This window comes from Glycomyces sp. YM15 (genome assembly GCF_016918015.1).
Lineage (GTDB): Bacteria > Actinomycetota > Actinomycetes > Mycobacteriales > Micromonosporaceae > Glycomyces.
The window spans coordinates 442148-498644 of the sequence record NZ_JAERMK010000001.1 but is presented as its reverse complement, the minus strand read 5'-3'; the positions used below and the strand labels follow the sequence as shown (position 1 = coordinate 498644).

The window sequence follows — 56497 nt, the reverse complement described above, 5'->3', positions numbered from 1 at the left end:
ATCCGATCCCGGCGGCGCGCTTGGCCGCGTTCCCGTCGGCTACTCTCTGCGTCAGTTGCAAACAGCTGGAGGAGCGACGCTGAGCGAGGACACGCAGCCCGAGACCGCCGCAGGTTCGGGTCCCGACGAGACCACCACCCCTGAAAACAGGAGCAAGCCCCCCAGAAGGGTGGGCTTGACGATCGCGGCACTGCTGATAGCGGCGTTCGCGATCGGTCTGGACCAGTGGACCAAGAACCTGGCCGAGGCGAACCTGGACCCGGCCGATCCGGTGCGGATCCTGGGCGGACTCGTGTACCTGGACTTGACCTGGAACTCGGGGGCGGCGTTCAGCCTCGGCACGAACTACACCTGGATCTTCACGATCATCGCCTCTGCGGTGGTGGTCTTCCTGATCGTGCTCTCGACCCGGATCGTGTATCCGGCGTGGGCGATCGCGATCGGCCTGGTCCTGGGCGGCGCGGCGGGCAACCTCGTCGACCGGTACTTCCGGGAGCCGGATTTCGCGCGCGGCCACGTCGTCGACTTCATCAGCGTGTTCAAGCCCGACGCCCAGGCGTTCCCGATCTTCAACATCGCCGACTCGGCGCTGTGCTGCGGCGTGGTGCTGATCGTGCTGCTCGAGCTGACCGGGCACGGTTTCTCGCCGGCGTCGCGGAAGGCGGCGCCGAGCAACGGCGACCAGAAGCAGGACGAGGAGGCCGCGGCGTGAGCGATGTGGCCGCGCGCCAGACGCGCGCGCTGCCGGTCCCCGAGGGCTTCGAGGGACAGCGGGTCGACCAGGTCGTCTCGCGCCTGCTGGGCCTGTCCCGGACCGTGGCGGCCGAACTCGTCGCCGCCGGTGACGTCACCGTCGACGGGGCGCCGTGCCAGACCAAGTCCGAGCGGGTGACCGCCGGGGCCTGGCTCGAAGTGGTGCTCCCGCCGCCGCCGGACGACCTGCTGGTGCGGACCGTCGAGCCCGTCGAGGGCCTCGAGGTGGTGTTCGACGACGACGACATCGTGGTGGTCATGAAGCCCGTCGGGGTCGCGGCGCACCCGAGCCCGGGCTGGACCGGCCCCACGGTCACGGGCGGCCTCGCCGCCGCCGGGTACCGCATCTCTAGCCACGGGCCCGACGAGCGGCAGGGGATCGTGCACCGCCTCGACGTGGGCACCTCGGGTCTGATGGTGGTCGCCAAGAGCGAGGCCGCGTACTCGGAGCTCAAGCGCGCCTTCAAGGAGCGCCGGGTCTCGAAGCGGTACCGCGCGGTGGCCCAAGGGCATCCGGACCCGCTCTCGGGGACGATCGACGCCCCGATCGGGCGGCACCCGCGCCACGACTACAAGTGGGCGGTCGTGGCCGACGGCAAGCCGAGCGTCACGCACTACGACACGATCGAGGTCTTCCCCGGGGCGTCCCTCATGGAGATCGGTCTGGAGACCGGCCGGACCCACCAGATCCGGGTGCACTTCTCGGCCCTCGGGCATCCGCTCGTGGGCGACTTGACCTACGGCGCCGACCCGACGATGGCCGAGCGGCTGGGCCTGACCCGCCAGTGGCTGCACGCGTTCCGCCTGGAGTTCGTGCATCCGACGCAGGGCCGGACGGTCACCTTCACGAGTGATTACCCGGCCGACCTCGAATTGGCACTGGCGCGGTTGCGAGACGACTCCTAGGGAGCCACTAGACTCTGATCATACGCTCGCGGCATCGTCGCTCCGGGCGTAACGCACGCCTCACCCCCGGGCCCCGCAGGCCCGCGATTCGCAACGGGCCTTGAGGGATCGTCGTGATCTAATAGTCGCGGGTGGTAATGGTTTCCGGTCGGGGTGGCGACGCTCGAGAGTCGGCTTGAGAGCAGCTGCGAGCCGCAGCTTGGTCCGCCCGAGAGGAGGTTGTGAGTGAACACGCCCGAAGCTTGGAACAACGACCGGTCAGACGGTTCCCGTTGGCAGAAGCTCCTGGGACGTCGCGGGCGCGCCGGTGCCGCCCAGCAGACCCCGACGCCCCCGCCGCGCGAGTCCCATCCGCCGTCACCGCCGGTCGGTCCGCCGCCCGGCCAGCCCCACTACTCGGTGCCCACCGCGGGGCGCCGTCCTCCCGTGGCCACGCAGACGCCGCCGAGCGCCGCGCAGCTCGCGGGCCAGGCGCGCCCGCCCCAGCAGGGCCTGCCGCCGCAGCCGCGCCGCCAGCAGCACACCGAGCCGAGCCCCGTCGCGCTGCAGCGCCTGCGCCGCGACCTGGGCCGCAGTCGCGTCATCGCCTTCATCAACCCCAAAGGCGGCGTGCACAAGACCACCGCCACCGTGCTCTCGGCCGCCGCCATGGGCACGGCCCGCAACGGCGGCGTGATCGCCTGGGACGACAACGAACTGCGCGGCACGCTCGGCCTGCGGGCCGGGTCGGCGCGGCACGGTCGCACCATCCGCCACCTCGTGGAGCACCTCGACCAGGTCGAGGCCGCCGGGGTGCACCTGCCCGAGCACCTCGACGAGTTCCTGCGCCACTCCTCCGACGGCTCCTTCGACGTCCTCGCGGGCGATGAGGACCCGAAGCTGCAGCGCCGCCTCGACCCGACCACGGTCCTGCGGGTGCTCGACATCCTCACCCGCACGCACGGCATCGTCTGCATCGACACCGGCAACAACGTGGAGTCCCCGAACTGGCGCACCGTGGTCTCCTCGGTCGACCGGCTCGTGGTCACCACCGTGCCGCGCGAGGACGCCGCGTTCTCCGCGGACTGGATGCTCGACCACCTGGAGGAGGGCGGTTACGGCGACCTCGTCAAGAACGCGGTCACGCTGCTCTCCATGCCGACCCCGAACCCGGGGCCGCTCCTGAACGACCTCCAGCGGCACTTCTCGCAGCGCACCCGCGCCTGCGCGGTGGTGCCGTACGACCCGTCGCTCGAGCCGGGCGCGAAGATCGAGTTCTCGGCGCTGCGGCCGGAGACGCGCGCGGCGTGGTTCGAGGCCGCCGCGACCATTGTCGACGGTTTGTAGCCGACACGTTCCGCACGGTTCGCTCCCGTACATCCCTGCCGGGCGCGAGCATCGCTGTGGCAGGATTCCAGGCGTGACTGACGACGCCGAACGCACTGTGAACCTCCGGCCGGGCGACAGCGCGGGCACGGGAGGCGCCGCCGTCGGCCCCGACCCCCGCGGCAGCGCCTCGGAGGCGGGCGGCGACGCCAACGTCTACGGCGGGCGCACGCGCTCGGAGCGGACGATCGGGCGCGACCTGCTCGCCGCCGGGCTCCTCGCCGTCGTCCTGACCGCGATCGGCCTCCCGGCCGCGATGCTGTGGCAGATCCTCACCCCGCGGGTCGAGTTCGTCGTGGTCGAAGGCGGCTGGGCCTCGACCGAGGCCTATCCGAGCGGCTACGTCGAGGGCGACCTCGCGTTCGCCGCGATCGGCCTGGTCCTCGGCATCCTCGCGGCGATCGTCGTTTGGACCGCGATGCGCGAACGCCGCGGCCCGATCCTCCTCCTCGGCCTCGTCATCGGCTCGATCGGCTGCCAGGTGGTGGCCTGGAAGATCGGCGCGAACGAATGGCAGCGGTTCTGGGACTCGGTCGAGCGCGCGCCCGTGGGCGCCCACATGTGGCGTCCGCCGTCGGTGCTGTTCGTCGAGCTCGACCCCGCCGCGGCGTGGGCGGCGCTGAAGGTCGGCAACTTCACAACGGCACTCGACTCGCTCCAGCTCGGGGCCCTGGCGGTCATGGCCCTCGCCGCGACCTTCACTTACACCGTCTGCGCTGGTTGGTCACGTCGGTCCAGCCTTCGAACGGACGCTCCCGAATAGCGGTATGCCTTTTGACCTGGAAAGCCGGGCAACTACGCTTGGGGCGTGCTCAGACGCATCGATCTTTCAGGAGAAGTACCCGGTTACGAGTCCCGCGCTCTCAGGGAGCTGATGCCGCGCGCCGCCTTCGACGTCAACGAGGCCCTGCGCTCGGTCCAGCCGCTGATCGACGACATCAGGCATCGCGGCACCGCCGCGGTGGTGGAGATCGTCGAGCGCTTCGACCATGTACGCCTGGAGCACCTGCGCGTTCCCGACGCGGCGATCAAGACCGCCGTCGAGGAGCTCGACCCCGACCTGCGCCGCGCCTACCAGACCTCCATCGACCGGGTGCGCGCCGCGCACGAGGCCCAGCGCCTTCCCGAGGTCGTCACCGAGGTCGCGCCCGGCGGCACCGTCACCGAGCGGTACCTGCCGGTCGGCCGCGTGGGGCTGTACGCGCCCGGCGGCCTCGCCGTGCTCGCCTCCTCCGTGATCATGAACGCCGTCCCGGCCCAGATTGCCGGAGTCGGCTCGATCGCGCTCGCCTCACCGTCGCAGAAGAACAACGGCGGCCTGCCCGACCAGGGCATCCTCGCCGTAGCCGGGATGCTCGGCATCGACGAGGTCTACAGCGTGGGCGGACCGGCCGCCATCGGCATGTTCGCGTACGGCACCGAGGAGTGCGCGCCGGTCGACATGATCACCGGCCCGGGGAACATCTACGTCACCGCCGCGAAGCGGGCCGTGCGCGGCCTCGTGGGCATCGACGCCGAAGCGGGGACCACCGAGATCGCCGTGATCGCCGACGCGACCGCCGATCCGGCGCACGTGGCCGTGGACCTCATCAGCCAGGCCGAGCACGACCCGGCCGCCGCCTCGGTGCTCATCACCGACTCGGCGGACCTGGCCGACGCCGTGGACGCCGAACTCGTGCGCCGCGTGCCCGGCACCCGCCACGCCGGGCGCATCCGTACCGCGCTCGCGGGGGAGCAGTCAGGGACGATCCTCGTCGCCGACATCGACGAAGCCGTGGCCGTCGCCGACGCCTACGCCGCCGAGCACCTCGAGATCCAGACCGCGGACGCCCGCGAGGTGGCGCTGCGGATCCGCAACGCCGGGGCGATCTTCGTCGGCGCCTACTCGCCGGTCTCCCTCGGCGACTACTGCGCCGGGTCGAACCACGTGCTGCCCACCGGCGGCTGCGCGCGCCACTCGGCCGGGCTGAGCGTGCACACGTTCCTGCGCGGCGTCCACATCATCGACTACAGCCGCGAGGCCCTCGCCGTCGTCGCCGACGACGTGGTGGCCTTCGCGAACTCCGAAGACCTGCCTTCGCACGGCGAGGCCGTGTCCGCGAGATTCGAGCAGTCATGAGCGAGATCGAGAACCTGCTCCGCGAGGACCTGCGCGGGCAGTCGCCGTACGGTGCGCCGCAACTCGACGTGCCGGTGCAGCTGAACACCAACGAGAACGCGTTCGCCATCCCCGACGAGGTGGCGGCCGTGGTCGCCGAGTTCATCGGGCGCGAACTGCGCGGCCTCAACCGCTACCCCGACCGCGACGCCGTCGCGCTCAGGACCGACCTCGCCGCGTACCTCGGGCACGACCTGACGGTCGACCACGTGTGGGCCGCCAACGGCTCCAACGAGATCCTGCAGCAGCTGCTGCAGGCCTTCGGCGGCCCGGGCCGCACCGTGCTGGGCTTCATGCCCTCGTACTCGATGCACCCGCTGCTCGCCCGCGGCACCGGCACGACCTTCGTCGACGCCGGCCGCGAATCCGACTACACGCTCAGCCCGCAGTACGTGCGCGAAGCGATCGAGCGGCACGACCCGGACCTGGTCTTCCTCGTGTCGCCGAACAACCCGACCGGGACCGCGCTCGAACCCGACGTCATCGACGCCGCGTACGAGGCCGCCCGGGGCATCGTCGTCATCGACGAGGCCTACACCGAGTTCGCCCGCGACCCGCGCTCGACCGCGTTGAACCGCTTGGCGGGACGCAAGCGCCTCGTCGTCACCCGCACGATGAGCAAGGCGTTCGCGTTCGCCGGGGCCCGCGTCGGCTACCTCGCCGCCGACCCCGAACTGGTCGAGAAGCTGCTGCTGGTGCGCCTGCCGTACCACCTCTCGAGCATCACTCAGGCCGCCGCGCGCGGCGCGCTCGCGTGCGCCGCCCAGCTCCAAGCCGAAGTGGACGAACTCAAGCACCAGCGCGACCGCATCGTGAAGAACCTGCGAGCCAAGGGACTCCCCGTCGCCGACTCCGACGCGAACTTCGTGCTCGTCGGCGGCCTCCGCGACGCCGCGGCGGTCTGGCGCGCCATCCTCGACCGGGGCGTGCTCATCCGCGACGTCGGCCTCCCCGGCCGCCTCCGGATCACCGCCGGGACCGAGGACGAGACCACCGCGCTGCTCGACGCCTTCGACCAGGCGATCGCGCAACGACCCGATCTGTTCGACAGTGCCTCCGAACAGCAAGCCTCCGAATCGCGACAGGAGCAACAACCGTGAGCCGCACCGCGCACATCGTCCGCACCACCGGCGAGACCAGCGTCGACGTCTACGTCGACCTCGACGGCACCGAGAAGACCGTCGACATCTCGACCGGCGTCGGCTTCTACGACCACATGCTCCACCAGCTCGGCAAGCACGGCGGCTTCGACCTGAAGATCGCCGTCAAGGGCGACCTGCACATCGACGCCCACCACACGATGGAGGACACCGCGATCGCGCTCGGCCAGGCGTTCGCCGAGGCCCTGGGCGACAAGGCCGGCGTGGTCCGCTTCGCCGACGCCTCCGTGCCCCTCGACGAGGTGCTCGCGCGCGCCGTCGTGGACCTCTCGGGCCGCCCGTACATGGTCCATGAGGAGCCGATGGACATCGCGCCGATGATCAGCACCGACTACCCGACCTCGATGACCCGCCACATCCTCGAGTCCTTCGCGTACCACGCCCGGATCTGCCTGCACGTGACCGTGCTCCGCTCCTCCAACCCCGGCCAGAAGCCCGACGCGCACCACGTGATCGAGGCCCAGTTCAAGGCCCTCGCGCGGGCCCTGAAGTACGCCACCCGCATCGACGGCACCGACATCCCGTCCACCAAGGGCGTGCTGTGAGCTACGCCGGACCGATCCTGCTCATGGCGCTCGCCGGGATCCTCCTCGGCGGCTCCCTCTCCTTGCGCAAGAACGAGAAGTTCGCCGCCGCGATCATCGTCGCGGTCGTCGCCGTCGCCGCGTTCCTCGGCGGCGCGTACCTGATCTACGGCTAGGGGGACCTGATGGCGAAACCTACTGTGGCCCTGTTCGACTACGGCTCGGGCAACCTCCGGTCGGCCTTCCGCGCCCTGGAACGCGCGGGCGCCGACGTCGAACTGACCAGCGACCTCGACACCGCCCGCCGCTCCGCCGGGCTCTTCGTGCCCGGCGTGGGCGCCTACGCCGCCTGCATGGAGGGCATCCTCAAACACGGCGTCGACACCGTGATCCGCGAACGGGCCGCCGCCGGGGCGCCGGTCCTCGGCGTCTGCGTCGGCGAGCAGGTCCTCTTCGAGGAAGGCGTCGAGCACGGCGTCCGGACCCGCGGCGTGGGCGTCTTCGAAGGCCGCGTGGAACTCCTCGCCGCCCAGCGCATCCCGCACATGGGTTGGAACACCGTCGAAGCCGACCCGGGCATGCGCCTGTTCGCCGGGATCGACCCCGCGGAGCGGTTCTACTTCGTGCACTCCTACGCCGCCAAGACCGTGCCGCCGGGCGCGCTGGCCGCGATCTGCACCCACGACGAGCCGTTCATCGCCGCCGTGGAGCGCGGCTCCGTGGCCGCCACCCAGTTCCACCCCGAGAAGTCCGGCGACGCCGGGTACGCACTGCTGTCCAACTGGATCAAGGGATTGTCATGACCGAACTTCAGCTCCTTCCGGCCGTCGACGTGACCGGAGGCAAGGCCGTCCAGCTCGTGCAGGGCGTGGCCGGTTCCGGCAAAGCGTACGGCGACCCGATCGAGGCCGCCCTCGAATGGCAGCGCCAGGGCGCCGAGTGGCTGCACCTGGTGGACCTCGACGCGGCCTTCGGGCGCGGCACGAACCACGGGCTGCTCGCCGAGGTCGTGTCGAAGGTGGACATGCAGGTGGAGATCTCCGGCGGCATCCGCGACGACGAGACCCTCAAGCGCGCCTTGGACTCCGGGGCCCGCCGCGTCAACATCGGCACCGCCGCGCTCGAGAACCCGGAGTGGTGCGACCGCATCTGCGGCGAGTACGGCGACCGCGTCGCCATCGGCCTCGACGTCAAGGGCGGGCGCCTCGCCGCGCGCGGTTGGACCCGCGAGGGCGGCGAGCTCTTCGAGACCCTGGAGCGCCTCGAGCGCGCCGGGTGCGAGCGGTACGTCGTCACAGATGTGAACAGCGACGGGATGCTCTCGGGCCCGAACCTGGACCTGCTGCGCTCGGTCTGCGATGCCACCGACAAGCCCGTGATCGCCTCCGGCGGGGTCTCCTCGCTCGACGATCTGCGCGCCCTCGCCGGCCTCACGGGCATCGGCGTGGAAGGTGCCATTGTGGGAACGGCGCTGTACGAGCGTAACTTCACGGTCGCTGAGGCGTTGAACCTGTTGAAGGGACTGTAACCACCGGGGAGGCGCGCATGGCATTGGTCGAACGGGTACCGGAGACCGGTCCGTGGGCGCAGCTCTACGGCTACTCGCGCGCCGTCGCGGTGGGGCCGTTGGTGGTCACGAGTGCCTGCACCGCCGATGTCGAGGCGCGGCCGCATCTGAAGGGCGACGCCGCCGGGCAGGCCCGCGAGGCCTTCCGCACGGCCCTGGACGCGATGGTCCACGCCGGGGCCGGCGTCTCGGACGTGGTGCGCTCCCGCCTCTATGTGACCGACCCGGCCCACGCTGACCCGGTGGGCCGGGTCCACGGCGAGTTCTTCGGCGTCGTCAAGCCGACCGCGACCGTGGTGATCGTGTCCGGACTCTTCCACCCCGGCCAGATCGTGGCCGTCGAACTCGAGGCCTTCCGCGCCTGGCGCGACATCGACTGACGCGACCGCGATTCGCGTTGCGCGCCATGTCGGACCCTTCCGTCAGACTGGTGCGGTGCCCAGCGACGGTTCGCCACCTTCGCCGAGACTGAGCGGGCCCCGAGCGCCCGATTCGCGCAGACGCCCCCGTATCGCATGCGATGATCCGAGGAATCGCGCCGCTGTGCACCTGAACGATCGTTCAGTAGTATGGGCCTTGAGCCTGACCGAGGCTCGCCGGAGCGGTCGCATCGGAGTTCGCGGGCCACGAGCCCGCGGGAACGGCGAGGCCGGCGCGGCAGGAACGACCGAAAATGGGGTGTCACCGTGGACGCTGAGTCGATCGCCGAAGGCCGTGAGCGCTGGGCGAAGCGCTATGCCTCGGCCGCCAAGCGCGAGGCCGACTTCACCACCCTCTCGGGGCTGGAGACCGAACCGGCGTACGGCCCGCCCGAAGGCGTCGCCGACCCCCGCATGGCCCGCATCGGCTGGCCCGGCGAGTTCCCCTTCACCCGCGGGCTCTACCCCACCGGCTACCGCGGCCGCCCCTGGACGATCCGCCAGTTCGCCGGCTTCGGCAACGCCGAGCAGACCAACGCCCGCTACAAGATGCTCCTGAAAGCCGGCGGCGGCGGCCTCTCCGTCGCCTTCGACATGCCCACCCTCATGGGCCGCGACTCCGACGAGCCCGCCTCCCTCGGCGAGGTCGGCCACTGCGGCGTCGCCATCGACTCCACCGCCGACATGGACCGCCTCTTCGACGGCATCGACCTCGGCGGCGTCACCACTTCCATGACCATCTCCGGGCCCGCGATCCCCATCTTCTGCATGTACCTCGCCGCCGCCGAACGCCAGGGCGTGGACATCTCCACACTGGACGGCACGCTCCAGACGGACATCCACAAGGAGTACATCGCCCAGAAGGAGTGGCTGTTCCCGCCCGAACCGCACCTGCGCCTCATCGGCGACCTCATGGAGTACTGCTCGCACAACATCCCCCGCTACAAGCCGCTCTCGGTCTCCGGCTACCACATCCGCGAAGCCGGATCCACCGCCGCGCAGGAACTCGCGTTCACCCTCGCCGACGGCTTCTCCTATGTGGAACTCGGCCTCTCGCGCGGCCTCGACGTCGACCGCTTCGCCCCCGGACTCTCGTTCTTCTTCGACGCGCACATCGACTTCTTCGAGGAGATCGCCAAGTTCCGCGCCGCCCGCCGCATCTGGGCCCGCTGGCTCCGCGACGTCTACGGCGCCAAGACCGACCGCGCCCAGTGGCTCCGCTTCCACACCCAGACCGCCGGCGTCTCCCTCACCGCGCAGCAGCCCTACAACAACGTCGTGCGCACGGCGGTCGAAGCCCTCGCGGCCATCATGGGCGGCACGAACTCCCTGCACACCAACGCGCTCGACGAGACCCTCGCGCTCCCCACCGACCAGTCCGCCGAGATCGCCCTGCGCACCCAGTCGGTGCTGCGCGACGAGACCGGCGTCCTCAACGTCGCCGACCCGCTCGGCGGCTCCTGGTACGTCGAGGCCCTCACCGACAAGATCGAGGCCGAGGCCGAGAAGCTCTTCCTCCAGATCCTCGCCCTCGGCGGCGAGGCCGGCACGGACCCCGCCGCGGTCGCCACGGACGCCATGCGCACCGACGCCGCCGCACGCTCCGCCGACGGGGCCGCCCGCCACGAGATCGGGCCCGTCACCTCCGGCATCCTGCAGGGCATCGAAGACGGCTGGTTCAACGCCGAGATCGCCGAGGCCGCGTTCACCTACCAGCAGCAGCTCGAAGACGGCACCAAGCACATCGTCGGCGTCACCGAGCTCCACGACACCGTCACGCCCGACCTCGAGATCCTGCGGATCTCCGGCGACATCGAACGCGAGCAGAACGCCGTGCTCGGCCGCCGCCGCGCCGGTCGCGACAACGCCGCCGTCGACCGCGCGCTGGCGGCGATCGTCACGGCGGCAAAGGGTTCGACGAACCTGATCGAGCCGATTCTGGAGGCGGCCCGCGCCGAGGCGACGCTGGGGGAGATCTGCGGGGCCCTGCGCGAGGAGTGGGGCGAGTACCGCGAGACCACCGGCCTCTGAGGGTTTCGGCCATGCGCCAACGGTTTTTCTGGTTGCGGTGACGCTGGGCACATCGGGAGGTTTCGGCACGACCGCTCCGGGGTACCTGAACCGGCAAGAACAGTGAAATTTGGGATGAGTGCCCCTTGGAATCCCGTATGCAGCTTGAAATCCGAAATTCACTATTTCTATCATTGCCTTTGGCTCTCAGCCAGCCTTACAATGAGAAGCGTCAGGGCCCCGGATGGGGCGACATGCTTCAACCGATGTCCACACGGACTGGAGGGCGATCGCATGGCAGACAATCGATCAGGCAGAAGGCAAGGTTCGGACGAGTACGGCCACCTCACGCCGCTGTTCCGGGAGCTGGCCTCCCTCGACGAGGGCGACCCGCGCCGAGCGGAAGTCCGGGAGCAGCTGGTCACCGGCCACCTTCCTCTGGCGGAGCACATCGCACAGCGGTTCGCGGGCAAGGGCATCGCGAAGGACGACCTCGTACAGGTCGCCTCGGTCGGCCTCATTCACGCAGTGGACCGCTTCGACCCCGACCAGGGGGCGGATTTCCTCTCCTACGCGGTGCCCACGGTGATGGGCGAGGTGCGCCGGCACTTCCGCGACACGAGCTGGCCGATGCGCGTCCCGCGCCGGCTGCAGGAACTGCGGATCGCGTTGAACCAGGCGGGCGGCGAGCTGTCGCAGCGCCTCGGGCGTCCGCCGTCGGACGAGGAGATGGCCGAGCACCTCGGCACCACGGTCGCCGAAGTGCAGGAGGGCTACGAGGCGCGGCAGGCCTACCGGGCGGTCTCGCTCGACGAGCCGCCGTTCGCCGACGGGGAGCGCGCGACGCTCGCCGAGTCGGTGGGGGAGGACGACGCCGCGCTCGAACTCGTCGAGAACCACGAATCGCTCGTGCCGCTCATCCAGGAGCTCCCGCAGCGGGAGCGCAAGATCCTGGCGCTGCGGTACTACGGCGACATGACGCAGACGCAGATCGCCGAGGAGGTGGGCATCTCGCAGATGCACGTCTCGCGGCTGCTCCACCGGACGCTGGAGGATCTGCGCGACGGCATGGACAAGACGTCCCGTTAGGGGGTTCGTCCGAAGATCAGACTATGGCGCCGGAGCGGCGGGCTGGGGCCGGCCGCTCCGGCGGCTCGTCCGGTCGCTCGCCGCCGTGTCGGCCGCTCCCGGGCTCAGACCTCGCGGTGGCTCAGTGTGTCCCGTATCTTGTCGATGAAGCCGATTCCGGGCCCCAGGATGAGGTTGCCGGGCGGTTGGTGGGGGGCGTTCGGGTGCGGGCGGGTGGGCGCGAACTCCTTGGCGGCCAGCACCTTGTGGCCGAGGTCCTGCAGCTCCTCCTCGTCGCAGGCCTCGCGCAGGCGCGGCAGGAGCGTTCGCTCCTCCTCGTCCATGTGGTGGCGGACGTCCTCGATCATCTGCTTGACGAGCCGCTCGAAGTGCGGGCTCTCCGGGCCCAGCCCCTCGAGGTCCTTCATGACCTCCTCGGCCTCGGCGTGCTCTTCGAGTTCGTGGTCGACGATCTTGTCGCCGTCAGGGAGTTGGGACCTGGCGGCCGGGTACATGAACTGCTCTTCGGCGACCTCGTGGCGGATGATCTCGGCGATGACGTGGTCGACGAGATCCTTCCGGCCGATGGCGTGCCCGGTGTGGCTTTCGAGCTCGACGAAGGCGGCCTCGAACTCGCGGTGGTCCTTGACGATGACGTCGATCAAGTCGGTGTTCGGCCCGGCGTTCTGCTCGGTGTGCGGCATCGGTCCTCCTTGTACGGTCCGCCGGTTGCGTACCCCTGCCTTCGGGGGCGAAACCCGCGGCGTCACGCGTCCGGTCCGGTCCCGCCGGGCCTGGCCGGACGTTCGCGGATCACAGTGCGCCGGGGCGGATCGAATCGCGGATCCGGTTGATGAACCCGGGGCCCGGTTCGAGCACGCGGTCGACCGGAAACGTTTCGGCGGTTCCCGGATGCGGCCGGGTCGGGGCGGTCTCCCTGACCCGCACCAGCTTGTCGCCCATCGCCTCGAGCTGCTCCTCGGTGCAGGACTCCTGGAGCCGGGGCACGAGGTTGTGCTCCTCGTCCTCGGCGTGGTGACGGTAGCCGTCGATGAATTCGCGCAATCGGTCTTCGAAGTGCGGGTGCCCGGGACCGAACACTTCGAGGTCCTTCATGAGGCTGTCGTTGCGGTGGTGCTCGTCGATCTCGTGGCGCACCAGTGCCTTGCCATCGGGTATCTGTCTGCGGACCTCGGGGAACACGTACCGCTCCTCGGCGGTCCACTGGCGGACCACTTCGGCGAGGGCGTGGTCGGCCAGGCCCTTGCGGTCGCCGGGGCGGCCCTGGCGCGACTCGAGTTCGCCGAAGACCCCCTCCATCCTCCGGTGGTCCTCCGTGAGCACCTTGATCACGTTGTTCTCGCGCGTCATGGCTGCCTCCTCGGCTAGATCTCGGGCATACCCGGGGCGGTGCCGGTGAAACCCGCCGAAGCGCCGTTCGCGCGCCGCCTCCCGGCCCCGCGGCACGCCTTCGACGACAACGCAGCGACGCCGCGGCGTCGCTGCGTCGTCGTCGCCTCCTGTGACGGTGCGACCCAGTGGCTCCCGGGCCGACCGAGGTCAGGCCTTGATGGCGCCCACGAGGTCGCCGGTGACCGATTCGGGCATGCGGTGGGCGATGTCCCCGATGGAGATGATGCCCACGAGCCGGCCCTGGTCGATCACGGGCAGCCGGTTGATCTGGTGCTCCTTCATCTTGGCGATGGTGATGTCGACGTCCTCGTTGGCGTCGGCCAGGAACAGGTGGCCCTGCGGCAGCCGGTCGACCGTGTAGGTCTCGGGGTCGTGGCCCTTCGCCATGACCTGCAGGACCAGGTCCCGGTCGGTGACCATGCCGTGGAGCTTGTCGTCCTCTGCGCCGCAGATCGGCATCGAGCCGACGTCCAGCTCGGCCATCATCCGGGCCGTGTTGGCGGCCGTGTCATTGCTCTTGATGCAGGTGCATCCGGTGTGCATGAGGTCGCGTGCGGTTGCCATGCTGTTCGTCTCCATTCGTTGGTCCGTTGTCACGAGTATCGATCGCGTCGTTGTTCCCTGCGGCGTTTTCCGGGTTCCCGATCCACGCTCAGGCCACGAGCCGCTGCGTGGCCCGCACGATCGCGGCCGCGTCGATCCCGGCCGCGGCCAGCTGCTCCCTCGGCCCGGCCGAGCCGGGCATGCCGCGCACGGCCAGCTTGCGGAAGCGCACGTCGGGGATCTGCCCGGCCACGGCGTCGAGGACGGCGTCGCCGAGGCCCCCGACCGGCCAGTGGTCCTCGACGGTGAGGACGCGCCCGGTGTCCGCGGCGGCCTGGCGGATCGCGGGCGCGTCGAGCGGCTTGACCGAGTAGGCGTCGATGACGCGGACCGGGATGCCCTCGTCGGCGAGGCGCTCGGCCGCACTGAGGCTCTCGGAGACGGTGATCCCGGCCGCGACGATCACGGCCCGGTCGTACGCAGAACCGACCAGGGTCCGGCTGCCGCCCACGGGGAACAGCTCGTCGCCCCGGTAGATCACGGGCGTCTCGGCGCGGGTGGTGCGCAGGTAGCTGATGCCCGGCAGGTCGGCCATCGTGGCGGTCAGGTGCGCGCACTGGTTCGCGTCGCACGGGTAGAGCACGACGCTGCGCCACAGGGCGCGGAACATCGCGAGGTCTTCGAGTCCCATCTGGCTCGGCCCGTCGGAGCCGATCGACACGCCCGCGTGGGAGCCGACGACGCGCACGTCGGCGCCGCCGATCGCGGCCATGCGCAGGAAGTCGTGGGCGCGGGTGAGGAACGCGGCGAACGTCGAGGCGTACGGGATCCAGCCCTGCGTCTGGAGGCCGACGGCCGCGCCGATCATCTGCTGCTCGGCGATGTAGCACTCGAAGAAGCGGTTCGGGAAGGCCTGCTTGAACGCGGCCGTGCGGGTCGAATCGGCGACCTCGCCGTCGACGACCACCACGTCGGGGTTCGCGTCGCCGAGCGCTTCGAGGGCCGCGCCGAAGCCGTCCCTGGTCGCGGCGGTACTGCCGACCGAGAACGAGGGCCGCGCGATCGGCCGGGTCGGCTGGGAGCGCCGCGGCTCGCTCGATCGGGGCGGGTTGACGCGGACGCGCGCCTCGCGCACGCCGCCGAGCTCCACGACGGCCTTCTCCGGCTCGTCGAGCGGTTTGCCGTGCAGGCCCTCCTTGTCCTCGGCCGCCGCGACGCCCCGGCCCTTGCGGGTCTTCGCGAGGATCACGGTCGGGCTGTCCTGGTTCTCGACCTCGGCGTACGCCAGGTCGATCTGCCCCGGGTCGTGCCCGTCGATCTCGATGGTGTGCCAGCCGAACCCGCCGATCTGGGCCGCGTACGCCGCCGTGTCCCACTCGTAGCGGGTGGGCCCGGTCTGACCGAGCCGGTTCACGTCGACGATCGCGCACAGGTTCCCCAGGCCGAAGTCCGCGGCGGCCGCGAACGCCTCCCACATGGAGCCCTCCGCGATCTCGCCGTCCCCGCACAGCACCCAGATGCGCGCGGGCGAACCCGAGAGGCGCGCGCCGAGCGCCATCCCGACGCCGATCGGCAGGCCCTGCCCGAGGGATCCGGTGGCCACGTCCACCCACGGCAGGCGCGGCGTCGGGTGGCCCTCCAGGTCGGAGCCCAGTCTGCGGTAGGTCAGCAGGTGCTCCTCGTCGATCGCGCCCGCGGCGTGCAGCATCGCGTACAGCAGCGGCGAGGCGTGTCCCTTGGAGAACACCAGCCGGTCGTTCCCCGGCAGGTGGGGGTGCTCGAAGTCGTAGTGGAGGTGCCCGGCCAGGAGGCCCGCCATGAGGTCGGCCGCCGACATCGACGACGTGGGATGCCCGGAGCCGGCGCGGGCCGACGCGCGCACCGCGTCGACGCGCAGCTGCTGGCCGAGCTCGGCGATGTCGCTGGTTCGGGCCTCGATCACGCTCACGGCTCCTCCAGAATGTCGGGTGCCTGAACGCGAGGACTACCCGTGCTCAGCGCCCCGAAACCGGGTGTCGGAGCGGCCCTCCCGGGTACTCGATCCCTGCGGGTCCCCGGGATTCCGCAGCGGGCCGCCACCCCTGACGACGCCCATAGGCGGGCGCGGCGGCCGCTCAACGCAGGTGAAGGAGGGAGAGCGATGAACTCGCACTCGATGTCCACCACCGGGCACCACTGGTGGGAGGCCGAGCGCCGCCGCACCACCGCCATACAGGACGGTGCGTCGGCGATCGGGCTCGTGTTCGTGGTGGTCGGCGTGCTCGGGTTCCTGCCGGGCATCACCCAGAATTTCTCCGGTATGACCTTCGCGGGGCCCGACTCGGAGGCGGAGCTCCTCGGGATCTTCCAAGTCTCGGTGCTGCACAACCTGATCCACATCGCGATCGGCCTCCTCGGGCTCTTCATGGCCTGGTTCGTGCGCGCGGCCCGCTGGTACCTCCTCGGCGGCGGCGTCCTGTACCTGCTGCTCGGCCTGTACGGCTTCCCCGTCCGCGACGAGCACACGGTGAACTTCCTGCCCGCCAACACCGCCGACGACTGGCTGCACCTCGTGCTCGGCCTGGTCATGATCGCGCTCGGACTGTTCCTGCACTCGAAGCTCCCCAGGGAGAGCGAGGCCCGCGGGGAGGGCGACTTCGGCGAGACCAACCGCGGCGCGGCGCGCTGACCCGCGCAGACCGAACGGCGCCCCGGGACGGATTCCCGGAGCGCCGTTCTCTGTGCTCCGCCGCCCCGGCACGGCAGCCCTCTAACGACCGCGCCGGGTGGCGGGAGTCCCCGCAAGCCGGGCCTGCCCGGACTGGGCTACCCGGAGGCCGTGGAAATATGCCGGGCCCCGCCCAGCGGTGGCCGCCGGGGCCGGGGCGGGCCGGCAGCCAGCCCGAAGTGGTCGGCGTCGCCGGAACGGGACGGTCGGTGACGATCGGGTGGTGCGACGACAGGCGCCATTCGCGTTCGCGCAGCCGCAGCGGCCCCGGCCCGTGCCCGTCCCGCAGCCGCGAGCCGGCAGCCGGACCGCCGCCCGCTCCGCCCGGAGCCGCTCCGCCGGCGCGATAGGCGCTTCACCACCCCCGGCGCGACGGTCGGCGCGATCACCGTCAGTCCTATTTCGATGGACTCGCGGGTGCTCGCCACCGGCGTCCCGTGCATGGCGTTCCCCGTTCGACCTGCGGCCGAGTACCCTCCGCGACCTTCCGGAAAACCGCGGGCAGGTTTCCCCCGAAGGCGGGCGGGGAACCCGAAGCGCATCGGACCCGGACGAAACCGGACACCTCGGAGGTGAGGTCGATGCCGCAGCGGCAGTGGACCGAGAAGGAAGAGCGCCAGTACCGGCACATCCGTGACCAGGCGGAGGACCGGGGCGTGGGACACGATCGCGCCGAGGAGATCGCCGCGCGCACCGTCAACAAGGAACGCGCCCGCAAGGGCAAGACCAAGACGGCCAGCCGCACCTCGACGCAGGACAAGTCGTCCTCCGAACGCGGCGGACAGCGATCGCACTCCGGTCCGAAGGGCCGCACCAAGGAGCAGCTCTACCAGGAGGCCCGCCGCAAGAACGTCAAGGGCCGATCGAAGATGAACAAGGCCGAGCTCCAACGCGCCGTCGACAGGCGCTCCTGAGCCCGGCGGAGAGAGGTGAGGACATGGAGGTCCGACACGACCCCGAGGCTCGGGCACGCGCCGCCGAGCACGAGCACGGCGGCTGGGGCAAGCACGACACCCACCCCCGCCAAGGGCCGGAACACGGCCGGCGCGGTTGGGGCCGCCGCGACCGGAACGAGCCGGAGCGCTCGGTCGGCGAGATCGTGGGCGACCTGTCGTCCCAGGTGGCGCACCTGGCCCGCGTCGAAGCCCAACTGGCCGCGCGCGAGATGGGCGACAAGGCCAGGCGGGGCGCGTTCGGCGGCGGCATGTTCGCACTCGCCGGCGTCATCGCGATCTACGGCGGGGCGGCGCTGGCGCTCGCGGCGGGCATCGCGCTCGCGCTGGTGTGGCCGGCGTGGCTGGCCGCGCTCGTGACGGGTGTGGCGCTCTTCGCATTGGCGGGGATCTTCGCGCTGGTGGGGCGCGCCAAGCTGCGCTCGGCCATGCCGCCGGTCCCTGACGAGACGATGGAGCACGCCCGGGAGGACGCCCGGGCGCTGAGAGGGAGGATGAACCGATGACCGGTATGCCGGTTCCTCCGGGGGGCATCCCGCCCGGTGTCGGCCTCGCGCCGCCGCCTTCGGTGTCGATGCCGTATTCGCCGCACTTGGAGGCGCCTAGCGAGGCGGAGGAGGAGAACCTGGTACGCCAGCGCGACTGGGCCTTCCAGGACGCCGAGGCGGATCAGTACAAGTCCACGTCGGACTTGAAGAGGGACGCCGAGCGGACCCGCGAGCGGGTCAACGACTCGGTGCAGGAGTTGCGCGCGCGGCTCGGGCTCGACCCGGATGCGGCGCATGCGCACGGGCCGTTCGCACCGGTGCGGCGCCACCCGTTCACGGTGGCGATCGCGGCGACGGGCGCGGCGGCGGCGGTCGTGGGGGTGCGCGTGTTCCGTGACCACCGCAAGGCCTCGAAGGCCGCGCGCGACGCCGCACGGGAGGCGGTCAAGGCCACCGAGCGCCGCCGCAGGGCGGCTCGCAAGGCCTCGCGCAAGCGCTGGGCCGCGGCGAAGGACGTGTTCGGTTCTGCCGCGACGGCCGTGCGGCGCCAGCGCAAGAAGACGATGAAGCGCCTCACCCACCGGTGAGGCGACGCACCGACAGCGGACCGGCGGGGCCAGGGCCCCCCGGCCGCCACACGCGGCCGTCGGTCCCCCGCCCGGGGGGGGCCCCCCCCCGCCGGGGCCCGGGGGGCCCCGGCCCCGCCGGCCCGCCTCTCTCGGCGTGCGTTCCGCCGCCGGGAACTGCCGCGGCGCCGCCCGTCCGATCGCTCAGCCGGGGACGGTCTCGCCGCCGAGGACCGAGATCACTTCGCCCGTGATGAAGGACGACATGCGGTTTGAGGCCAGGAACACGAACGAGGGCGCGAGTTCGTCCGGCTCGGCCGGGCGGCCCAGCGGCACGTTCTCGCCGAAGCCCTCCACATGGTCCTCCGCCAGCGTCGACGGGATCAGCGGCGTCCACACGGGACCGGGTGCGACGCAGTTGACGCGGATGCCCCGCGGGGCGAGCGCCTGCGCCATCGAGTACGTCCAGGCGATGATCGCGCCCTTCGTCGCCGAGTAGTCGATGAGGGTCTTGTGGCCCCGGAGTCCGTTCACCGAGGAGCAGTTGACGATCGCGTCGCCTTCGACCATGTGCGGCAGCGCCGCCCTGGTCACGCGGTGGAAGCTGTGCATGTTGACGTTGAACGTGTGCTCCCACTGCTCGTCGGTGATGTCCTCGGGCTGCTTCACCGGCGTCTGCGTCGCGATGTTGTTGACCAGCAGGTCGAGCCCGCCGAGCGCCTTGACGGTCTGCTCGACCACGTCACGGCAGTGGTCGCGGTCCCCGAGGTCGCCCGGGAGCAGCGTGCATCGGCGGTGCTCGGCCTCGACCAGTTCCGCGGTGCGCTCGGCGTCCTCGTGCTCCTCCAGATACGCGATGGCGACGTCGGCGCCCTCCTTCGCGAAGGCGACCGCGACGGCCCGTCCGATCCCGGAGTCGCCGCCGGTGACGAGCGCCCGCCGGTCCTTGAGAAGTCCGCGGCCCTCGTAGCCCTCCATGGCGTCCTTGGGCTTCGGGGTCATCTCCTCGGTCCGCCCCGGAGGTTCCTGCTGCTGTGCCGGCTTGCTCATCGCTCTCCCCTTCCGGTCCGCCCGGCCGCCGTTCGGCCGCATGCACGCGCCGGATACCCCGCCTGTCACCGCGTGTAACCGCCGCCCGCGCCGGGTACCCGTCGCCCGCACCCAGGGAGGCAGCCATGCAGCACGACCAGTTCATCGGACAGCTCCAGGCCCGGGCACACCTGTCGAGCCGCGGCGAGGCCGAGCGCGCCGCGCGGGCCACGCTGGAGACGCTCGGCGAGCGCATCACCGACCAGCTCGCACACAAGCTCGCCTCGCAACTGCCTCCGGAGATCGGCGAGCACCTTCACCGGTACTCGGCGCCGGACGGCCACGGCACCGGCGAGCACTTCGGCTTCAACGAGTTCGCCCACCGCGTCGCCGAACGCGAGCATGCCAAGGAGCCCGAAGCGGTCTTCCACGCCCGCGCGGTCTTCGAGCTGCTCGGCGAGGGCACGACCGGCGGGATCATGGACCACGTCCGCGAGTCCCTGCCGCCGGACCTGCGGCCGCTCGTGGACGCCGGCAGCCGCGGCGGCCTCAACCACGGCTAGCATCCGCGGTCGGGCGTCAGCGCGCCGCCGGCCACGGCCGACGCGCCCCCTCGGACGACCCCTTCGAGTCGCGTCCGTCACACTCGAAGACGCACTTGCGGTTCGGGCGCGTCGGAATCGATCCGGTTTTTCCGGTTCGGGTCCCCGCCTTGCCGGACCACTGCTGGTACCGAACGTGTGAATGCGTTAGGTTGTTGGGGATCCAACTCTGTGCATACGCCGCCTTCACGCGGTGGAACAGCATCATGTGAGCGATCACTTCTTACTTGAGGACCTCGACGAACGCGTCGAAAACGAGCACCCCAAAGGAGGCGCAATGTCAGGCAGCGACAACGATGCCGTTGCTATCGGGATCGACTTCGGCACCCTGTCAGGCCGGGTCGTCGTCGCGTCGGTCGCCGATGGCCGCGAACTGGCCAGTGCCGAGCACGTCTACGAGCACGGCGCGATCGAGGAGGCCCTCCCGGGCTCCGGCGTCCGCCTGGGCCGCAGCTGGGCGCTCCAGTCGCCCAAGGACTGGGTCGACGTGCTCCGCAACGCCGTCCCCGCCGCGCTGGCCGCCGCCGGCGTCAGCCCTGACCAGGTCATCGGCGTCGCCACCGACTTCACCGCGTGCACGATCCTCCCGACCACCGCCGACGGCACCCCGCTGTGCGAGCTGGACGACCTCAAGGACCGTCCGCACGCCTGGCCCAAGCTCTGGAAGCACCACGCCGCGCAGGGACAGGCCGACCGCATCAACGCCGTCGCCGCCGAACGCGGCGAGTCCTGGCTGCCGCGCTACGGCGGCAAGATCTCCTCGGAGTGGGCCTACGCCAAGGGCCTCCAGCTCCTCGAGGAGGACCGCGAGGTCTACGACCGCGCCGAGCGCTGGATCGAAGCCGCCGACTGGATCGTGTGGCAGCTGTGCGGCGAGGAGACCCGCAACTCCTGCACCGCCGGTTACAAGGGCATCGTGCAGGACGGCGAACGCCCCTCCCGCGAGTACCTGGCCGCGCTGAACCCCGACTTCGCCGACTTCAACGCCAAGATGGAGCACCCGCTCCTGCCGCTGGGCGACAAGGCCGGCGAGCTCACCGCGCAGGCCGCCGAGTGGACCGGCCTGAACCCGGGCACCGTCATCGCCGCCGGCAACGTGGACGCGCACGTCACCGCCGCCTCCGCGAAGGCCGTCGGCCCCGGCCAGATGGTGGCCATCATGGGCACCAGCACCTGCCACGTCGTCAACGGCGAGAACCTGACCGAGGCCCCCGGCATGTGCGGCGTCGTCCGCGACGGCATCACCAAGGGCCTGTGGGGCTACGAAGCCGGGCAGTCCGGTGTCGGCGACATCTTCGCGTGGTTCACCAAGAACGGCGTCCCCGGCGAGTACACCGCCGAGGCCGAGAAGCGCGGCATCTCGATCCACCAGTACCTGACCGAGCTCGCCGAGCAGCAGGCCGTCGGCCAGCACGGCCTCGTCGCGCTCGACTGGCACTCCGGCAACCGCTCCGTCCTGGTCGACCACGACCTCCACGGCGTCATCCTCGGCCTGGGCCTGCAGTCCAAGCCCGAGGACATCTACCGGGCGCTGGTAGAGGCCACCGCGTTCGGCACCCGCATGATCGTGGAGACCCTCGTCAAGGCGGGCGTCCCGATCGAGGAGTTCGTCGCGGCCGGCGGCCTGCTGAAGAACAAGTGGCTCATGCAGACCTACTCGGACGTGCTGCGCATGCCGATCACGGTCCTCACCTCCCAGCAGGGCCCGGCCCTGGGCTCGGCGATCCACGCCGCCGTCGCGGCGGGCGCCTACCCGGACATCTACGCCGCCTCGGAGGCCATGGGCAAGGTCGAGCGCAACGCCTACGTCCCCGACCAGGCCCGCGCCGACGCCTACGACGAGCTGTACGCCGTCTACGAGGAGCTGCACGACCACTTCGGCCGCGGCGGCTCGCGCGCACTGCACACGCTGCACAAGATCGCCACGGAGGCAACGAAATGAGCTTCAAGACGACTGCGGCCGTCGAGGAGATGAAGGTCAAGGTGTGCGATCTGCACGCCGAGCTCCTGCGCTGGGGCCTGGTGACCTGGACGAGCGGGAACGTCTCGGGCCGCGTCCCGGGCACCGACCTCATCGTCATCAAACCGAGCGGCGTCTCCTACGACGACCTCAAGCCCGAGCTGATGGTCGTCACCGACCTCGAGGGCGAGATCCTCGACGGCGAGCTCGCGCCGTCCTCGGACGCGGAGAGCCACAACGTGGTCTACCAGCGGATGCCCGAGGTCGGCGGCGTCGTCCACACGCACAGCCCGTACGCGACCGCGTGGGCCGCGCGCGCCGAGCCGATCCCGTGCGTGATCACGGCGATGGCCGACGAGTTCGGCGGCGAGATCCCGCTGGGCCCGTTCGCCCGCATCGGCTCCGACGCCATCGGCAAGGGCATCGTGGAGACCCTGCAGGGCCACCGCTCCCCGGCGGTCATCATGCAGAACCACGGCGTGTTCACCATCGGCAAGGACCCCAAGGCCGCCGTGAAGGCCGCCGTCATGGCCGAGGACGTGGCCCGCACCGTCCACATCTCGCGCCAGCTCGGCGAGCCGGTCCCGATCCCGCAGGCGGACATCGACAAGCTCTACGACCGCTACCAGAACGTCTACGGCCAGCAGCCGTCCCCCAAGGAGCAGTAAGCAATGGAAACCAAGGAACTCTGGTTCGTCACCGGCAGCCAGCACCTGTACGGGCCCGAGGCCATCGAGCAGGTCGCCCAGAACTCGGCCGACATCGTCGCCGGTCTCGACGGCGCCGCCGCGATCCCGGTCAAGGTCGTCGCCAAGCCGGTCCTGACCACGCCCGACGAGATCCGGAAGGTGCTGCTGGAGGCCAACGCCTCGGACTCGTGCATCGGCGTGATCGCCTGGATGCACACGTTCTCGCCCTCGAAGATGTGGATCTCCGGGCTCGGCGTGCTCCAGAAGCCGCTGCTGCACCTGCACACGCAGCACAACCGCGACCTGCCGTGGGCCGACATCGACATGGACTTCATGAACCTGAACCAGGCCGCCCACGGCGACCGCGAGTTCGGGTACATGCTCACCCGCATGCGCCACCGCCGCAAGACCGTCGTGGGCCACTGGGCCGACGAGCAGGTCCAGCAGCGCGTGGGCAACTGGGCGCGTGCCGCGCTGGGCTGGAACGAGGCCCAGAACCTCAAGCTGATCCGCTTCGGCGACAACATGCGGTACGTCGGCGTGACCGAGGGCGACAAGACCGAGGCGCAGATCCGCCTCGGCGTCGAGGTGAACACCTACGGCGTGAACGAGCTCGCCGAGCGCGTCGCGACCATCGAGGACAAGGCCGTCGACGACCTCGTGCAGGTCTACGAGACCGACTACGACGTGGTGCCCGAGCTGCGCGCCGGCGGCGACCGCCACGAGTCGCTGCGCGACGCGGCCCGCATCGAGCTGGCGCTGCGCTCGGTCCTGGAGGAGCACGGCGCGAAGGCGTTCACCGACACCTTCGAGGACCTGGGCACGCTCAAGCAGCTCCCGGGCATCGCGGTGCAGCGCCTCATGGCCGACGGCTACGGCTTCGGCGGCGAAGGCGACTGGAAGACCTCGATCCTGGTGCGCCTCATGAAGGTCATGGCCACGGGCCTCGAGGGCGGCACGTCCTTCATGGAGGACTACACCTACAACCTGGGCGCCGAGTCCCCGCAGATCCTCGGCGCGCACATGCTCGAGGTGTGCCCGACGATCGCGTCCGAGCAGCCGAAGGCGGAGATCCACCCGCTCGGCATCGGCGGCAAGGAGGACCCGGTGCGCCTGGTCTTCACCGCTCCGCCCGGCCCGGCGATCTGCGTGGGCATGATGGACCTCGGTACCCGGCTGCGCTTGGTGGCCAACGAGGTCAACACCGTCGAACCCGACGAGGACCTGCCGAACCTGCCGGTGGCGCGGGCCGTGTGGGAGCCGCTGCCGGATCTCCAGACCTCCGCCGAGTCCTGGCTGACCGCGGGCGGGCCGCACCACACCTCGTTCACGCAGGCGTACGGCCGCGAGGTCCTGGAGGACTTCGCCGAGATCGCCGGCATCGAGCTGGTCGTGATCGGCGAGGGCACCAACGCCCGCGAGTTCAAGCAGGAACTCCGCTGGAACCAGGTCTACCACCACCTCGAGGGCGGCATCTAGCAAGCGACGCAAGACAAAACGACGAGGGGCGGGCCCGTTTTCGGCCCGCCCTTTTCCCTATCGGGGCCCGCGCCACCCCAGGCGCCCGCGTGTCGCGGCGACCAGGACGACGGCGAGGATCGTGAACGCCGCAAGCTGCACGCCCTCGTAGCGGAGGTCGTTCTCCACGCCGGGGAACAGCACCGGCAGCAGCGACACGTTGCAGAACGTGTGCGCGATGATCGCGATCGGCCCGCTGCCGTCGCTGCGGTTGTACAACCAGGTGAACAGGTACGCGATCGCGACCGTGAAGCCGAGGAACACCAGGTACGGGACGACCGTGGAGGCGAGGTCGCTCCCGGCGTGGTTGTAGCCCTCGATCAGGAACAGCGGCAGGTGCCACAGGCCCCACAGCAGCCCGAGCACGAGCGTGCCGAGGACCGGCCCGAACCGCTCCTGGAGCCGCGGTGTGGCGAAGTTCCGCCACCCGGGCTCCTCCCCGAGCGGCCCGCCGACGACGAGCACGAGGACGAAGGCGAACGCCCATCCGCCCAGGGCTCCGGGATCGGGCTGGAACGCCGCCGCGGCCCCGGGCAGCGGGAGGACGCACAGCATCAGCAGCGCGGGCAGGCCGAGCGCGGCCGCGGCATACCAGCGCGGGGCCACCCGCCAGCGGACGAGGTCGCGTAGAAGGCCGCGCACGCCGGCGCGTCCTTCGGTGGCCGCCGTGACGGCGAAGGCCGCTGCGAACGGCCCGATGAACGGCGCCGCGAACATCCAGGGCACCAACGGCAGCCGCAGCACGAAGATGCAGACCAGCTCATACGCGAACGACGGTATGAACGACAGGACGAAGAAGCTCAGCAGCGGCCGCGCGGCGATCAGGCTGACAAGCGGGCGGCGACGCGGCGGGGACAGCGTCTGGACCATGTTCGGACTCCTCAGGGACGTAGGCGTGCGGTCCAGCCTGCGTCCCCGACCCCTTGCCGCACATCGGTCCTCGTACCGATAATCGCCCGGGCGGCATCCGCCTTTCGGCAGCGGACGAGCGCCGCCACGACCGCCCGAACCGCCTCGCTCACCCGCGGTCGACGTTGCACTCTTCCGAGTGGATTCCGCGCTCGCGCCGTCCTCTGCGGCCGGTTGCTGTCGCACCCGCCCGCCATGGTGGCCACCGGGTCCCCTTCTGGGAGGGTGGGGGTTCCGGACGGTTCGCCGGCCTGGACCTCCCTAGTGCTGACGCTCGTAGGGCTCAACCGGAAGCACGAGTGTCAGGCGGCAACACCTGACCTGCGGAAGTGCAGCCCCGCTCAGTCCGGTCAGCGCCTGCTCGCGAGGCGGGCCTTCACCCAGTCGGCGTTGAGGATGGCGTCCCAGGCGACCTCCGCCGCACCACGCAGCGGGCCGGCCTCTCCCAGCCTGCCGGCCGTGATCGTCGGCGGTTCATTCCGACGGAACTCCATCAGGGCTCGGGCGCAATGCGTTTCGATCACCTCGCGTCGCATGCGGATCAGGTCCACGCCGAGTCCTGAGAGGCTGATCGCCTCCGGGTCGAGCGCGTTCGCCAGCGCACCCAGGCCCTTCCCGAGCGCGGCCGCGTTGTCGTCCAGCGCCGAACCGGCCTCGGACTCTCCGGCTTCGGCCCGGCGCACGACCTCCTGCGCGAGCTCCCTGCCCGCCCCGTAGCCCGGCGTCTCCCCGAACCTTCGGATGAGCGCGTTCGCCCCCACGTCGAGGCTCCAGCACCCTTGCACGCCGCACATGCACTGCAGCGGCGATCCGCTCAGCGGCATGTGGCCGAACTCGCCGGCGGTGTTGTGGCCGCCGCGTTGGGCGTCGCCGGCGAGCAGCAGGGTACCGCCGATGTCGAAGTCGATGTGGAAGTGCAACGCGGTTCCCATGCCGCGCAACGCTCCCCGCCTCGCCTCCGCGAGGCCCGCCAGCCGGGCGTCGTTGTCGATCACGGTTCGCGGCCAGTCGGGGCCGATGAGCTCGTCGAGTTCGACTTCGTCCCAGCCGAGATGAGAGATGTGGAGCCTGTGGCCGTCGCGGATCGGCCCCGAGGTGGCGAAGCCGAGCACTGCCAGCCGCGGGGTCTCGTGCCGGGCCACGGCCGTGCGGATCTCCGCGAAGGCGTTCGGGGTGCGGTCGTGCTCGCCGGTCTCGAGTTCCGTGATCGCGCCACCGAGTTCGACGGCGGCGAGGGTCCAGGTGTCCTCGCGGAAGTCGACCGCGAACGCCAGGGGTCCTTCGGGATGCGGGACGAGCAGGGTCGTGGGCCGGCCGCGACCGCTCGTCTCGGCCGGGATCTCGTGGAGCAGGCGGGCCTGCTCGAGTTCGCCGACGAGGGCGGCGGCGGTGTTGCGGCCGATGCCGAGGAGGCGGGCGGCTTCGGCCCGGGTGAAGGGCTCGGCGGCGTCGTGGACGGCGCGCAGCAGTCGGACCTGGTTGCGGATGCGGAGGTCGGCGCTGGTCATCGTCTGGGGCATGCAGGGATTATGCCAGCTCCAAAATTTTTGTGTTCGGCTTGAACATAAACCTTGACGGCGCTCGTGCGACCTTGTTATGTTCGTACCAAGAACATAACTGGGCGGGTCGTCACCGGGCTCGCTTCCCCGAGACCGCAAGGACCCCAACGGCTGTGCCCACCGCAACGAACACCCAGGACCCGCTCGCCCTGCGCCGTGCCCGCATCGGCCTTCACGGCGCCTTCGCCACCTCCGGATTCGTCATGGGCGCCTGGGCCGCCTCGCTGCCCGGCATCGACGCCCGCCTCGGCCTCGGGGAGGCGAAACTCGGCACCGCGCTCCTGCTCATCCAGCTCGTCGGTCTCGGCTCGATGGTCCTCGCCGGCCGCATCGCCGACCGCGTGACCAGCCGCAGGCTGCTGCTGTGGACCGCCCCCGCCACGCAGCTCGTGCTCATCGCGCCCGCCCTCGCCCCGAACTACACCACCCTGCTCGCCTCCGCCGCCCTCTACGGCGTGGGCGTCGGCTTCATCGAAGTCGGCATCAACGCCCACTCGGTCGAACTCGAACAGCGCTACGGGCGCCCGATCATCTCCGCCTTCCACGGCCTCTGGAGCCTCGGCAGCGCCCTCGCGGGCGCCGCCACCGCGGTCGCCCTCGGCATCGGCGCCGGCGGCCAGACCGTGCTCATCGCCGTCGCCCTCATCAGCGCGGTCGCCATGGCCGCCTTCACACGTCCGCTGCTGCCGCCCCCGGGTCGAGACCACTCCGGCGGCGGCAGCGGAGCCCCCGTCCGCCGCATCGGCGCGCTGCTGCTCGCGGCCCTGTTCGTGCTCGGTCTCGGCGGGCACCTCATCGAGTCCGGCGCGATCGACTGGGCGAACCTCCACGCCGCCAACGTCCTCGAAGCCGAAGACGCCCTCGCGCCCCTCTCGTACACCGTCTTCGCCGTCGCCATGACCGTCTTCCGGCTCTTCGGCGACCCCATCCGCGCGAAGCTCGGCCCCGGCCCCACCCTCCTGTGGGCCGGCACCCTGGCCACCGCCGGGTACGTCCTCGTCCTGCTATCGGCCACGACCGGCGGTCTCCCCCTCGCCTGGGCGGGCTGGCTCCTCGCGGGCAGCGGCATCGCGATCATCGTCCCGGTCCTGTTCAGCGCCATCGGCCAAGCCGGAGGCACGCCCTCCAACGTCGCCCTCATCTCGATGTCCGGCTCCACCGGGCTGCTCATCGGCCCGGCCGCCATCGGCTACATCGCCGAGGCCACCAGCATCACGACCGGGCTCCTCGTCCCCACCGTGCTCGCCGCCTTCGCCGCGTTCGCCGGACCGCTCACCCTGCGCCGCCTCTTCAACGACCGCGCCCCGGAACCGAACGCCGCCAAGGAGGCCGCCTCGACCTCCGCGTGACCGCGGCGCACGTCACGCCCGGACCCGTCGCCCACGCGGCGGGCCCGCGCGTACACTTGCCAGCGCAGAAGGGGAGTAGCTCCCAACGCTGCGGTCGACATACTGGCTTCCTCCGGGTGGCCCGGCCGCACGGCCTCGGTCTCCGGGGCGAGCGAGACCTTCGACCAAGGCCGTACGGCCGGGTCGAGGTCCGCGACTGCCCTCCTCCCGGCGTGAACTCCGGGAGATCACCCCAATGGACGCACTCTTCATCGCCGCCGGCATCGCCTTCGGCGCCGTCTTCCTCGGCGAGATGGGCGACAAGAGCCAGCTCATGGCGCTGACGTTCGCCACGAAATACCGGATGCGCACCGTCATCCTCGGCCTCGTGATCGCCATCGGCGCCCTCATCGGCCTCTCCGTCGGTGTCGGCGCCGCGGTCGGGAACCTCCTCCCCGCCGACTGGATCCGCCTCGCCGCCGCGGTCATGTTCATCGGCTTCGGCCTCTGGGGCCTCAAACCCGAACGCGACGACGACGAGGACGTCGGCCCCGTCAAGGAGCGCCGCACCGGCCTGCTCACCATCGTCACCGCCATGTTCCTCGCCGAATTCGGCGACAAGACCATGCTCATCGCGATGGGCATGGGCTCGAGCTACAACCCCTGGGGCGTCTGGACCGGCGGCACCGCCGGCATGCTCGCCGCCGACCTCCTCGCGGTCGTCGCCGGCGCCTGGGTCGCCAAGCGCATCCCCGAGAACATCATCAGGTACGTCTCCTCCGGGCTGTTCCTCGTGATCGGCGTCCTGCTGGGCGTCGAGGCCGTCACCGCGCTCGCGGACTAAGCTGGCGGTCATGCCGAAAACGGACGCGAACGAGGACACCGCCGTCATCTACACCGACGGGGCGTGCTCCGGCAACCCCGGCCCGGGAGGCTGGGGTGTCTACTACCAGTGGGGCGAGCACGAGAAGGAGCTGTACGGCTCCGAGAAGGCCACCACGAACAACCGCATGGAGCTCATGGCCGCCATCCAGGCCCTCGAGACCCTCAAACGCCCCATGGACGTCGTGCTCTACACCGACTCCTCGTACGTGCGCAACGGCATCACGTCCTGGATGAACGGCTGGAAGCGCAACGGCTGGATCAACTCCAAGAAGGAGCCGGTCAAGAACGCCGACCTGTGGCGCCGCCTCGACGAGGCCGCCGCCAGGCACACCGTCGACTGGCGCTGGGTCAAGGGCCACGCGGGCGATCCGGGCAACGAACGCGCCGACCGCCTCGCCTGCAAGGGCCGCGACGAGGCCGCAGGACGCTTATTCCCGATGGCCGCACGCCCCACACTGCGTCCGGCCCCCGCTCCCGAGTCACGATGAGAATGGAACAATCACCATCATGAGCGACCAGGTACCGTCACGATTCTCCGGAGGCGTCGACCTCAGCACCCTCGCGGCCGCCGCGCAGCAGCAGGCCGCGCAGGCGCAGCAGGGCGGCCTCCCCGGCAGCGGCGTCCTCGCGATCGACGTCACCGACGCGACCGTGCAGAGCGAAGTGCTCGAGCGCTCCCTCGACGCCCTCGTCATCGTCGCCTTCTGGGCCGACCAGGTGCCCGAGAGCCTCCAGGTGCGCGACCTCCTGCAGCGGCTCGCCGCCGAGGCCGGCGGCGCGTGGGTGCTCGCGAAGGCCGACGTGCTGCAGAACCAGCAGCTCGCCGCCGCGCTCCAACTGCAGTCGCTGCCCGCCGTCGTCGCCCTCGCGCAGGGCCGCCCGCTCGACCTGCTCCAGGGCCCGCAGTCCGAGCAGGGCCTGCGCCAGTGGCTCGGCCGCGTGACGCAGGCCGCCGGGCTCGACGTCCCGCAGCCGGTCGACCCCGAGCTCGCCAACGCCGAGAACCTCATGGTCGAAGGCGACCTGGACGCCGCCGAGGCCGCGTACGACAAGTACCTGAAGAACCACCCGGCGTCCGGCGAGGCCGAGGCCGGGATCGCGCAGGTCCGGATGCTGCGGCGCGTGGGCGCCCTGCCCGACAACGCCGTCGCCATCAGCGACGCCGACCCGGACAACATCGACGCGGCCCTCGCCGCCGCCGACCTCCAACTGCTCTCCGGGCAGGCCGAGGCCGCCTACGAGCGGCTCATCGCCCTGGCGGCCAAGAACTTCGGTGACGACCGCGAGCGGCTGCGCAAGCGCCTCGTCGAGCTGTTCACCGTCGCCGGGGTCGACGACCCCGCCGTCGCGAAGGCCCGCCGCAAGCTCAGCGCCGTCCTGTTCTAACCGATTCGACCAGCGCCGCAAGGCGAACCCGAACCTCCGCGTCACGCTGTGACGCGGAGGTTCGGCCGTTCGGAGCTGGTGCCGAGGTGGTCCGTTGTGACAAGCTAACGTGGCCGGTGCCCTGTGGGAGGTGAGCGTTGCCAGCGACTCGATCGAGACGCATCGCGGTCCTCGACGCGCCCTCCAACCTCGGCCTGCGCCCGCCCACACCGAGCACCGTCCCCGGCTGCGCGAAAGCCCCCGGGGCGCTGCGCGACCACCGGCTGCTCTCCCGCCTCAACGCCGTCGACGCCGGGTGCCTCACCCCGCCCCGCTTCGACGCCTCCGCTTGGCGGCCCGGCGACGGCGTCGGCCAGGCGAAGGCCATCGCCGAGTACACGCGGGGCCTCGCCGACCGCGTCGAGCGGCTGTGGCAGGAGCGGCGCTTCCCGCTCGTCCTCGGCGGCGACTGCTCGATCCTCCTCGGGCCCGCGCTCGCGGCCCGGCGCCGCACCGAACGCGACCGCAAGGACCGCGGCCTGGTCTTCATCGACGCGCACTCGGACTTCCGCCACCCCGGGAACTCGCAGTACGTGGGCGCGGCGGCGGCCGAGGAACTGGCCCTCGCCACCGGGCGCGGCCAACCCGACCTCACCGACATCGGCGGCCTGCGCCCGTACGTGGACACCGACCACCTCGTGGTGCTGGGCCTGCGCGCGGACGACCCGCACCGGGTCGAGCTCGAGGCCTCCGGCGTCGCGATGCGCACCGTGCCCGCCTTGCGCGCCAACGGCGTCGGACGTTCCGCGGAATGGGCGCTGGACGCCCTGGGCGACGTGGTGACGTTCTGGCTGCACGTCGACACCGACGTCCTCGACCCCTCCGTGATGCCCGCCGTAGACGGCCCCGCGCCGGGCGGCATCTCGCTCGGCGAGCTGAGCCAGATCATCACCACCTGCGCCGCGGACGACCGCTGCGCCGGCATGGACCTCACCGTCTTCGACCCCGACTACGACCCCGACGGCGCCTACGCGAAAGCCCTCACCGACCTCCTCGTCGAAGCCCTCCAGTAGCGGTCCCGCGCGCGGGCGGCACCCGAAACCGGTCAACCGCCGCTGACGCCGCCGACGAGGACCGCCCTGCCGATCCAGGCGCGCCGAGGCCCGCCGCACTAGGCTGTCGGGCATGGTCAAACGCATGCGGAACAGCGTCGTCCAGGGCGGTGCGACGTGCCCGGGTGGTTGAGCGCGGGCGGTTGGGGCCTGCTCGCGGGTTCCGCCCTGGTGATGGGCGCGCTGGCCGGGTACCTGGTCCGCGTGCCGCCGAAGGTCATCGCGAGCGTCATGGCGTTCGGCGGCGGGGTGCTGCTCTCCGCGGTGTCGTTCGACCTCATCGCCGACGCGAATGAACGCGGAGGCCTGCTGCCGACCTCGCTCGGAGCGGTCGTCGGGGCCCTGGCCTACACCTTGTCCAATGTGGCGCTCGCGCGCCGAGGCGCGCGCCACCGCAAGCGCTCAGGCGAGCTGCAGCCCTCTGAAGACGCCCATCCCGGCTCGGGTACGGCGATCGCCTTGGGAGCCTTGCTGGACGGCATCCCGGAGTCGATTGTCATCGGTACCAGTCTGCTGGGAGGCGGGGCGGTCAGCGTGACGACCGTGGTCGCGGTGTTCATCAGCAACGTTCCTGAAGGTCTTTCGAGCGCCGCAGGCATGCGGCGGGCCGGGCGAGGCCGCGTCTATGTCTTCGGCCTGTGGAGCGCGATCGCCCTCGCGAGCTGCCTGGCCTCGATATTCGGCTACAGCCTGCTCGGCGACGCCTCGACCTCGGCCCTGGCCGCGATCGCCGCGTTGGCTGGCGGCGCGATCTTGGCGATGATCGCCGACACGATGATCCCCGAGGCCTTCGATGACGCCCACTTGTGGACCGGGTTGATCGCGGTCCTCGGGTTCCTGGCCGCCTTCAGCCTCGCGCAGTGGTGATTCGGTCTCACGACTTGCTCGACTCGCCCCGGCCTTCGCCTTGATCCCCAGGCCCCGGTGCTTACCGGCGGCGGCCCGGTGCCGGGGGTCGACCACCCGAGCGCACCGCCGACTCAACGGCCTCGGTGCTAGCCCTTTGGGAGGGCCGAGATGAGACGGGCGAGGTCGTCGCGGTTGGTGCCGATGGTGCTGACCCGCCGGCGCCCGCCGTCCGGCAGTTCCCGCAAGATGCGCCTGCCGTCGAAGTAGACGCGTTCACCTTTCGGAGTGCCGATGCCCTTGGTACCGGGGCCGACGGCCATGAACACCGTGAGCGCACCGGTCTGGATGTCGTACCGATAGCGAGGTTTCCAGAGCGAACGGAGCCCGCCTGCCAGGAACGCCAGGCCCGCGAGGGCGAACGGGCCCATCGTCGGCACGAACGGCATCAGCAGCGACAGCGCCGCGCAGATCAGCATCACTACGCCCATAGCGCACATGACCACCGACCAGCGCTTGGCGTACCGGATCTCGATATGACGGGAGGCATCGGGCGGCGGCATCGCGTCTCCTGTGGGGAGGGGCAGGAGGACCTTCAGCTTAGCGGCAACCAGGAAGCGACGGGTTCCAGTGCGGACCTGATAAGGGCTGTGCTTGCGGAGCAACAGGTTTCGACGCTCGTCGCTAAGGCGGACTGATGCGACCCGAAGTCTGGGGCCCTGTCATCGCGGCCCTCGCAGCCCCCTTGTCCCGATGGTGATCGCGACTTGGCCGGCCCTCAGGTCGAAGCTCGGGGAGGTCTCGCCGAGCTTGCTGTCCCGCATCTGGAAGCCGGTGGAGGCGAGACGGGCTCCGACGCAGTCGGGATCGCCCGGGACCGATGCATTCGCTTGCCCGCACATCGGCGGACTGATTGAAACGCGCCATGACTCCTCCTGGTCGGACTGATGCGTTGGAGGCCAACAGGAGCCTCCGGTAAGGCGGGTGTCCTGTGCGGACTCTCAGATCTCTCCTCCCGATCGATGATGGTGTCGCATTCCTGCAAGAAGCTCGCAGGCGCGTATCGGCAATGCGGACCTGGCTGTGGGGCGGGTCCGCACTCGACTGGTTCGTCCGCGCAGGTCTCGACGGACCTCGCTCAGGCCTACGCAGGCCTCGACGGTCGTACCGGTCGTCTTCGTATGCCTCGTTCTGAGCATTGCCTCCGGCCGGGGTGATCCCGACCGGCGATCTCCCACCCAGCACGGCCCTGAGGGCCGTGGTCAGCTGTGGATCCCGATAGCACTCGGGGACTGAGGCAAACAACCCGGTGAGGGTCGCCGTCTCGGAATCGGTCCGGTTTGCGAGTCGGCCAGAGGCTTGGCGTAGTCTGCGTGCACCTACTCGACACCTGTACGTTTTCCGTATCCCTGTGCGTACGTCAATTATCCCCCAGACAGCCCAGGCCCGTCATCACCCACACGTGGATAAACCTCTCAGGTTCACGGAGGTTCAACCCCGGTACCGCTGCGCCCCAAAGCGAACCCGAGCCCGGCCGCCGCCCCGCACACCCTCCATGCTTCGTCGCTGCCTGGTTGAACGATGAGCGGCTGCGACCGTGAAGTCCGCAGCGCCCTGGCCACGTGCAGACCCCTATATGCGACAGAGGCCCGAGCGCGTCAATGCTCGGGCCTGCTCGGGCTTGGGTGTGTCAGTCTCGGCCTGCTGCGCGGAGGAGACCGGTGAAGTCGGCGGTTCCCAGATCGAAGATCGGGGAGGTGCCGCCGAGCTTGCTGTCCCGCACCTGGAAGCCGGTGGAAGCGGGACGGGCTTCGACGCACGCCGAGTCCTGAGAGCCGCTGCTCCTGCTGGACTTGCGCCACCCGGCTTGGTTCATAGCTTGAACTCCTTAATCGACCTGGCGAGGCCTGCCACTGCGTTGAGTCCGCCGCGATAGTGCCGCACGGACTCTGCCTCCTCGAAGTATAGGTAGGCGTTCTGAGCCTCCACGAAGACGATATCCGGGTCGTCCTCAGCTGCGAACGACAGCAGGATGAAGGGCAGATGCATGAGATTGGGCGGTCCACCGGAGAACGGCAGGTACCGAACGGTCGCGTGGTCGAGCGAGTCCGCCTCGACGAGCCGGTCGATTTGTTCGATGTCGCAGCCGAAGCGAAGTACCGCCTCACTCAGGAGGAAATGGTGCACCGGCGTGCTTGCGTCCCAGAACGGCTGCTGGTTGCGAAGCCGGGCTTGGACCTCATGTTCTGCCTGGGCTTCGGTGAGCTCGGGGTTGTGGCCGAACAACATCCGCATGTGGTTCTCGGATTGGAGTTGTCCCGGAATGAAGGTCGACTCGTACTGGTAGACCACGCTGGCGTGGAGCTGGAGTTCGTGGAAGGCGTTGAAACCGAAGAGGCCCCGCCCTCTCGGCTGCGTCCAGGTCGTCGCCGGGCCGAGCCTCCACAACCGTTCCAGCTCGAACTTCTCCTCCTTCCGCATGCCGTAGAGATCGCATAGGGATCCGATGACCGGGAATGAGAGCGAGGTGGCTTCGCCCTCCTCCAGTCGTTGGGCGGTTCGTGTGGACCCTGCCCGTTCCGCGATCTCAGGATGGCGCAAGGCGAGACCCGCCTTCTTGCGCGCGAGCTTGAGTTTCCTGCCGATAAGTTTGCGCCGCATGGGAGTCTGGCGCGTCGCGTCGTTACGCATCCCTCCAGTAAAGCAACGGTCACGGAATGTGCAACCCTCATCGGCCCTCAGTTCAATGTGGCATTCGGCTGTGGCGTGTGGCGTACACCCACACGCCACGGCCGACGGCCGCGGCAACCGGGTGTACGCCGATTGCGACGGTCTGACCTGCGGTTTTGGTCTTGAATCCTGAAATGGACCGCCCTACTGTCGACACATCGCGAGTCGTTCCGCATGAAAGGGGACAACGATGTTGCGAGCAGAGAATGGGAAGCCGTCGCCGGGTCCGAAGCCGGATCCGTTGGTGCGCGGGGGATTCACCGATGGCGTGAACGAGTTCTGGGTGTACGCCTCAAGCCTGGTCGCGCCCGATTCGCTTCAGGTGTGCGCCAATGGGAACCGCGCGGACCTCGTCCTGATCGTCTCCGGCTTGAACACCGGCATCGATCACGCGACTTGGGGCGACGAGTGGCGCTCCCGATCGCCGGAGTGGCGTGCCTGGTTGAAGGACTGTGCCGCGCACGTCTTCGACAACGGCAGTCTTCTCAAGGAGCGGCAGACCGACACGCGCGCAAGGAAGGTCCGGTTCTGCGATGGCTGAGACGAGCCTCGCCGAGGACGATCCGCATCCTGATGACAACGGCTGGCTCGGTGACTTCCATAGGGGCCCAGCGGTGTTCTCGGTGTTCCGGACAGGTCCGAACAACGGCGGTCATCCGCTGCTCCCGCCGGAGTTCCGGATCACGTGCAACGACGGGGCCGGCCCTCGGGAGATCTGCCGGTTCACCCTCGAACCCGAGTTCGTTCCGGAATGGTTCGGCGCGTGGCGGAACGACGAGTGGTGCCCGTGGATCCTCAAGCGGGCCAAGCAGCTTATCGAGAACCCCGAGGCGTGAGCGGTGTCGACCGCCCGCCGCGCGGCATGGCGACCGCGCAAAGGGGCGTGGGGCGATGGACGAGATGGCGTCCATCGCCCCACTGCGTTCAGATTTGGGCGTTCGGGTCCGGGCGTTCGGGCCGCCTGGGCGTTCAGGTCTAGGTGGGGCCTAGGCCTGGGGGAGGGCCGCGATGATGCGGGCGAGTTCGTTGCGGTCCACACCGAAGGTGCTCACCTTGCGGTGGTTGCCGTTCGGCAGCGCGCGCATGATCTTGCCGGTGGCCGCCTGGTAGTAGATGCTCTCGCCCTTGGGAGTGCCGTAGGTGCGCGACTTGAATCCGAGCGGCGAGTAGAGGCCCAGCTCGCCGGAGGCGGTGTCGAAGCGGAGGTACGGGTTCGTGGTCGAGAGGATGCCCATGATCAGGAACAGCGGGCCGAGGATGAGGTAGATGCTGATGCCTCCCGCGAGGAGGGCGAGCAGGCCGAGCACGAACAGGAGGCTGCCCAGGACGATGAATAGGACTCGCTGGACAGTGCCAATCCGGGCGGTGAGGAGGTACGGGTTCTGTTGCTGCGTCATTTGTTTTCCTGTGCTTGTAAGGTGCGGGGGCGCCGGGTTCGCCAGGCTATCTCAGTAGTTGTTCCACTCGGATTCGACCCGGTCGAGGATTACCGGGTGCATGAGGGTGGAGGGCTCCATGTCCATGCGGTCCCGGTCGGGCGGGAAGACCTGGGCGGCTTCGATGAGTTCGGGGGTGAGGGACTGGAACGGGCCGATCGAGGTGTCGAGGCCGAGGTCCGGTACATCGCCGCCGGCCTGGACGAGCATGTAGCCCCAGTCGCCGAAGCTCGGCACGGAGACCCAGTAAGGAGCGGGCGCGTACCCAGCGGCCTCCAAAGTGGAGGCAATCGTCCAGAACGTCTTGGGCGCGAAATAGGGTGAGCCGCTCTGCACGACCATCCGGCCCGTCGCATTCAAGTGGTCCGTTGCGAGGCCGTAGAACTCGACCGAGTAGAGCTTCGCGGTCTCGGTCGCGTCGGGGTCGGGCATGTCGACGATGATGGTGTCCCACGTGCCCGTCTGCTCGCGGAGCCATGTGAACGCGTCCGCGTTGACGATCTCGACCTTCGGGTCGTTCATCGCGTCGTGGTTGAGGTCCACGAGGTCGTCGAATTCGCGTGCGAGTTCGGTGACCGCGCCGTCGAGGTCCACCAGGGTCACGGTCTCGACGTCGGGGTAGCGGAGGATCTCGCGCACGGCGAGGCCGTCGCCGCCGCCGAGGACCAGGACGTTCTCGTGCGGGCCGTTCATCGCCGGGTGCACCAGCGCCTCGTGGTACCGGTATTCGTCCACTGAGGAGAACTGCAGGTCGCCGTTGAGGTAGAGCCGCAGGTCCTGCTCGCCGAACGGCGAGGCCGCCTCGGTCATGACGATCTGCTGGTACTGGCTGTCCTCGCTGTAGACGATCGGCGCCGCGTACAGTGCCTGCCGGGCCGCCGTCTCGAACCGGTCCGTGTACGCGAACGCGGCCACCAGGAGCAGCGCCGTCAACGCGGCGACGAGCGTGAGCAGCTGTTTCGCCATCTTCGAGAGATCGTTGCGGAACAGGATCCAGACCAGCAGCACCCCCGCGACCGCGTTCACCGCGCCCACCAGGAGCGCGCCCTGGATCTGCCCGAACACCGGCAGCAGGATGAACGGGAACGCGAGGCCGCCGATGAGCCCGCCCAGATAATCCGCCGCGTTCAGGTCGGCGACGGCCGCGCCCGCGGCCTGCTCTCGAATGCGCTGCAGCAGTTCCATGAGCAGCGGGATCTCCGCCCCGATCAGCAGCCCGATCGCGGCCGCGACCACCACCAGCGGCAGGCTGTACAGGTCGGTCCACGAGAACGCCGCGTACAGCAGCATCACGCTGAACCCGCCCAGCAGCGCCAGCGCCATCTCGACCGCCGCGAACGCCAACGCCGGCCAGCGGCGCAGCGGCTTCGCCGCCAGCGCCCCGAGGCCCATCGCGAACACCATGACCGCCAGGACGATCGACGCCTGCTTCGCGGTGTTCCCGACCAGATAGGCGCCCAAGGTGATGAGCGCCAGTTCGTACACGAGCCCGCACGCCGAGACCGCGAACGCGGTGGCGAGCAGGCCGAAGCGCGCCAGGCGGACCCGGCGCGCGGGCATCACGGCTTGAGGGGCGACCTCAGTGGTCAAGACGCGTGCGCTTTCACGACAGCGCCATGGCGATGACCCCGCCCAAGGCGACGTGCATCGCCGAGCTCACCCACACCGCCGGGTGCGGCTCCTCGTCGACGACGAGCGCGCCCAGCTTCCCGGGTGTGATCGCGTCGAGGATGAGGAACGAGACGGCCATGGCGCCGAGGCCGATGACGCCGAACACGAACGTCGAGATCACGCCCGCCACGAGGTTGCCCTCCGAGGCCCAGATCGCGCCGACCACGATGAGGCCGACGCCGAGCAGGTTGGAGGACAGCAGGAGTGCGGCGTTGCGGTTGCGTTGGGTCCAGATGAGTTCCCCGAGCTTCCCGGGGGTGAGCCAGTCGACGATGAAGAACCCGAGCACCATCAGGATGATGCCGATGATGCTGTAGGCGAGTGCGCCGGCGACGTCGCCCACGAACCCTCCCAGCCTGTTCTCAACCTCTGCGAGTGCGAGCATGATGGGCCGCCTTTCCATGTCTGGGTCGTTTTCGGGTCACTTGCCGGAGCCGGGGCCGCCGCCGCGGAACGGCGACGGGGGCGAGGACGACCAGCCCCACAGGATGAACACCGACGAGTAGTGGTTGTAGCCGCTGCGGTAGTCGTGCAGCATGATCTTCGATCCGCCCTTGTACGGCGAGACGGCCACGATGTGCTTGGAGTACTGCAGGTAGTACGTGCCGCCCGACGAGCGCTCCTCGCGGGCCTCGGCGTCGTCGTCGATCTGGTCGGCGACCGTCGCCGGCGACGCGCTCGAGGTGTACGCCTTCCCGCCGCCCTCGTCCAGGTTCGCGGCCCGCGTGTAATGGTCGCGGATCGTGTCGGTCGGGTTCGAGAAGTTCGTGTTCATCAGGAACACCCCGCCGCAGCACAAGGCGAGCACGACGACGATCGCCGTCCAGTGCTTCCAGTTCAGGCCGCGGGTAGCGGGCGGCGGAGGGGGCGGCTGCTGGTTGCTCATCGGTGGTCCTCGGATCGTGCTGTCGGGGAGTCGGTTCAGCTTACGGTCGTGCCGCCGCTGACTGGGGGAACGCCGGCACCGGTCGGCTCCACCGTGCTCGTGGTGGTCACGACCTCGCCGTACTGCGGGTAGGTGTGGACGGTCCGCCACGACAGCGGCGCCGTCCCGGTGACCTCGAGCGCCGTGAGCGCATCCAGGTCGTCCCCGAACACCCCCACCAGCAGGTCCGGCTCCCCGGTGCGCAGCACGGCCCGGTCGCGCAGCGACCGGACCCGTTGCCGCAGCTCGGGAACCGTGAGCTTCTCGACCTTGCACTCGTAGCGGTGCCGCCATGACCCGACCCGCTGGCTGAAGGCCTCGGGCAGGTCCGGTGCGACATCGGTCCGGTAGGCGAGGGTCTCGCTGAGCAGCCCGTCAGGGGTCGCGACGACCGCCTGATGGCTCGCGCCCAGCAGCCGCAGCGAGAGCCGCAGTGGCCCGGCGTCGCGTTCCAGCAGGTCGAGCACCGGCATCGACGGGGCGTCGGGCCGGAAGGTGAGCGAGGCCGCCGAGACGTCGACGAACGGCACCTCGATATGGGCGATCAGCGTGGGCTCCAGGGTTGGGGCGGAGGGTTGCGATGGGGGAGCGAGGGGAACGGGGTCAGGCCTCGTCGCTCTGGTGGTAGATCGTGACCTGGTTGCGATCCAGGGTAAGCCCCTTCGCCACCTCCCACTTCGCGTCGTCGCCGAACGCCTCGAACGAGAGCTTCTGGCCGTCCGGGCCCGCGTAGTCGTGGTAGCGCAGCGTGCCGGTGGGCGCCAGACCCGTCGTCGCCTCGCTCACATACCGCGCCTTGCCCTTCTCGTCCGACCGGAACGACACCCCCTCGTGAGCGATCTCACGCGGACCGGGCTGCAGATCGGTGTCCGTGATCTCCTCCCACAGCACCAGCTCCACATCCGGGTCGGCCTCCACCGACAGCCAGCGCTTCACACCCGTGCCGGTGTCCAGGAAATGCTCGGCCCAGTGGTAATCGCCCTCCGACAGGCGCAGCGTGCCGCGCACCGCGAGGGTCTTGCCGTACAACTCGACCAGGTCGGCCGCTTTGAGCCGCATCGGGTCGCCGCGCAGCACGTCAGTGTCGGCATCCGCGAACGGATCCACCGGGGGACGCGGCGGGGCGGGCTCGTTCTTGCGGGAGTTCCTGCGCCACAGCCACCAGAGGCCGAAGACGGCGGCGGCGATGAGCAGCAGAACGATGAAAGCTTCCATGGTGTCGCCTTCACAAGAGTGGGTGCGGGAGGGTTCCTTGACGTCACTCTACCGCCAAGTTGGCAACGCCGGTGTAACCACAGTGTCGCCTGAGAACCCTACGATGCCGGGGCAGATCCCTAAGATCTAGCCTGTAGACGGCCCACGACGAGGTGGGCCGAGTCGAATCGGACTGGAGATCGAGACGTGTTGGCGTTCATCGGCGACGAAGAGTTCCACGAGACCCTCCCCGACCGGGAGGAACTGCTCCAGGAGGCCGCCGGGTCGGCCGGATCCGACGCATCACTGGCGAGACTGGTCGAGCTCTACTGGAGCCTCGTCTCCGACGACGACCTCGTCGGACGCAGCGCCCAGCAGCTCCTCGAGACCACCGCCCACCACCGCCGCATGGCCGAAGTCCGCGCCCCCGGCAAGATCGCCCTCGAACTCGACTGCCCCGATGACGCCGAAGGTCCCGACGCCGCCTCCTCCACCCGCGTCGACATCGTCTGCGACGACTCCCCGTTCCTCGTGGACTCCCTCACCGGCCTCTTCAACGAACACGGCATCGACATCAACGTGTTCGTCCACCCCATCGTCCCCGTCCGCCGCGACGAGGACGGCAACCTGCTCGAGGCCCCCGCCGAAGGCGGCCGCGCCGAATCCTGGATGCACATCGAGACCCAGCGCGTCGCCGACCCCGCGTACCTCGCCGAACTCGAACAGGACATCCTCGAAGTCCTCTCCGACGTCGGCGTCTGCGTCACCGACTGGCAGGCCATGCGCGCCAAGGCCCTCGAGATCGCCGAAGACCTCGACCGGACCGCCGCCGGGGCCGAAGGCACGACACCGCTCCCCGTGCCCCCCAAGGACATCGACGACACCGTCGAACTGCTGCGCTGGCTCGCCGACGACAAGTTCACGTTCCTCGGCTTCCGCCAGTACCGGCTCACCGGCGAAGGCGAGGACGAGGCGCTCACGCCTCTGGCCGAGACCGGCCTGGGCCTGCTGCGGAAGGCGCCGACCGCCCCGCGCCCGCTCTCGTCGTTCAACACCGACGCGCGCTCGCAGATCGGTACGAAGCGGCTCCTGGTCATCACCAAGTCGAACGCCCGCTCCACCGTCCACCGGACGTCGTTCATGGACTACATCGGGGTGAAGACCTTCAACGCCGACGGGGAGCCCGACGGCGAACTGCGGTTCCTCGGCCTGTTCACCTCCGCCGCCTATCTCTCCAGCGTCACCGAACTGCCGGTGGTGCGGCGCAAGGTGGAGGACGTGCTGGCCCGCTCGGGCGTGACGCTCTCCTCCCACTCCGGGAAGGACCTCGTCACCGCCCTCGAGACGTACCCGCGCGACGAGCTGTTCCAGGCCCGCACCGAGGACCTGTACACGACCGCGATGGGCGTGCTGCGCCTCGCCGGGCGCCGCCGCCTGCGACTGTTCGCGCGCCGGGACGTGTACGGCCGTTTCTACTCCTGCCTCGTATACCTGCCGCGCGACAGATACAACACCGAGAACCGGCAGAAGATCGAGGCGATCCTGCGCCGCCGCCTGCGCGGCTCCCAGGTCGACTACGACGCCCGCGTCACCGAGTCCGTGCTCGCCCGCCTCCACTTCGTGGTCCGCATCGACCCGTTCGCCGACCACCCGCCCGTCGACCTCGACGCGATCCAGTCCGAACTCGCCGACGCGACCCGCTCCTGGGACGCCGACCTCGTCCTCCAGCTCGACCACCACATCGGCGAAGGCCAGGCCCGGACCCTCGCGAAGGCCTACGCGAGCGCGTACCCGCCCGCGTACAAGGCCGAGCACCCGCCGATCGACGCCGCCAAGGACATCGCGAAGCTCGAGATGCTGCGCGAACCGGGCGACATGGAGCTGCAGCTGTTCCGCCGCGGCGGCGACGACGCCGACGTCCACTTCAAGGTCTACGCGTTCGACCAGGCCGTCGGCCTCTCCGAAGCGCTCCCGGTGCTGCGCCACCTCGGCGTGCGGGTCTCCGAGGAGCGCCCGTACCACATCAAGCGCGCCGACGGGACGATCCACCTGCACGACTTCGGGCTCCAATTGCCGGGGAACGCCGCCGAATCGGTGCCGCAGCTGCGCATCCGCTTCGAGAACGCGTTCCGCGCCGCCTGGAGCGGCGAGGCCGAATCGGACCGGTTCAACGAGCTCGTGATCGCCGCCGGACTCACCTGGCGGCAGGTCGTGGTGCTGCGCGCGCTCGCGAAGTACCTGCGCCAGTGCGGGTTCGTGTTCTCCCAGGCGTTCATCGCCTCCACCTTGGGCGCCTACCCGGCCATCGCGGCGAACCTCGTGCGGCTCTTCGAAGCCCGCTTCGACCCGCGCGTCGGCGACGACCGCGAAGCGGCCGTGGCCCGCATCGACGCGTCGCTCGCCGAAGGCCTCGCGGCCGTCCCGAACCTCGACGCCGACCGGATCCTGCGCGCGTTCCTGACGCTGATCCGCTCGACCCTGCGGACCTCGTACTTCCAGCGCGCGACCTCGGGCCGCCCGAAGGAGTACGTCGCGTTCAAGTTCGACGCCAGGATGATCGACTTCCTGCCCAAGCCCCGCCCCGTGTTCGAGGTGTTCGTGTACTCGCCGCATTTCGAGGGCGTCCACATGCGGTACGGGCGGGTCGCGCGCGGCGGTCTGCGCTGGTCGGACCGCAAGGAGGACTTCCGGACCGAGATCCTCGGGCTCGTGAAGGCCCAGGAGGTCAAGAACACCGTGATCACGCCGGTGGGCGCGAAGGGCGGGTTCGTGCTCAAGCGGACCGAGTTCGCCGGCCGCGCCGAGTACCAGGCCGAGGGCGTCGCGCGGTACCGGGAGTTCATCTCGGCGCTGCTCGACATCACCGACAACCGCGACGCCGACAACACGGTGGTCCCGCCGCCGAACGTGGTCCGCCACGACGGCGACGACCCGTACCTCGTGGTCGCCGCGGACAAGGGCACGGCGACGTTCTCCGACGTCGCGAACGAGGTGGCCGCCGAGTACGGGTTCTGGCTCGGCGACGCGTTCGCCTCCGGCGGCTCGGTCGGATACGACCACAAGAAGATGGGCATCACCGCAAGGGGCGCATGGGAATCGGTGAAGCGCCACTTCCGTGCGGAGGGGCTCGACACGCAGACGCAGGACTTCACCGTCGTCGGCATCGGCGACATGGGCGGCGATGTGTTCGGCAACGGGATGCTGCTCTCCGAGCACATCCGGCTCGTGGCCGCGTTCAACCACATGCACATCTTCGTCGACCCGAACCCGCTCGCGGGGGCGTCCTTCGCGGAGCGCCGCCGCCTGTTCGAGCTGCCGCGCTCCACCTGGGCCGACTACGACCCGACGCTCATCTCCGCGGGCGGCGGGGTGTGGGAGCGGGCGTCGAAGTCCATTCCCGTCTCCGACGAGGTGCGCACGGCGCTCGGCATCGACGCCGACGTGAAGGACTTGACGCCGCCCGAGCTCATCCGCGCGATCCTCACGGCGCCAGTGGATCTGCTGTGGAACGGCGGCATCGGCACGTACGTGAAGTCCACGGCGCAGACCGACGCGGACGCGGGGGACAAGGCCAACGACGCCGTGCGCGTCAACGGCGCGCAGCTGCGCTGCCGGGTCGTGGGCGAGGGCGGGAACCTCGGGTTCACGCAGCTCGGCCGCATCGAGTACGCGCAGTCGGGCGGCCCCGAGGGTCTCGGCGGGCGGTGCAACACCGACTTCATCGACAACTCGGCCGGGGTCGACACCTCCGACCACGAGGTGAACATCAAGATCCTGCTGCGCTCGGCCGCGCTCACCGGGCGCGTCGACCCGGGCAGCCGCGACAAGCTGTTCATGGACATGGCCGACGACGTGGCCGAGGCCGTGCTCGCCGACAACTACGGGCAGAACATGGCGCTCGCGAACGCGCATCGGCTCGGCGTACGACTCCTGCCCGTCCACATTCGACTCATGAAGTACCTGGAGAAGACCGTCGGCCTCGACCGCGAGATCGAGGGCCTGCCGAGCGACAAACAACTCAAGGAGCGGGTCGCGACGGGGACGGCGCTCACCGAGCCCGAGCTCTCCGTGCTCCTGTCGTACGTGAAGATCTGGGCGAAGCGGGCGGTGCTCGACTCCGCACTGCCCGATGAGGACTGGACGGCGCCGGTGCTGCGGGAGTACTTCCCGGCGCCGCTGCGCGAACCGTACGCCGACCTCATGGCCGACCACCCGCTGCGGCGCGAGATCGTCGCGACCGCGGTCGTGGGCGAGGCCGTGAACCGGGCGGGCACGACGTTCCTGTTCCGCATCGCCGACGAGACCGGCGCCGATGTGGTGGACGTGGTGCGCGCGTATGTGATCATCCGGGACGCGTTCGGGCTGACGGGGCTGTGGCGGCGCATCGAGGCGCTCGACAACCAGGTGCCGCAGGAAGCGCAGACCGCGGGGATGCTGGTGATCCGCAGGCTGCTCGACCGGGGCGTGCGGTGGCTGGTGCAGCACCGGCGGGGGACGCTGGACGTGTCCGCGGAGATCGAGCGGCTGCGGCCGGGGCTCGCGGTGCTGCAGCCGCGGTTGCCGGAGCTGCTGCGCGATTCCGAGGCGGTCGGGTTCGAGGAGTTCAGCGACCAGTTGGAGGAGCAGGGGATGCCCGCGGAGCTCGCGCGGGACGCTTCGGCGCCGATCTTCGGGTTCGGGCTGGTGGACGTGGTCGAGTGCGCGCGGCTGTACGAGACGGATCTCGAGCAGACCGCCGAGGTGTACTACGAGATCGCGGCGCGGGTGCACCTCGACGCGATCCTCAACGAGATCTCGGCGCTGCCGCGCACGAACCGGTGGCAGACGCTGGCGCGGTCGGCGCTGCGGTACGACCTGTACGGCGCGATGGCGGGCCTGACCGCGAGCGTGATGCAGGCGAAGCCGGGCATGGAGCCGGCCGAGGCGGTCGACTCGTGGGCGGAGCGGAACGCCGCCGCGATCGCGATGCTGCACGAGGCGACGGCGGAGGCGGCGCGCTCGGACGAGAAACTCGCGGTGCTGTCGGTGTCGCTGCGCCAGATCAGGAGCCTGGTCGAGACCGAGGGGGAGTGAGCGGGGAGCGGGGTCTCGCGGGCAGGGTCCGAGCCGCTGAAGCCGGTGCTTCGGGCCCCCGGTGAATACCCTGACATAGGGGTGCGACATCTTCGCTCAGCCGGCTCGGGCCTGCCGAGTGGGGGACCGGGTCGCGGCTGGGGGCGCCCGCGTGGTGGGCTTGGCGTTTACCGATCATGCGTTCGGCTTTCGCGCGCTAGCTGAAGCAGTGCCGGGTGGGCTCCCGTGGATAATGTGGGCTCGGAGGAGAAGGAAGTACGAATGCCGAAGAGCCACACCCCCGGGGTGCCGAAACTGCTGCGCGTCCTCAACGACCAGGCCGCGTTGAAGCTGCTGTTGGAAGACGGCCCCCAGACCCGCGCCCAGCTCGCCGAGCGGACCTCGATGTCGAAGGTCACCGCGTCGCAGATGATGGAGCGCCTCCAGTCCCGCGGCCTCGTGGAGGTGGTCGGCTCCAAGTCCGGCGGGCGCGGCCCCAACGCGTCGCTGTACGCGGCCGTGCCGACCTTCACCTATGTCGTCGGCGTCGAGGTCGGCCCCGTGACCACGAAGGGCGCGTGCGCCGATTTCACCGGACGCATCGTCGGCCGCGCCGAGATCGACGTCGAGCATTCGACCGACCCGGTGGCCGTGGTCCGCCGCGTCGTCACCGACTCGGTCGCCGACGCCGGCGTCGAGATGTCCAAGGTGCAGCGGATCGTGCTCGGCACCCCCGGCGTCATCGACCCCGCGAGCGGCGACATCGGCTTCTCCTGGAACCTCCCGGCCTGGCACCGCGGCCTGCGCACCGCGCTCAACGAGGAGTTCACCCCCGACGTCGAGATCGAGAACGACGTCAACCTCGCCTGCCTCGCCGAGCAGCGCTCCGGCGGCGCCGGCGGCGCCACCGACTTCGTGTACGCGTGGTTCGGCGGCGGCCTCGGCCTCGGCGTCATCCTCAACGGCCGGCTCTACCGCGGCGCGAGCGGCGCGGCCGGCGAGATCGGCTTCCTCCCGGTGCCCGGCGGCGACCTGCCCACCGGCGGCGTCGTCACGCGCCTCTCCAAAGGCTCCTACCAGCGCGTCATCGGCGGCGACGCCGTCATCGAGATCGGCGCGAAGCACGGCTTCGAGGCCTCCGAACCCGATGAGGTCCTGACCCGGGCGATCGCGGCGGGCCCTGAGGGCGCGGCCTGCCTGGACGAGATCGCCCGCGGCATCGCCTTGGGCATCGTCGCGGTCTGCGTCCTCCTCGACCCCACGGTGGTCGTCCTCGGCGGGCCGGTCGGTTACGCGGGCGGGCTCGAGCTCGCCGGGCGTGTGGCCTCCCAGACCTCCCAGCTCGCCCCGGTCAACCCGAGCGTGGTCGCCGGCTCGGTCGCCGACGAGCCGATCATGCGCGGCGCGATCCTCCACGGCCTCGACGCCGTCCGCGCGAGCCTCTTCGACTGACCGCCCGACCTCGCCCATCCGGTCTGGAACCGACAGCGCCGCCCGCGGACATCCGCGGACGGCGCTGTCTTCTGTTCACCGGTTCGCTCAGGCAGCGGTGACATGGCACGCTGCGCGCGCCACCGCCCGGGAGCGGCTACGACACGTCGCGCCGCTGGAACGCCCAGGTCGCCAAAGCGGCGAAGCCGAGCACGATCCCGCCGAGCAGTACGCCGGCCTCACTCGCGGTGATGACCATGACTTCCGCATTGTCCGCGTAGAGATCGGTCCAGTCGTACAGTTCGGTCCTCCCGTCGATCCACGCCGTCACCCACGTGTACAGCGACAGCCGCTCCGAGAACGGCATCTGCAGCGCCAGGGCCGCGATCCGCACCAGCATGTCCCCGACGATCAGGTAACCGGCGATGATGCCGCCCGAGATCGCCGTGTGCCGGCCCAGCATCGCCAGCGACGCACCGAGCACGGTCATGCCGACCGACAGCAGCGCCGCGCGCGCGAACTTCGGCAGGTTCTCGTCCCACCACGCCGCATCCAACCCGCTGACATCGCCGCGGGCGGCCCCGGCCACGTACAGCAGCCCGAACGCGAGCAGCATCAACGCGAGCACCGCCGCCGCGCACACCGCCGCGGCGGCACCGAGCTTCGCTCCCCACACCCGCATCCGGTTCGGATGCCACAGCAGCAGGTTCGCCATGCCGCCGCTCGACCACTCGGCGCCGATCGCGGACGAAGCGAGCATCATCATGACCAGGCCCGCGATGATCGCCACGCCGATGAGCAGCAGCGGGCTCTCCTCGGCGAAATCGAACGTGTAAGTCCAGATGAGATCCTCAGCGGTCCACACGCCGAAGACGTCGGCGCAGACCTCTTCGCGGGTCATGCCCTCGTAGTACGGATCGCTTTCGACCCATTCGTAATCGGGCTGATCGAGGTACGCCTCGTCCTCGATGCACTGCTCGTACTCGAAGTTCTCGTCGTTCATCCGGTCGGCCTCGGCCTGCGCCTCCGCGAGCGCCTCCTCCGTCGGGCCCTTGCTCGACGTGAACCAGAAGACACCGGCCAGCACCAGCACCCCGGCCGCCGCGATGATCCCGAAGATCAGCGACAGACGGCGACGCGCGAGGCGCCGCAATTCGGCTTTGAACAGGTTCACCGCTCGGCCCCTTCCGACTCGACCACGACCGACACGTCGCCGACGGAGACCTCCGCGGGCGCCGTCTGCGGCACCACCACCGACTCCCCGATCTGCACGGTCCGCCCCGGGACCGGAGCCGTACCGGTCAGCTCCAGGAACACCGACTCCAGGTTCTTCACCTCGGTCCGCAACTCCGACAGATAGATCCCCGCGTCAGCGAGCGTCTTCGTCACCCAGGAGGGCTCCGGCGCGCCCCTGACCACGAGCCGGTCGCGATCGACCGAAGCCGTCACCGCCGACTTCGCCGCGTCGAGCGAACCCGAAGCCGCCGTGAGCGCCTCGGCCGCCTCCGGGAGCGAGGCCGCGTCCGGGAACCGGACGGTCAGGCTCGAATCGCCGTGCCCGGCGATGATGTCGGCGACACCGCCGTCCACGATGCGCCGTCCCCTCGAGACGATCGTCATCGAGTCGCACAACTGCTGCACCTCGGACAGCAGATGCGAGCTGACCACCACGGTCACGCCCTGCGAATGCGCGAGCCACTGCAGCAGCTCGCGCATGTGGTGGATCCCGGCCGGGTCGAGGCCGTTCGCCGGCTCGTCCAGGATCAGCAGCTGCGGCTGCTTCAGCAGCGCCTGCGCGACCGCGAGGCGCTGGCGCATGCCCAGCGAGTATCCCTTGACGGACGCTTTCGCCGCGTCGCGCAGGCCCACCTGCTCCAGGACCTCCTCGACGCGCGCCTTCGAGACGCCCGCGCTCTCGGCGAGCAGCTGCAGCGTGAGGCGGCCCGAGAAGTGCTTGAAGAACTGGGGCGACTCGACGACCGCGCCGATCTTCGCGACCACCTCCGGCAGGCGACGGGGCACCTCTTCGCCGAAGATCCGCATGGTCCCGCCGTCGACGCGGATGAGACCGAGCAGGGCCCGCAGGGTCGTGGTCTTCCCGGAGCCGTTGGGACCCAGAAAACCGTGCACCTGGCCGGCGGCGACCTCGAGGTCGAGGCCGTCCAAAGCGTGGTGCGGCTGACGGAAGGCCCTCGAATAGGTCTTCCTCAGCCCCGATATCTCGATGATGGGGGGCATCTGCTCATTCCAGTTAGGACGTACATGGTCAGGGTGGCCGGGCGCGGACGCGGCGGCGCTGGGGCGCGCCTCCGCCCGCGGGACCGGCGTCCCTAGGTCAGACGCCGCCGGAAGCGGCGTCGTTGCACGGCCCGGGGACTCACTCCGGGACGCCGACGGGCATTCGCCCGTGTGTCGTAGCACCGCCGCCGAGGGCCGCCCGCGACCGTTCGTCCGGGGCCCGTGGTTTCATTGACCCGTGGCTCAGTCTGAACGCGTCCTCGACCTGTCCGGCGTCACCGTCCGACGCGGCGGCAACCAGCTCCTCGACGGCGTCGACTGGCAAGTCGACGCCGCACAGCGCTGGGTCGTCCTCGGCCCCAACGGCGCCGGGAAGACGACGCTGCTCAACCTAGCGGCCGCCCGCAACCACCCGACCTCGGGCGTGGTGGAGATCCTCGGCGAGCGCCTCGGCCGCGTCGACGTGTTCGAACTGCGCCCGCGCATCGGCCTGACCACCACCCAGGTCGCCGACGCCATCCCGAACGACGAGAAGGCCTTCGACGTGGTCCGCACCGCCGCCTGGGGCATGATGGGCCACTGGCGCGAGGAGTACGACCCGCAGGACGACGAGCGGGCCGCGTCGCTCATGCGCTGGCTCGGTGTCGCGCAGCTCGCCGACAGGCTGTTCGGGACGCTCTCGGAGGGCGAGCGCAAGCGCGTCCTCATCGCCCGGGCGCTCATGACCGACCCTGAACTGCTGCTCCTCGACGAGCCCGCCGCCGGCCTCGACCTGGGCGCACGCGAAGCGCTCGTGGCGACCCTCGCGGGCCTCGCCCGCGACGAGGCCGCGCCGGCGCTGGTCCTCGTGACCCACCACGTGGAGGAGATCCCGCCCGGGTTCACGCACGCGCTGGTCCTCTCCGGCGGCGGCGTGGTCGCCGCCGGCCCGATCGCGGCGGCGCTCACCTCGGAGACCCTCTCGAAGGCCTTCGGCCTCCCGCTCACCCTCACCGCCAACGGCAACCGCTACACCGCCACCGCCGCCTGACCGGCGACACGTGAACCGCGCCACCCCGCGCGGAACCCGCCCGACAATGTCGCACCCCGGTGCCAGGGTTGCGACCCTGCCCGATTACGGCTCGCGAGCTTCGCCGAGACCGGGCCTGCGACACGGCCCTCAGCGCCTCGATCCGTGTCCCCGTTTTCCCGCCCCGGAGGCTCCCCTCACACGCGCAGCGTTCGCCGCGCCCGGGCGTCACCGGTTAGGCTGACCCGGTGAGATTTCGGTGGTGGCGTGCGACGGTCGTGACGGCCGTCGCCGTTTTCGCGCTCGTCTACCTGGCCGGCCTGACCCGCCTCGGCGAGGCCGAAGCCGACCAGCTTCAAGCGGTCCCCGTCCTCGCGGCCGACCCCGCGAGCGAACTCGCCGCGCTCCGCTCCGACGCCCCGGTCCCCGGCGACGACCCCGCCGCCGCACTCGAGACGGCCCTCGCCGACCCCGCGACCGCCGCCGCGCTCGTCGCCGCCGAACCCACCGCCGACTCCGGCGAGCTCGGCGCCGCCCTCGCCGCCCTCGACGACGCCGGCGGCGACCTCGACCCCCTCGACGTCAACGCCTTCTTCACCGACCTCGGCGAGGACGCCACCGCCTGGCTCGCCGTCCTCTACCCCGCCGTCGTCGCCGAAATGCCCGGCGCCCCCTTCGACGCCCGCATCACCGCCAACCAGCTCATCCTCGAAGCCACCACCACGGCCTCCACCGCCTACGACAGCCCTTCACGGCCCTGGACCGACGAAGCCGAGCGCCCCGCCCGCGAAGAGCTCCAAGCCCTCGTCGGCACCGACCGCCGGTTCCTCTACCTCGACCCCTACAACAACAACGGCGACGGCTCCTGGATCGAAGTCGTCGGCGACCTCCACACCGCCGAGCACGTCGCCGTCCTCGTCCCCGGCGGCTCCGCCGTCCTCTCCAGCGAGAACTTCGAGCTCTACTACAACCGCGCGAAATCCTTCGTCGACGCCGCCGACGGCGAACTCGCCATCGTCGTCTGGGCCGCCGCCTCCTGGCCCTCCGGCTGGATCGAGGAATCCTGGGCCTCATGGTCCCAGGTCGCCGCCGAAAGCCTCGCCTCCTTCACGTTCGACCTGCGCAACCAGATCGGCGAAGACACCCCGCTCACCCTCACCGGCCACTCCTACGGCGGCGCCGTCATCGGCTACGCCGAAACCTACGACCTCGAAGCCGACCGAGTCCTCCACATCGCCTCCGCCGGCATGGGCAACGACGTCTACAGCCCCGCCGACTACACCGAGCCCTGCCGCCCCCGCTACTCGATCACCGGCCCCGGCGACCCCATCTCCTACGTCCAGGGCATGCCCTACGTGCCGCTCCTCGGCCACGGCGCCGACCCCGACGACTTCCCCGGCAACCGCAACCTCGTCACCGGCAACCTCTCGGACGCCCCCGACGCCGTTGACGACTACGGCCTCAGCCTCGCCGACCAAGGCATCTCCGGCAAACCCGTCGAAGGCGTCCACTCGCACTCGGAGATCTTCTACCCCGAATCCGACGCCTGGAACAACATCTTCAAGGTCCTCCTCGGCGAAACCCCCGAACTCGCCGCCGAGCAGCCCGAACCCTACGAAGCCTGCTCCTAGACGACAGGAAACGGACGCGGCGGCCCGCATCGAGCCGGGCGCCGCGCCCGTTCCACCAAAGCCTTCAGTCGCCCTCGAGCAGCAGCCCGAGATGCCTCTCCACCACCGGCAGGACCTCCTCGACCGTCACGTCACGGCCCAACTCCTGCGACAGGCTCGTGACCTCCGCATCGGTGATCGCACACGGCGCGATCCGCTCCCAGTGGCTCATGTCCGGGTTGCAGTTCAACGCGAAACCGTGCATCGTGGTCGCCCACCGCACCCGCACGCCGATCGCGCAGATCTTCCGCTCCGGGCCCTTGTCGTCCTCCGGGAGCCACACGCCCGTGCGGTCGTGCATCCGCCCGCGCGCCGAGGTCACCCCGAACTCGTGGCAGACCGCCGCGATCGTGTCCTCGACCCGCCGCACGTACCCGACGACGTCGACCTTGTTGCGCATCTTCATGATCGGGTAGCCCACGATCTGCCCCGGCCCGTGCCAGGTGATCTGCCCGCCCCGGTCGACGGTGACGACAGGCGTGCCGTCCTGCGGCAGCGCCCACGTCTCGGTCCGCCGCCCGGCGGTGTACACACTCGGATGCTCGAGGAGCAGCACCGTATCGCCGATCTCGTCGTCGATCCGCCGCTGCTGCAGCTCCTTCTGGTAGTCCCAGGCCTCCTGGTAGTCCACCAGGCCGCGCCGTTCGACGGTGATCTTCCCGCCTGCGACGCTCGCGGTTCCCACGGTTGCGGTCATGCAACGACACTAATCCCCGCAACGCCCGCCCGGCCACCGGACGCCGTGCGCGTCACGCATGTTCCAACCGCGAGTCGCACCCGTTATGTGAAAGTCGTTCTTTATAAAACTGTTGCTCAACTGCCGACGAGTTGCGGCTGGGGCCGCCCCGCTAACCGCGCGTGAGCTGTCACACTACTATTTCCAGGTACTTCAGACAATCCGCTCGCCCCGCGCCAGTCGAGGGTTGCACACGACAACAGGGACACGAATGGAAGCAACGCAGCCGAAGACACCGATGGTCAGCATCTCCGGCGTCAACAAGCACTTCGGAGACCTGCACGCGCTCAAGGACATCGACCTGACCGTGGAGGACGGCGAGGTGGTGGTCCTCATCGGACCCTCAGGCTCCGGAAAATCCACCCTGTGCCGCACCATCAACCGGCTCGAGACCGTCGACAGTGGCGATATCACCGTGGCCGGCAAGCCGCTCCCGGCCGAGGGCCGCGCGCTGGCGAACCTGCGCGCCGACGTCGGCATGGTCTTCCAGCACTTCAACCTGTTCGCGCACCTCACGGTGCTGCAGAACATCACACTCGGTCCGATCAAAGTGCGCCGCACGCCGAAGGCGAAAGCCGACGCCCGCGCCCGCCAGCTCCTCGAGCGCGTGGGCCTGTCGGAGAAGGCCGACGCCTTCCCGTCGCAGCTCTCCGGCGGCCAGCAGCAGCGCGTCGCGATCGCCCGCGGCCTCGCGATGGACCCGAAGCTCATGATGTTCGACGAGCCGACCTCCGCGCTCGACCCCGAGATGATCAACGAGGTCCTCGACGTCATGCAGGACCTCGCCCGCGAGGGCATGACGATGGTCGTGGTCACCCACGAGATGGGCTTCGCCCGCCGCGCCGCCAACCGGGTCGTGTTCATGGCGGAAGGCCAGATCGTCGAGACCGCCACGCCGGACGAGTTCTTCGACAACCCGCAGACCGAGCGCGCCCAGGACTTCCTGGCCAAGGTCATGACCCACTGAGCCACCCGAAACCACCACACCGTTCGCCCGTTAGGAAAGGACACATCCGAATGCGCATGTTCCGTAGAACCGCCGTCGCGGCCATGGCCGCCGTGGCCATGTCGCTCGCTGCCTGCTCTGGCGAAGCCAGCCAGGACCAGGAGGACCAGGACAAGCTCGAGGACGAGGTCGGCGCCTACTCCATGGAGCAGGCCTCCGAGATCCCAGACGGCCTGATCAAGCAGATCCAGGACAAGGGCGTCCTCGTCGTCGGCTCCAAGTTCGACCAGCCGCTCATCGGCCAGAAGAACACCGCCACCGGCAAGATCGAGGGCTTCGACGCCGAAATGGGACGCCTGCTGGCGCAGCGCATCTTCGGCACCGTCGACGAGGAGGGCGACGACGCCAACCTCCAGTTCGTCGAGACCACCTCGCAGAACCGCGAGACCTACATCAACGACGGCACCGTCGACGTGGTCATCGCGTCCTACTCGATGTACCCCGAGCGGCTCGAGAAGTTCGACTTCGCCGGCCCGTACTTCGACACCGGCCAGAACGTCATGGTCGCCGCCGACAACACCGACATCAACTCGGTGGCCGACCTCGCCGGCAAGGACGTCTGCATCGCCGAGGGCTCAGGCTCGATCGACAACCTGGCCAAGGAGAACCCGGAAGCCACGATCACGCCGCTCGCCGACTACGCCGCCTGCGCCGAGGCGCTCGAGAACGGCCAGACCGACGCGGTCAGCACCGACGAGACCATCCTCTACGGCTTCACCGTCGACAAGCCCGACGCGTTCCGCGTCCTCGACTCCGCGAACATCTTCACCGAGGAGCCCTACGGCATCGGCATGAAGCTCGGCGAGACCGACGCGCGCCTGTTCATCGACGACATGATCGACGAGGCCATCGCCAACGGCGACTGGCAGAAGGCCTTCGACCTGACCTTCGGCGCCGCCGGCATGCCGACCCCGGCCGAGATGCCGGTCCCGAACCGCTACTAGGTCAGCAACATTCGGTACGGCGGCGGCGCCCGCGTGAAGCGGCCGCCGCCGCCCGCCTTATGGAGGAGTCCGCTTGTTCGACAATTTCGACCTCATGGTGGCGGCCCTGGGCAGGGGCGCCTGGACCACCGTGTGGGTCACGCTCTCCAGCTACACCATCGCCCTGGTCATCGGCACGATCCTGGTGATCATGCACGTGAGCCCCGCCCTCCCGGCGCGCTGGGCGGCCAACGCCTACACCCAGCTGTTCCGGAACATCCCGCTCCTGGCGGTCCTGTTCATCATGTACTTCGGCCTGCCGAAGGTCGGCATCGTGGCCGACAACTGGGTCTGGGCGCTGCTCGGCCTCGGCATGTACACCGGCGCGTTCGTCGGCGAGACACTGCGCTCGGGCATCAACTCGATCCCGCTCGGCCAAGCCGAGGCCGCGAGGTCTGTCGGGCTCACGTTCGGGCAGTCGCTGGGCACGGTGATCCTGCCGCAGGCCGTCCGCGCCGTCATCCCACCCCTCGGCTCGCTCCTGATCGCCCTGGTCAAGAACAGCGCCCTGGTGCTCGCCATCGGCGTCGCCGAGCTCACCGCCCAGTCCCGGCGGCTCATCGAGGACAACGAGAGCCGCTTCGACCTCTGGGGCGTCGTCATCGGCGTCACCGTCAGCTACCTGCTGATCGCCTTCATCCTCAGCTACCTGGTGCGGCTCATCGAGCGACGCACCGCCTTCGTCCGATGAGAGCGGGTGACTCATGAGCAGACAGCACGAGAGCACGGTCCTGTTCGACGCGCTCGGCCCCAAGGGCCGCCGCAATTCGAACATCGCCTCCATCATCTCCGCAGTCGTCATCCTGGGCGTGCTGGCCTACGTCGCCAGCGTGCTCGCCGGCGAAGGCTTCTTCGAGCAGTCCCGGTGGGTCAACCCCCTGGACGCGCTGGTCGTCAAGACCACCTGGATCCCCGCGATCCTCGACACCCTCACCGCCTTCGCGCTCGGCGCGATCCTCGCGCTGGTCCTCGGCGTGGTCTTCGGCTTCGGACGGATCTCGCGGTTCGGCCTGACCCGCTGGGCCTCCACCGCGTACGTCCAGTTCTTCCGGGCCCTGCCGCTGATCCTCCTCATCTGGATCTCCTTCACCATCGACGGGTACTTCGGTTTCACCTCCGAGACCCTCGGCTGGTCCAGCGACGCCCGGCGCCTCACGTTCCTCGTTCTGGGCCTGGGCATCTACAACGGCGCGGTGCTCGCCGAGATCCTCCGCGCCGGCGTCGCGGCGCTGCCGCCGGGCCAGGCCATGGCCGGGTACGCGGTCGGCCTGAGCCACGGGCAGGTCCAGCGGCTGATCGTGCTGCCGCAGGTGCTGCGGAACATGCTCCCGGCGGTGCTGGCGCAGCTGGTGATCCTCCTCAAGGACACGTCGCTCGGCTACGTCATCACCTATCCCGAGCTGCTGCACTCGGCCAACATCATCGGCCGCGACTACAGCAACTCCTTCCTGCAGGCGCTCGTCATCGCCGCGTTCATCTACTTCGTGCTGGCCTACGCCCTCTCGAAGCTGGTGGTCCTGGCCGAGCGGCGCCTGCGCAAGAAGACCGCCGCTCCGGCCGCGCGCGTCCACCAGATCGAACAGGCCGCCGTCATCGCCGAGTAGCACGCCGCACATCACGCACCACGCACTACCGAGGGCCCCGTCGCATCACCGCGACGGGGCCCTCGCCGTCGGTGCGGCACGGCCGGCCCGCCGCCACGGAAGAGCGCCGATGCAACCAGACCGGGCACTTCCGCGTCACGCTCCGCAACCGGTACATATGAGGCACAGGCACATTCGGGCCCTGATACCCTACTATTGAAATCAGAAACCATTATCAACTGGTGGGGGACCACGACAATGAAACTCGCCTTCGTCGGCAAGGGCGGCTCCGGCAAGACCACCATGGCCTCGCTGTTCGCACGCCGCGCCGCCGCACTCGGACACCCGGTCATGGCCATCGACGCCGACATCAACCAACACCTCGCCGCCGCACTCGGCCTCGACCCCGAAGCCGCCGCCATGGGCCCCGT

At 70.0% G+C, this 56497-nt stretch carries 58 protein-coding genes (2 of these 58 cut by a window edge); 39 read left to right on the top strand and 19 right to left on the bottom strand.

Features of this window, described 5'->3' with window-relative positions:
* From JHY01_RS02305 to JHY01_RS02240, 14 genes are all read left to right on the top strand, one after another.
* Window positions 1-83 carry the final stretch of a TraR/DksA family transcriptional regulator gene (locus JHY01_RS02305; protein ID WP_374199479.1) on the top strand. 337 nt of this gene lie to the left of the window's left edge, so the window shows 83 of its 420 coding nt (coding positions 338-420); its start codon lies beyond the left edge, outside the window; its stop codon occupies window positions 81-83.
* Window positions 56-712, top strand: coding sequence for a signal peptidase II (gene lspA / locus JHY01_RS02300; protein ID WP_205323962.1), 657 nt, complete (start codon window positions 56-58; stop codon window positions 710-712). Before JHY01_RS02305 ends, lspA begins: the two co-directional genes overlap by 28 nt.
* A 5-nt stretch (window positions 713-717) precedes the next feature.
* Window positions 718-1659, top strand: coding sequence for an RluA family pseudouridine synthase (locus JHY01_RS02295; RefSeq protein WP_374199478.1), 942 nt, complete (start codon window positions 718-720; stop codon window positions 1657-1659).
* A 225-nt stretch (window positions 1660-1884) separates the two neighbouring features.
* Window positions 1885-2985 carry a chromosome partitioning ATPase gene (locus JHY01_RS02290; RefSeq protein ID WP_205323961.1) on the top strand — a complete coding sequence of 367 codons (1101 nt, stop codon included), beginning with the start codon at window positions 1885-1887 and terminating at the stop codon, window positions 2983-2985.
* 73 nt (window positions 2986-3058) lie between these two features.
* The gene (locus JHY01_RS27185; protein WP_205323960.1) at window positions 3059-3787 is read left to right on the top strand and encodes a DUF2567 domain-containing protein; all 729 of its coding nucleotides are present in this window, start codon (window positions 3059-3061) and stop codon (window positions 3785-3787) included.
* Between the two features lie 45 nt (window positions 3788-3832).
* Window positions 3833-5143, top strand: a complete 1311-nt coding sequence (gene hisD / locus JHY01_RS02280; protein ID WP_205323959.1) for a histidinol dehydrogenase — start codon at window positions 3833-3835, stop codon at window positions 5141-5143.
* Window positions 5140-6282: a histidinol-phosphate transaminase gene (locus tag JHY01_RS02275; protein WP_205323958.1), complete on the top strand. Its 1143-nt coding sequence runs from the start codon at window positions 5140-5142 to the stop codon at window positions 6280-6282. Before hisD ends, JHY01_RS02275 begins: the two co-directional genes overlap by 4 nt.
* Window positions 6279-6887: an imidazoleglycerol-phosphate dehydratase HisB gene (gene hisB / locus JHY01_RS02270; protein WP_205323957.1), complete on the top strand. Its 609-nt coding sequence runs from the start codon at window positions 6279-6281 to the stop codon at window positions 6885-6887. The genes JHY01_RS02275 and hisB overlap by 4 nt, the downstream gene beginning before the upstream one ends.
* A complete protein-coding gene (locus JHY01_RS02265) occupies window positions 6884-7042 on the top strand; it encodes a hypothetical protein (RefSeq protein ID WP_205323956.1) in 159 nt (52 codons plus the stop codon). The genes hisB and JHY01_RS02265 overlap by 4 nt, the downstream gene beginning before the upstream one ends.
* A gap of 9 nt (window positions 7043-7051) precedes the next feature.
* On the top strand, window positions 7052-7669 hold the full coding sequence (gene hisH / locus JHY01_RS02260; RefSeq protein ID WP_205323955.1) for an imidazole glycerol phosphate synthase subunit HisH: 618 nt from the start codon (window positions 7052-7054) through the stop codon (window positions 7667-7669).
* The gene (gene priA / locus JHY01_RS02255) at window positions 7666-8394 is read left to right on the top strand and encodes a bifunctional 1-(5-phosphoribosyl)-5-((5-phosphoribosylamino)methylideneamino)imidazole-4-carboxamide isomerase/phosphoribosylanthranilate isomerase PriA (RefSeq protein ID WP_205323954.1); all 729 of its coding nucleotides are present in this window, start codon (window positions 7666-7668) and stop codon (window positions 8392-8394) included. The genes hisH and priA overlap by 4 nt, the downstream gene beginning before the upstream one ends.
* A gap of 17 nt (window positions 8395-8411) precedes the next feature.
* Window positions 8412-8813 (top strand): Rid family hydrolase, encoded by a 402-nt coding sequence (locus tag JHY01_RS02250; protein WP_205323953.1) that lies wholly within the window; start codon window positions 8412-8414, stop codon window positions 8811-8813.
* Between the two features lie 306 nt (window positions 8814-9119).
* A complete protein-coding gene (locus tag JHY01_RS02245; RefSeq protein WP_205323952.1) occupies window positions 9120-10883 on the top strand; it encodes a methylmalonyl-CoA mutase family protein in 1764 nt (587 codons plus the stop codon).
* Window positions 10884-11156: 273 nt separating this feature from the next.
* Window positions 11157-11951 carry a SigB/SigF/SigG family RNA polymerase sigma factor gene (locus tag JHY01_RS02240; RefSeq protein ID WP_205323951.1) on the top strand — a complete coding sequence of 265 codons (795 nt, stop codon included), beginning with the start codon at window positions 11157-11159 and terminating at the stop codon, window positions 11949-11951.
* Between the two features lie 104 nt (window positions 11952-12055).
* Here JHY01_RS02240 and JHY01_RS02235 read toward each other — a convergent pair whose 3' ends face one another.
* The 4 genes from JHY01_RS02235 to JHY01_RS02220 all read right to left on the bottom strand — a co-directional run bounded on the left by JHY01_RS02235 (window position 12056) and on the right by JHY01_RS02220 (window position 15834).
* Entirely contained in the window at window positions 12056-12634 is a 579-nt protein-coding gene (locus tag JHY01_RS02235; protein WP_205323950.1) for a hemerythrin domain-containing protein, read from the bottom strand.
* Between the two features lie 109 nt (window positions 12635-12743).
* Window positions 12744-13301, bottom strand: a complete 558-nt coding sequence (locus JHY01_RS02230) for a hemerythrin domain-containing protein (protein WP_205323949.1) — start codon at window positions 13299-13301, stop codon at window positions 12744-12746.
* Between the two features lie 189 nt (window positions 13302-13490).
* The gene (locus JHY01_RS02225; protein ID WP_205323948.1) at window positions 13491-13907 is read right to left on the bottom strand and encodes a CBS domain-containing protein; all 417 of its coding nucleotides are present in this window, start codon (window positions 13905-13907) and stop codon (window positions 13491-13493) included.
* Between the two features lie 88 nt (window positions 13908-13995).
* Window positions 13996-15834, bottom strand: coding sequence for a transketolase (locus JHY01_RS02220; protein ID WP_374199467.1), 1839 nt, complete (start codon window positions 15832-15834; stop codon window positions 13996-13998).
* Between the two features lie 207 nt (window positions 15835-16041).
* Between JHY01_RS02220 and JHY01_RS02215 the strand changes: the two genes are divergently transcribed.
* The 4 genes from JHY01_RS02215 to JHY01_RS02200 all read left to right on the top strand — a co-directional run bounded on the left by JHY01_RS02215 (window position 16042) and on the right by JHY01_RS02200 (window position 18621).
* Complete coding sequence (locus JHY01_RS02215) at window positions 16042-16554, top strand: DUF4383 domain-containing protein (RefSeq protein ID WP_205324050.1); 513 nt, start codon at window positions 16042-16044, stop codon at window positions 16552-16554.
* Window positions 16555-17174: 620 nt separating this feature from the next.
* Entirely contained in the window at window positions 17175-17507 is a 333-nt protein-coding gene (locus JHY01_RS02210; RefSeq protein ID WP_205323946.1) for a plasmid stabilization protein, read from the top strand.
* A 23-nt stretch (window positions 17508-17530) separates the two neighbouring features.
* Window positions 17531-18052, top strand: coding sequence for a phage holin family protein (locus JHY01_RS02205; RefSeq protein WP_205323945.1), 522 nt, complete (start codon window positions 17531-17533; stop codon window positions 18050-18052).
* Window positions 18049-18621: a hypothetical protein gene (locus tag JHY01_RS02200; RefSeq protein ID WP_205323944.1), complete on the top strand. Its 573-nt coding sequence runs from the start codon at window positions 18049-18051 to the stop codon at window positions 18619-18621. The genes JHY01_RS02205 and JHY01_RS02200 overlap by 4 nt, the downstream gene beginning before the upstream one ends.
* 183 nt (window positions 18622-18804) lie before the next feature.
* Here JHY01_RS02200 and JHY01_RS02195 read toward each other — a convergent pair whose 3' ends face one another.
* On the bottom strand, window positions 18805-19650 hold the full coding sequence (locus tag JHY01_RS02195; RefSeq protein WP_205323943.1) for an SDR family oxidoreductase: 846 nt from the start codon (window positions 19648-19650) through the stop codon (window positions 18805-18807).
* A gap of 125 nt (window positions 19651-19775) precedes the next feature.
* On the opposite strand from JHY01_RS02195, the gene JHY01_RS02190 reads away from it, so the two are divergent.
* The 4 genes from JHY01_RS02190 (at window position 19776) to araA (ending at window position 24359) form a co-directional block, all read left to right on the top strand.
* On the top strand, window positions 19776-20192 hold the full coding sequence (locus tag JHY01_RS02190; protein ID WP_205323942.1) for a DUF2267 domain-containing protein: 417 nt from the start codon (window positions 19776-19778) through the stop codon (window positions 20190-20192).
* 316 nt (window positions 20193-20508) lie between these two features.
* Window positions 20509-22173 (top strand): ribulokinase, encoded by a 1665-nt coding sequence (araB, locus tag JHY01_RS02185; protein ID WP_205323941.1) that lies wholly within the window; start codon window positions 20509-20511, stop codon window positions 22171-22173.
* A complete protein-coding gene (locus JHY01_RS02180; protein ID WP_205323940.1) occupies window positions 22170-22859 on the top strand; it encodes an L-ribulose-5-phosphate 4-epimerase in 690 nt (229 codons plus the stop codon). The genes araB and JHY01_RS02180 overlap by 4 nt, the downstream gene beginning before the upstream one ends.
* Window positions 22860-22862: 3 nt before the next feature.
* Window positions 22863-24359: an L-arabinose isomerase gene (gene araA, locus JHY01_RS02175; protein WP_205323939.1), complete on the top strand. Its 1497-nt coding sequence runs from the start codon at window positions 22863-22865 to the stop codon at window positions 24357-24359.
* A 57-nt stretch (window positions 24360-24416) separates the two neighbouring features.
* Here araA and JHY01_RS02170 read toward each other — a convergent pair whose 3' ends face one another.
* Window positions 24417-25268, bottom strand: coding sequence for a type II CAAX prenyl endopeptidase Rce1 family protein (locus JHY01_RS02170; RefSeq protein ID WP_205323938.1), 852 nt, complete (start codon window positions 25266-25268; stop codon window positions 24417-24419).
* A gap of 389 nt (window positions 25269-25657) precedes the next feature.
* Window positions 25658-26827, bottom strand: a complete 1170-nt coding sequence (locus JHY01_RS02165) for an ROK family transcriptional regulator (protein WP_205323937.1) — start codon at window positions 26825-26827, stop codon at window positions 25658-25660.
* Window positions 26828-26979: 152 nt separating this feature from the next.
* Here JHY01_RS02165 and JHY01_RS02160 point away from each other — a divergent pair, with 152 nt between their 5' ends.
* The 6 genes from JHY01_RS02160 (at window position 26980) to JHY01_RS02135 (ending at window position 32423) form a co-directional block, all read left to right on the top strand.
* The gene (locus tag JHY01_RS02160; protein WP_307814158.1) at window positions 26980-28215 is read left to right on the top strand and encodes an MFS transporter; all 1236 of its coding nucleotides are present in this window, start codon (window positions 26980-26982) and stop codon (window positions 28213-28215) included.
* A gap of 235 nt (window positions 28216-28450) precedes the next feature.
* Window positions 28451-29038, top strand: a complete 588-nt coding sequence (locus tag JHY01_RS02155) for a TMEM165/GDT1 family protein (protein WP_205323936.1) — start codon at window positions 28451-28453, stop codon at window positions 29036-29038.
* A 10-nt stretch (window positions 29039-29048) separates the two neighbouring features.
* Window positions 29049-29567 carry a ribonuclease HI gene (gene rnhA, locus JHY01_RS02150; RefSeq protein ID WP_205323935.1) on the top strand — a complete coding sequence of 173 codons (519 nt, stop codon included), beginning with the start codon at window positions 29049-29051 and terminating at the stop codon, window positions 29565-29567.
* Window positions 29568-29586: 19 nt separating this feature from the next.
* Complete coding sequence (locus JHY01_RS02145; RefSeq protein ID WP_205323934.1) at window positions 29587-30465, top strand: co-chaperone YbbN; 879 nt, start codon at window positions 29587-29589, stop codon at window positions 30463-30465.
* Window positions 30466-30602: 137 nt separating this feature from the next.
* Window positions 30603-31517, top strand: a complete 915-nt coding sequence (locus JHY01_RS02140) for an arginase family protein (RefSeq protein ID WP_240192227.1) — start codon at window positions 30603-30605, stop codon at window positions 31515-31517.
* Between the two features lie 156 nt (window positions 31518-31673).
* On the top strand, window positions 31674-32423 hold the full coding sequence (locus JHY01_RS02135) for a ZIP family metal transporter (protein WP_205323933.1): 750 nt from the start codon (window positions 31674-31676) through the stop codon (window positions 32421-32423).
* 128 nt (window positions 32424-32551) lie between these two features.
* Here the strand turns inward: JHY01_RS02135 and JHY01_RS02130 are convergent, their stop codons facing one another.
* From JHY01_RS02130 to JHY01_RS02120, 3 genes are all read right to left on the bottom strand, one after another.
* Complete coding sequence (locus JHY01_RS02130) at window positions 32552-32965, bottom strand: hypothetical protein (RefSeq protein ID WP_205323932.1); 414 nt, start codon at window positions 32963-32965, stop codon at window positions 32552-32554.
* Window positions 32966-34092: 1127 nt separating this feature from the next.
* Window positions 34093-34278, bottom strand: coding sequence for a DUF397 domain-containing protein (locus JHY01_RS02125; protein WP_205323931.1), 186 nt, complete (start codon window positions 34276-34278; stop codon window positions 34093-34095).
* Window positions 34275-35093, bottom strand: coding sequence for a helix-turn-helix transcriptional regulator (locus tag JHY01_RS02120; protein ID WP_205323930.1), 819 nt, complete (start codon window positions 35091-35093; stop codon window positions 34275-34277). Before JHY01_RS02120 ends, JHY01_RS02125 begins: the two co-directional genes overlap by 4 nt.
* Before the next feature lie 229 nt (window positions 35094-35322).
* On the opposite strand from JHY01_RS02120, the gene JHY01_RS02115 reads away from it, so the two are divergent.
* A complete protein-coding gene (locus JHY01_RS02115; RefSeq protein ID WP_205323929.1) occupies window positions 35323-35673 on the top strand; it encodes a hypothetical protein in 351 nt (116 codons plus the stop codon).
* Window positions 35666-35968, top strand: a complete 303-nt coding sequence (locus JHY01_RS02110; protein ID WP_205323928.1) for a hypothetical protein — start codon at window positions 35666-35668, stop codon at window positions 35966-35968. The genes JHY01_RS02115 and JHY01_RS02110 overlap by 8 nt, the downstream gene beginning before the upstream one ends.
* Before the next feature lie 150 nt (window positions 35969-36118).
* On the opposite strand, the gene JHY01_RS02105 is transcribed toward JHY01_RS02110, so the two are convergent.
* The 6 genes from JHY01_RS02105 to JHY01_RS02080 all read right to left on the bottom strand — a co-directional run bounded on the left by JHY01_RS02105 (window position 36119) and on the right by JHY01_RS02080 (window position 40379).
* Entirely contained in the window at window positions 36119-36529 is a 411-nt protein-coding gene (locus JHY01_RS02105) for a hypothetical protein (RefSeq protein ID WP_205323927.1), read from the bottom strand.
* A 51-nt stretch (window positions 36530-36580) separates the two neighbouring features.
* Window positions 36581-38128: a polyamine aminopropyltransferase gene (locus tag JHY01_RS02100; RefSeq protein ID WP_205324047.1), complete on the bottom strand. Its 1548-nt coding sequence runs from the start codon at window positions 38126-38128 to the stop codon at window positions 36581-36583.
* Between the two features lie 43 nt (window positions 38129-38171).
* Window positions 38172-38624, bottom strand: a complete 453-nt coding sequence (locus JHY01_RS02095; protein ID WP_205323926.1) for a DUF350 domain-containing protein — start codon at window positions 38622-38624, stop codon at window positions 38172-38174.
* 36 nt (window positions 38625-38660) lie between these two features.
* Window positions 38661-39125, bottom strand: a complete 465-nt coding sequence (locus JHY01_RS02090; RefSeq protein WP_205323925.1) for a DUF4247 domain-containing protein — start codon at window positions 39123-39125, stop codon at window positions 38661-38663.
* A 35-nt stretch (window positions 39126-39160) separates the two neighbouring features.
* Window positions 39161-39694: a DUF2617 family protein gene (locus tag JHY01_RS02085; RefSeq protein ID WP_205323924.1), complete on the bottom strand. Its 534-nt coding sequence runs from the start codon at window positions 39692-39694 to the stop codon at window positions 39161-39163.
* Window positions 39695-39767: 73 nt separating this feature from the next.
* The gene (locus tag JHY01_RS02080) at window positions 39768-40379 is read right to left on the bottom strand and encodes a DUF4178 domain-containing protein (protein WP_205323923.1); all 612 of its coding nucleotides are present in this window, start codon (window positions 40377-40379) and stop codon (window positions 39768-39770) included.
* Between the two features lie 186 nt (window positions 40380-40565).
* Here JHY01_RS02080 and JHY01_RS02075 point away from each other — a divergent pair, with 186 nt between their 5' ends.
* Both JHY01_RS02075 and JHY01_RS02070 read left to right on the top strand, forming a co-directional pair.
* Window positions 40566-45431 carry an NAD-glutamate dehydrogenase gene (locus JHY01_RS02075; protein ID WP_205323922.1) on the top strand — a complete coding sequence of 1622 codons (4866 nt, stop codon included), beginning with the start codon at window positions 40566-40568 and terminating at the stop codon, window positions 45429-45431.
* Between the two features lie 261 nt (window positions 45432-45692).
* A complete protein-coding gene (locus tag JHY01_RS02070; protein WP_205323921.1) occupies window positions 45693-46862 on the top strand; it encodes an ROK family transcriptional regulator in 1170 nt (389 codons plus the stop codon).
* A 136-nt stretch (window positions 46863-46998) separates the two neighbouring features.
* Here the strand turns inward: JHY01_RS02070 and JHY01_RS02065 are convergent, their stop codons facing one another.
* Both JHY01_RS02065 and JHY01_RS02060 read right to left on the bottom strand, forming a co-directional pair.
* The gene (locus JHY01_RS02065) at window positions 46999-48015 is read right to left on the bottom strand and encodes an ABC transporter permease subunit (protein WP_205323920.1); all 1017 of its coding nucleotides are present in this window, start codon (window positions 48013-48015) and stop codon (window positions 46999-47001) included.
* On the bottom strand, window positions 48012-49079 hold the full coding sequence (locus JHY01_RS02060) for an ABC transporter ATP-binding protein (RefSeq protein WP_205323919.1): 1068 nt from the start codon (window positions 49077-49079) through the stop codon (window positions 48012-48014). Before JHY01_RS02060 ends, JHY01_RS02065 begins: the two co-directional genes overlap by 4 nt.
* Window positions 49080-49317: 238 nt before the next feature.
* Between JHY01_RS02060 and JHY01_RS02055 the strand changes: the two genes are divergently transcribed.
* On the top strand, window positions 49318-50109 hold the full coding sequence (locus JHY01_RS02055) for an ABC transporter ATP-binding protein (RefSeq protein WP_205323918.1): 792 nt from the start codon (window positions 49318-49320) through the stop codon (window positions 50107-50109).
* Between the two features lie 227 nt (window positions 50110-50336).
* Window positions 50337-51719: an alpha/beta hydrolase gene (locus tag JHY01_RS02050; RefSeq protein ID WP_205323917.1), complete on the top strand. Its 1383-nt coding sequence runs from the start codon at window positions 50337-50339 to the stop codon at window positions 51717-51719.
* A gap of 64 nt (window positions 51720-51783) precedes the next feature.
* Here JHY01_RS02050 and lipB read toward each other — a convergent pair whose 3' ends face one another.
* Window positions 51784-52455: a lipoyl(octanoyl) transferase LipB gene (gene lipB, locus JHY01_RS02045; protein WP_205323916.1), complete on the bottom strand. Its 672-nt coding sequence runs from the start codon at window positions 52453-52455 to the stop codon at window positions 51784-51786.
* Between the two features lie 250 nt (window positions 52456-52705).
* Here lipB and JHY01_RS02040 point away from each other — a divergent pair, with 250 nt between their 5' ends.
* The 5 genes from JHY01_RS02040 to JHY01_RS02020 all read left to right on the top strand — a co-directional run.
* Window positions 52706-53461 carry an amino acid ABC transporter ATP-binding protein gene (locus JHY01_RS02040; RefSeq protein WP_275889633.1) on the top strand — a complete coding sequence of 252 codons (756 nt, stop codon included), beginning with the start codon at window positions 52706-52708 and terminating at the stop codon, window positions 53459-53461.
* A gap of 56 nt (window positions 53462-53517) precedes the next feature.
* Window positions 53518-54444, top strand: a complete 927-nt coding sequence (locus JHY01_RS02035; protein WP_205323915.1) for a glutamate ABC transporter substrate-binding protein — start codon at window positions 53518-53520, stop codon at window positions 54442-54444.
* 73 nt (window positions 54445-54517) lie between these two features.
* Window positions 54518-55174, top strand: a complete 657-nt coding sequence (locus tag JHY01_RS02030; protein WP_205323914.1) for an amino acid ABC transporter permease — start codon at window positions 54518-54520, stop codon at window positions 55172-55174.
* Between the two features lie 13 nt (window positions 55175-55187).
* Complete coding sequence (locus JHY01_RS02025; protein ID WP_205323913.1) at window positions 55188-56087, top strand: amino acid ABC transporter permease; 900 nt, start codon at window positions 55188-55190, stop codon at window positions 56085-56087.
* A gap of 237 nt (window positions 56088-56324) precedes the next feature.
* Window positions 56325-56497 carry the start of an ATP-binding protein gene (locus tag JHY01_RS02020; protein WP_205323912.1) on the top strand. Its footprint extends 796 nt past the window's final position, so 173 of the gene's 969 nt are visible here — the first part of the coding sequence; the start codon lies at window positions 56325-56327; the stop codon falls past the right edge of the window.

Excerpts from the sequence above, each read along its gene's own strand:
- JHY01_RS02240 (WP_205323951.1), top strand. The coding sequence starts at position 11,157 with ATGGCAGACAATCGATCAGGCAGAAGGCAAGGTTCGGACGAGTACGGC.
- JHY01_RS02235 (WP_205323950.1), bottom strand. The coding sequence starts at position 12,634 with ATGCCGCACACCGAGCAGAACGCCGGGCCGAACACCGACTTGATCGAC.
- JHY01_RS02225 (WP_205323948.1), bottom strand. The coding sequence starts at position 13,907 with ATGGCAACCGCACGCGACCTCATGCACACCGGATGCACCTGCATCAAG.
- JHY01_RS02155 (WP_205323936.1), top strand. The coding sequence starts at position 28,451 with ATGGACGCACTCTTCATCGCCGCCGGCATCGCCTTCGGCGCCGTCTTC.
- JHY01_RS02250 (WP_205323953.1), top strand. The coding sequence starts at position 8,412 with ATGGCATTGGTCGAACGGGTACCGGAGACCGGTCCGTGGGCGCAGCTC.
- JHY01_RS02035 (WP_205323915.1), top strand. The coding sequence starts at position 53,518 with ATGTTCCGTAGAACCGCCGTCGCGGCCATGGCCGCCGTGGCCATGTCG.
- JHY01_RS02110 (WP_205323928.1), top strand. The coding sequence starts at position 35,666 with ATGGCTGAGACGAGCCTCGCCGAGGACGATCCGCATCCTGATGACAAC.
- JHY01_RS02105 (WP_205323927.1), bottom strand. The coding sequence starts at position 36,529 with ATGACGCAGCAACAGAACCCGTACCTCCTCACCGCCCGGATTGGCACT.
- JHY01_RS02200 (WP_205323944.1), top strand. The coding sequence starts at position 18,049 with ATGACCGGTATGCCGGTTCCTCCGGGGGGCATCCCGCCCGGTGTCGGC.
- JHY01_RS02095 (WP_205323926.1), bottom strand. The coding sequence starts at position 38,624 with ATGCTCGCACTCGCAGAGGTTGAGAACAGGCTGGGAGGGTTCGTGGGC.
- araA (WP_205323939.1), top strand. The coding sequence starts at position 22,863 with ATGGAAACCAAGGAACTCTGGTTCGTCACCGGCAGCCAGCACCTGTAC.
- JHY01_RS02210 (WP_205323946.1), top strand. The coding sequence starts at position 17,175 with ATGCCGCAGCGGCAGTGGACCGAGAAGGAAGAGCGCCAGTACCGGCAC.
- JHY01_RS02145 (WP_205323934.1), top strand. The coding sequence starts at position 29,587 with ATGAGCGACCAGGTACCGTCACGATTCTCCGGAGGCGTCGACCTCAGC.
- JHY01_RS02170 (WP_205323938.1), bottom strand. The coding sequence starts at position 25,268 with ATGGTCCAGACGCTGTCCCCGCCGCGTCGCCGCCCGCTTGTCAGCCTG.
- rnhA (WP_205323935.1), top strand. The coding sequence starts at position 29,049 with ATGCCGAAAACGGACGCGAACGAGGACACCGCCGTCATCTACACCGAC.
- JHY01_RS02190 (WP_205323942.1), top strand. The coding sequence starts at position 19,776 with ATGCAGCACGACCAGTTCATCGGACAGCTCCAGGCCCGGGCACACCTG.
- priA (WP_205323954.1), top strand. The coding sequence starts at position 7,666 with ATGACCGAACTTCAGCTCCTTCCGGCCGTCGACGTGACCGGAGGCAAG.
- JHY01_RS02120 (WP_205323930.1), bottom strand. The coding sequence starts at position 35,093 with ATGCGTAACGACGCGACGCGCCAGACTCCCATGCGGCGCAAACTTATC.
- hisH (WP_205323955.1), top strand. The coding sequence starts at position 7,052 with ATGGCGAAACCTACTGTGGCCCTGTTCGACTACGGCTCGGGCAACCTC.
- JHY01_RS02230 (WP_205323949.1), bottom strand. The coding sequence starts at position 13,301 with ATGACGCGCGAGAACAACGTGATCAAGGTGCTCACGGAGGACCACCGG.
- JHY01_RS02090 (WP_205323925.1), bottom strand. The coding sequence starts at position 39,125 with ATGAGCAACCAGCAGCCGCCCCCTCCGCCGCCCGCTACCCGCGGCCTG.
- JHY01_RS02215 (WP_205324050.1), top strand. The coding sequence starts at position 16,042 with ATGTCCACCACCGGGCACCACTGGTGGGAGGCCGAGCGCCGCCGCACC.
- JHY01_RS02165 (WP_205323937.1), bottom strand. The coding sequence starts at position 26,827 with ATGCCCCAGACGATGACCAGCGCCGACCTCCGCATCCGCAACCAGGTC.
- lipB (WP_205323916.1), bottom strand. The coding sequence starts at position 52,455 with ATGACCGCAACCGTGGGAACCGCGAGCGTCGCAGGCGGGAAGATCACC.
- JHY01_RS02125 (WP_205323931.1), bottom strand. The coding sequence starts at position 34,278 with ATGAACCAAGCCGGGTGGCGCAAGTCCAGCAGGAGCAGCGGCTCTCAG.
- JHY01_RS02070 (WP_205323921.1), top strand. The coding sequence starts at position 45,693 with ATGCCGAAGAGCCACACCCCCGGGGTGCCGAAACTGCTGCGCGTCCTC.
- JHY01_RS02195 (WP_205323943.1), bottom strand. The coding sequence starts at position 19,650 with ATGAGCAAGCCGGCACAGCAGCAGGAACCTCCGGGGCGGACCGAGGAG.
- araB (WP_205323941.1), top strand. The coding sequence starts at position 20,509 with ATGTCAGGCAGCGACAACGATGCCGTTGCTATCGGGATCGACTTCGGC.
- JHY01_RS02115 (WP_205323929.1), top strand. The coding sequence starts at position 35,323 with ATGTTGCGAGCAGAGAATGGGAAGCCGTCGCCGGGTCCGAAGCCGGAT.
- JHY01_RS02275 (WP_205323958.1), top strand. The coding sequence starts at position 5,140 with ATGAGCGAGATCGAGAACCTGCTCCGCGAGGACCTGCGCGGGCAGTCG.
- JHY01_RS02205 (WP_205323945.1), top strand. The coding sequence starts at position 17,531 with ATGGAGGTCCGACACGACCCCGAGGCTCGGGCACGCGCCGCCGAGCAC.
- JHY01_RS02025 (WP_205323913.1), top strand. The coding sequence starts at position 55,188 with ATGAGCAGACAGCACGAGAGCACGGTCCTGTTCGACGCGCTCGGCCCC.
- JHY01_RS02080 (WP_205323923.1), bottom strand. The coding sequence starts at position 40,379 with ATGGAAGCTTTCATCGTTCTGCTGCTCATCGCCGCCGCCGTCTTCGGC.
- JHY01_RS02130 (WP_205323932.1), bottom strand. The coding sequence starts at position 32,965 with ATGCCGCCGCCCGATGCCTCCCGTCATATCGAGATCCGGTACGCCAAG.
- JHY01_RS02060 (WP_205323919.1), bottom strand. The coding sequence starts at position 49,079 with ATGCCCCCCATCATCGAGATATCGGGGCTGAGGAAGACCTATTCGAGG.
- JHY01_RS02040 (WP_275889633.1), top strand. The coding sequence starts at position 52,706 with ATGGAAGCAACGCAGCCGAAGACACCGATGGTCAGCATCTCCGGCGTC.
- JHY01_RS02100 (WP_205324047.1), bottom strand. The coding sequence starts at position 38,128 with ATGCCCGCGCGCCGGGTCCGCCTGGCGCGCTTCGGCCTGCTCGCCACC.
- JHY01_RS02180 (WP_205323940.1), top strand. The coding sequence starts at position 22,170 with ATGAGCTTCAAGACGACTGCGGCCGTCGAGGAGATGAAGGTCAAGGTG.